Here is a 57,671-nt window from a genome sequence, read left to right on the forward strand (position 1 = left end):
GTTCCAGAGCGAACAGGTCGCTTTCATACTGAAAATGACCGGCATCCACCGTAATGGCAGATTCGGTAACATCTGGCCGATCTGTTTCCATTTCCCGGAGTTTTTCTTTCGGTACGGGCGAAAATATAGAGTAAGGCTTTTGAGCAGTCTGTGCCATAATGAACTTCGGCATCGTAAAAATCACAATAGCGGTAAGGAGATATTTTGGGTTCATATTTCAGTTTTTCTGATACTGCCACGTTCAGAATCTCGTTGCTGATAAAGTTTTTCTGATCGCATTAATAACGACTTAATAGTAGTCAGTTATTTACCTTAACAGCATGGGATGAAAGATTGTTTTGCATGCCAGAGAAGCGGCGAAGTCAAACTTGCCAGACGAGATTTCCGGTTGCCCTCCAGCTTCGCCTCAATTTATAATTTCTCCGTTGTTGGCGGCCAATTTTTCGCGCCATTGCTGTAGCTGTTCAGGCGTTTGCCTTAACCATTCACCTACTTCGCCAACTATTTTAAGTGGTTCTTTAGTACGATAAGAACGGGTCGGGTTACCCGGAAACTTTTTGTTAGTAACATTAGGGTCATCCTCAAAACTGCCCATAGGTTCAACAATATAAACACGTTCAGGGGCGTCATCTTTGACCAAAGCAGCTGCGAGGCCTGCGCCATTTACCAGAGCCGTAAAATAAATATGGTTCATAATGAGATCCGATTGGTAATTGGATGAATATCCGGCAGTCAGCAGATCACCTACCTTCAGGTCTGCTCTGGTGCCGTGATAAAAAGGACCACCATCAGCGGGCTGACTAACTGATGCCAATGCCATGGCCTGATGATGCTTTGCCCGATCAATGTCGCCCAGTGTCTGGTAACAATCGGCGATGTTCAGGTACAGCGACGGAAAGGCGGCCCTGACTGCTTCATCATCCACACTGGAGGCCAGTTCCAATGCAATTTCATACCATTTTAACTTGTCGGCATTTTTTAACTGCCTCCTGGCAACGAACCAGGCGGCAATAAACCTTTCAAAGTCGTTTGTTGCTTCGCTCCAGGCTTTAAAAAATAGCTGGACTGCCGCTTCAAAATTACCTGTTTCTTCATTCTGCATGCCCTGCATACAAAGCTGAATAATGTGATTATGCGGATTGAATTCCATACTTGTATGTTCGAAAATATTGATCTTTCTCCAAAAATAGCTACCAAATCCATTAAAAGATCAGGATTTGAGGTATAATTTTCCAGGCGCACTACAGCTTCGATTCCGGCGTTATTATTACAAAAGATCACAGTTAATCAGATAATCAGCATTGAAATAATGATGATTCTGCAAAGACTAACCAACTGTCAAACAAGTCATCAAATGATATAATTAAAAAAGCCTGCCAATTGATACCTGGCAGGCATTTCATTAACAACGAGCCACTGATTCTACCGTAAAAAACCGCTTTAACGAAGTGTTTACTGATCATTTTTCCAGGCCGCAAAAGAAGCTTGTAATTCCTCTTCGGTTTCAGGTAGCTGAATTTTGAGTGAATCGTTAACCCTTGCCTGAACGCTTTCTACAAAAGGTTTGAAACCATTATTATATTTTGCGAAAGCAGTTTGATGATCCTGGTTGTGATGTAATTCTTTCGCCAACATGCTTGCGCCCTGCATAGCGAGACTGGTGCCCATACCCGTAAAAAAACTTGGGGCATAGGCGGCATCACCGACCAGACCTACCCGGCCTTTTGTCCATGTGGGCATTTTGATTTGACAGGCCTCATCGAAATAAAGGTCATCGGCAGCCAGCATGGCATCTAAAATTTCCGGAAGTTTCCAGTGCTCATTCCCGCCGAAATAATCTTTCAGGATCTGCTTTGGCCGGTCGCGGTCACGGTAGTCCCAATTTAATTGCGGTGCCCGGAATACCAGAATAGCATTTGCAGCCGCTTTAAACTGGAAGATGACCGCCTGTTTTCCCAGCTCGCGATATACAATACCAGTGGATTTTGGCCGTCCCGTCTGGATATGGTCAGCTGTTGCAAATGCAAAATACACACCCAAAAACTTTTTAAAGTCATCTTCCGGACCAAAAACAAGTTTTCGCACCATAGAATGCGTACCGTCAGCACCAAACACCAGATCGTAAATTTTATCGTCACCCTTTTCAAAGGATACTTTTACGTGATCATCTTGCTGGACCAATGCAGTTATGCTGTTGCTGAACATGATATTTACTTCGTTTTTAGGAATAACGTTGTAAATAATCTCAACCAGATCACCACGGTGAATCTCGATATCGCCCAGGTATTCTGGCAAGGTATTAATGGCAAAGTGTACCAATGTTTTTCCTTCGGCGTCAACGATTTCGTCCGTATGAACAAATTCATTGGCTATGATCTGCTCGTAAATACCCATTTCCCGGGCGATATCCAAAGCGGCACCACGTACATCTATTGGTGAACCGCCTGTTCTCAGATCTTTCCCTAATTCCACTACCGTAACTTCGTAATCAAATTTATTTAGCCAATAGGCCAGCGTTAAGCCCGCAAAGCTGGCACCCGATATCAACACCTGTTTTTTCATCTCTTTTTTAAAATTAATTTTTATGTAGCTTTTTATTCACCACAAAACTAATCGTATCTTTACGAGTAAAATAATCGATAAACTATCATTTTTAGTCGAAAAATATGAGCGATAAAAAAAATGAATATGTTGACAGCGATATGCAGCAGTTCGCCAACAAGCTCGGATTGGTCGTGGAAAATGTACTGCAGAATTTTGAGGTCACCTCATTCAAAGGAATAACTTTTCTGCCTGACATGGCAATGCACTTCGGATCATTTGTTGTGAAAGAAGATTTTACCCGTGTAACCGGCCAGTCTGATCTGGTTGAAGGTATCGGAATTATATTTCATAATATCCTTGAAAACCATGGGAACAACGAAACGGAGAATCGTAAAAAAAATAACACCACGGAGCCTCCTTACGTACGCATCTTTCCGTATACGATCAGCCAAACGTTACAATTTAAAAAGAACACCCAGGTATCTCATGTTTCCATTAGCATCAGTGCCCAATTTTTGAAGGATTTTTTAAAGGAAGAGGCTGATTACTTTGACTATTTGTTTGATCGTGCTAACAGTTTTTGGATAGAAGAACTGATGACAGATGATATTTTACGAACAGTTAATGCTATATCAAAAAAAGAGGAACCCGCCAACCTGAAAAGCTTTTATTATAAAATGAAGGCAATGGAGTTGCTATTTTACCTGTTTGAAAGTTTAAAGAAACGGGAAAGCGCTGAAAATCTGAAATTAAATGCAAAAGAAATAAAGGCGGTTTACCATGTAAGGGACAAAATTGTATCTTCTTTGACCAGCTTTAATACGATAGCTGAATTAAAACAGACTGCCGGCATGAACGAATTTAAACTCCGCAGAATATTTAAGCAGGTATTCGGGATGGGTATTTATGATTATTACCAACACCTCCGGATGAAAGAAGCCGCACGTCTTTTGCGCGAAGAGAAACTTTCGGTTTCTGAAGCCGGGTATGCAATGGGTTTTGAAAACCTTGGTCACTTTACCAGGGTATTTGAAAAGCACATCGGCAAGAAGCCTAAAAAATATGTTCAGAATATTCAACAAAATTAACATACAGGAGATTTCGGACCGAATTATTATTACAAGATCCTAATTTTAATCATTAAATGCTAATCTACAGCAGAAAGTGCAGGGATATTGCTTTTAAAACACGTTCAAAAATTAATTAGCAACGGAAACGCAGAAATCACGGAGTAGATTAAAATTTTTCCGTGTTTTTCGTGCTTCCGTGGCAAACATAAACGCTTAGGCATGCGCAGAAAGAGCTAGAACTAACAGAGAAAAGTTAAAAGCGATTTCCCTGCAGAAAGTGGCTGATTGACCAGAAGAAAAACATGGAAATTCAAAAAGCCGAACGACCAGTGCAACCAGATGACGGCGGGAAAATGATTTTCTAACTTTGTAACATGTACGAGAAATTATTTAAACTTCTATCTGCAGATATAACATCAGAAGATACGGCCTTATGCAGGCGATATTTTGAACCTGTACTTTTCACAAAAGGCCATATCCTTGAAAAAGAGGGAAAAGTTCCAGCTTACCTATACTTTGTGGTATCTGGCTTTCTACGACTTTTCCACTATGATGAACGCGGGGAAGAAGTTACCACCCATATCAACTGCCCACCAGGTTTTATTACGTCTTACTTCCACTTTATCGATGAGACTAAATCAAACGAAAACCTTGAATGCATTACGGACTGCGAATTGTTGAGGATTACGAAAAGGAACCTGAATACACTAACGCAACAAAGCATGTTGTTCAAGGATTTCAGCATATCGGTTTTTCAAAAATCACTTGCTTATAACAACAACCGCTCAAAAGAACTGGCAACCCTAAGTGCCGAAGAACGCTATCAGAAATTGATGCAAGACTATCCGCATATTCTACAGAATGTCCCTTTGCAGTATATTGCCTCCTTTCTTGGAATGAACCCCAAAAGCCTGAGCAGGATTCGAAAAAAATTCATTAGGTAACATTTGCGAACCGGATTTGAAAAAACCATGCCGAATTTTGTGCTATCATTTCAAATACTAAAAGATGGCAAAAAAGAATTTAGCATTGGTTACCGGCGCAAACGGTCACCTGGGCAATAACCTGGTCAGATTACTGATTGAAAAGGGCATTCCCGTACGGGCTTCAGTCCGCAATATCGAAAATAAAGAAGCATTTAAAGGATTAACATGCGAAGTAGTGCAGGCCGACATTACCAACAAACAGTCATTGATCAATGCATTGCAGGATGTGGAAACATTTTATGCGGTAGGCGCAATGTTTAAGCTATGGGCTAAAAACCCGAAAAAAGATATCTACGATGTAAACCTTTTTGGGACAAAAAATATGGTTGAAGCAGCCGCCGAAGCAGGTGTAAAGCGGATTGTGTATGTAAGTTCGATTGCGGCGTTGGATTATGCCACACTTCCGGCAAAAGAAAGCAATGGTTACAATCCAGACCGCAGGGATATGTACTACAACTCAAAAAATGACGGCGAAAAGCTGGCTTTTGAGCTGGCTAAAAAACATCATATCGAATTAGTTGCTGTGTTACCTTCTGCAATGATAGGCAACGAAGCACTTGAGCCACTAAATGTTTCCTACAACATCATCAGCCTCATCCTGAAAAAAGAAATTCCAGTTGAAACCAATATTACCCTGAATTGGGTTGATGTAAAAGATGTAGCCGAAGGCTGCTACCTTGCCGCTACAAAAGGCAGGAATGGCGAACGGTATATTCTGGCAAACGAAAAATGCATGTCGATAAAGGAAACTACCAAAATTGCCCAGGAACTTTTCCCGGAACTGAAAATCAAATTACCGGCAGCTGTTCCAAAACCCATACTTTTTATCATTTCATGGCTGATGGAAATTGGAAGTAAGCTAACCGGAAAAACACCTTTGCTTACCACTAAAGACATTGCCATGTTTTCCGGACTTCAGCAAGATTTTGATATTTCCAAAGCCCGGACAGAATTAGGTTTCAACCCTAAAAAGCCGGTACACGCTGTGAAAGAGGCCATGTACTATTTGTACGACCGACAAAAAATTCCAGCTAATTATGCTTAATGCATGTTCGGGGTCGGTTGAAATGGCCAACACGATAAGCAATTGACAATAAACAATTTATGCTTTTAACCGATGTCGATTCATATTTCTCAGAAATATATTCATGAGTTCTTAATTTTGTATCAAGCCCTTTTTAAGTTATCTTCCTATCTGGCAAACATAACATGCAGTTAAATGTTCTTCACATTAAAATTACGGTTTGAAAATACTACTCACCGGGGCAACCGGATATATTGCTCAGCGATTGCTTCCAGTTCTTTTAGAACAGGGTCATACTGTTTTTTGCCTGGTTAGAAATGCAGCACGCTTCGACCAGAACAAATTTAGCCGTCATGCTAAGATCACCGTTATCGAAGCTGACCTCATGAAACCTGAAAGTTTGCGATCACTTCCAACAGATATCGATGCAGCTTACTACCTCGTCCATTCAATGAGCGGAAACAAAGACTTTAGCGATAGTGAGGCAAAGTCTGCCCGAAACTTTTCAAAAGCGATTAGCGAAACTTCGGCAAAGCAAATTATTTTCCTGAGCGGGATTGTAAACAGCACTGAACTTTCAAAACACCTGGCCTCACGCAAAAAAGTGGAACAATTGCTGGGCGAAAGCAAAGTTCCCCTCACTACATTGAGGGCCGGAATAATTGTGGGTTCTGGTAGTGCATCATTTGAAATTATACGAGATTTAGTAGAAAAGTTGCCAGTTATGGTTGCACCTAAGTGGTTACATACCAAATGCCAGCCAATTGCCATCCGCAATGTAATAGAATTCCTTTTCAAAGTGCTGCTAAAAGAATTCACCTTTGGTAAACATTATGATATTTATGGCCCCGATATATTAAGCTACAAAGAGATGCTGTTACAGTTTGCAGCCGTTAGGAAACTGCAAAGACGCATCTTCATCGTACCGGTTATGACACCCAGACTCTCGTCTTACTGGTTGTATTTCGTCACATCAACCTCTTATAGTCTTGCCCGGAACCTTGTAGACAGCATGCATATAGATGTAGTGGCCGATCCCAATCATTTAGCAGATGAACTCGACATCAAATTGATCCCATACAAGCAAGCTATTGAACTGGCCTTCCAGAAGATCGAGCAAAATATGGTGCTCTCAAGCTGGTACGATGCGATGGGAAAAACTTATTCGAAAGAGATGATCAAAAAGCTGCTCGCAGTGCCAAAAAATGGCGTGTTTGTAGATCGAAAATCAGCTCATACCAAAGACCGGAAATTAGCTACAGCAAGAATATTTGCTATTGGCGGACGATCGGGATGGTACTATGCAAATTGGCTCTGGAACTTCCGGGGTTTCCTGGATAAATTATTTGGTGGCGTGGGACTCAACCGTGGAAGAAAAAATCCAACAGCCATCAGTACAGGTGAACGGCTGGATTTCTGGAGGGTAATTTATTCCAATACCGAGGAAAGCCGCTTATTGTTATATGCTGAAATGAAATTACCGGGTGAAGCCTGGCTGGAATTTAAAATAGTGGATGATTATGTTTATCAAACAGCTACTTTCAGGCCACTTGGGTTAGCCGGTCGATTGTATTGGTTTGCCGTGCTACCCTTCCATTATTTTATTTTTAATGGCATGATCAAAAAAATTGTCTCTTAACCTGTATGAAAGGTGTAAAAAAACAGCATCTTCCCGAAAAAAACTGTCCGGTTTGCAACCGCCCGTTCATGTGGCGCGCCAAATGGGCAAAAAACTGGGATGAGGTAATCTATTGCAGTCAAAAATGCAGGCGCTCAAAAAATGCAGTAAAACCGGAGTAAATCCATTTCCGCTTTGCGCATGTCAAAACATTTGCGCTTCGTATTTGTTGGGCTTATTTAAAATGACCATCATGAAAAAAACATATAGAAATACACTTTTGTTCGCCACATTGGCCATCCTGGCAGCAGCCTATACCAGTTGTAAGGTTTCAATTCCAAATGGAGCAACAGCGGTTAAACCATTTGATCAGGATAAATACCTGGGTACCTGGTACGAAATTGCCAGAATGGATTTTAAATTTGAAAAAAACCTGAAGAGTGTAACCGCAACCTATTCAAAAAATGACGATGGCTCTATCAAGGTAGACAATAAAGGGTATGATATGGTTAAAAAGAAATGGAAGCAGAGCATCGGAAAAGCCAAATTTGTGAAAGGTAACGACGAAGCCCGGTTAAAAGTTTCATTTTTTGGCCCTTTCTATGCTGGTTATAATGTAATTGAAATTGATAAGGACTACCAGTATGCCCTTATCGCCGGAAATAACCTGGACTATCTTTGGATACTATCCCGAACAAAACAAATTCCTGACGGGGTAAAAGCAAATTATTTAAAAAAAGCAAAGGATCTTGGCTACCAGACGAATGACCTGGTGTGGACTATACAAGATTAGGACGAGGTAAAGGTAAACTGTAATCTCAAAAACTGCGGTAAATATATATCAGCTGTATTTCGCCTAAACCTCGCGAATAATTTTGGCCAGATCTTCAATTGCAAGATCTTTTAGTACATAGGCAGAGGCTCCGGCACTAATAGCCTGCATCCTATATTCATCTTTGCTATGCATGGTTAAAATAATAACTTTAATGTGAGGCATCAGCAGTTTTACACGGCTGGTTAATTCAACACCTGATAGGCCGGGCATATTCCAGTCTATGAGCATTACATCAACCCCTATACCGCTAGCCAACTTCTCCAGCGCAATCGCCCCGCTTTGGGCATCAGCAACAATGGCAATGCCAGCCTCTGCAGCAAGCAGGTGTGAAAGCCCTTGGCGAACAACCTCATTGTCTTCTACAATCATTAGTTTAATCATCACCTGCCTGGTTTTTGGGTTAACCCCTGATGAGGAATAATTACTTCTATGTGTGTTCCATTACCAGGTTCGGAGGCAATGGTGAGGCGGCCATCCAGTAATTCAATCTTACTACGAATGGATGCCAGGCCTATCCCGTCAGCTTTTTCTGATTCTTGTGGCATTCCCCTGCCGTTATCGCTCACAACTATTTTTACCTGATCAGTACCGATGATGATCATTACCTCGCATGCAGTTGCCTTTGCATGTTTAACTACGTTAGTCATTAATTCCTGCGTGGTGCGGTAAACAGCCAGTTCCATGTATTTTTCCAGCCTGTTATGCTGTACAGAAATATGGCAATTGAATTCAATTTCGCCCGATAGTTGTCTGCAAATATCATCAATAGCGCTTTTCAGTCCGAATTGTTCAAGTGTGGTCGGCATCAGTTCATGAGAAACCCGTCTTGTTTCTACGATGGCCTGGGTTAGCAGTTCATTGATATAGGCCTTGTTTTGATTAAATTCTTCTTCGGAAATGCCATGGCGAAAGCTGGACATATTGATCTTTATACCATAAAGCAGCTGGCCGATTCCGTTATGCAAACTTTCGGATATTCTATGCCGTTCTTCTTCCAAAGTACTGAGTGAAGTCCGAAATATCTGCAATTGCTGCTCTTGCTCCATTTTTTTTATTTTTTCTTCCGCTCCGCGCATCTCCGAAATATCCTGATCAACACCCAATACACGCTCAATATCGCCCTGGCCGTTCCTCACTACAGTTCCTTTAATGCGCAGCACTTTGATCTTACCGGAAATGTTGACTTCCAACGTTTCTTCAAAATCCGCGTCACTGTTTTGAATATATTGAATTACTTTTTCGGCTTTGGCCAGGCTTTTTTCCACGGTGTATTTCAAATAAATAATCGGTGTAACGGGCGTGGTATTGTTAAGATCAAACAGCCGGTACATCCCGTCAGACCAGGTTAACTGACCTGTAAAGCGATTAAATTCCCAACTACCCAATGAGGCGGTTTCTTCCGATTTCTGTAGCAACAAATAGGTTTTATTGCGTTCTTCTTCAGCTTTGAGCCTTTCATCGAAAATCGTCTGCAGGCTGTCCCTACTTTCCTGTAACTCTCTGGTACGCTTTTTTACGTCGTTTTCAAGCTGAATCCGATATTTTAGTTCCGCATCGCGCAGGGCCTGTTCTGCCCTTGTCCGCTCCAACGCATCCCATGTGCGTTTGGCAACATCATTCAGGGTTTGAAGATCGACCTCGCTCCACACTCTGGGTTTATTTGAATTTACGCCAATCCAGGCCACCAGCTTTCCATGCTTCAAAAGCGGAACAGCCGCCCAGGCAGCCACTCCTATCCTGGCATAGATTTCAGATGATTTGACCCATTCGCCTGTTATACCCGTATCGTTAACGGCAACGGTACGTCCGGATTGATAAGCTGCTACCAGCGAATCGGAGAAATCTGATAAACGCATACGCTCAGGTAAGTCTTTGGCCTGATCTTTAAAATGTCCGGCCACATGGAAGGAATCCCCATCCCCCTCCATCTCAAAATAACTGGCATTCATTACCCCTAACCATTTAGCCAGCAATTCCATAGCGGTGTTTTGCACGCTGAACGGGTCAGCTAACGGCCGCAAAGCATCACTAAGACGCAAGAGAAAAACCTGCCGCTTTTCTGCATGTTTACGCTCGGTGATGTCTTTAAATAAGACGGCAAGCTTCAGCTCTTGTGGTTTACCCATAGGAAACGCATAAACATCGTACCACCTGTTCAAGGCATCGGCTTCGTGCTGGAAACGTGCCGGCTCACCTGTTAGGGCAATTTCACCGTATTTATCGTACCAAAACTGTTCGTGCGCAGGTGCCAGTTCGCGCATCCGTTTTCCGATTACATCTGTAAGTCCTGTCAACTCATACAATGCGCGATTGGCTTCCAGAACGAGATAGTCGACAGGCTTCCTGTTTTCGTCGAATATCATTTGAATGATACAAAAACATTCATCAATAGAATTAAAGAGCGTACGGTACTTTTTTTCACTTTCAGCTAAAGCCGTTAAAGCCCGGGCATTTTCAATGGCACCATACAGTCGTTCGGCCGCTTCTTCAAGCAACATGATGTCAACTGCCGTCCAGTTTCTGGGTACCGACTGGGTGGCAACCAGCGACCATACAGGATCTTTTTTACCACGGCGTATTGTACAGGCTGCTACCGCGCGAAATGAAATTGCCGCGAAACATTCCCGATCAACAGCAGTTAACCGCTCGTCTGCAACCGTATCGTTAACGAGGAACGGACCATCAATCGATTGCATTAGCGGTTCCGGAAAGTTCGCCGGCGAAAGTGTACAAGGAATAGGCGGAATTAAAGAATTGCCGCTTTGATATAAAATATTTGCCTGGTCTTTGCTAAGCGAAATCATTGAGCAATAACATCGGTCAAGCACTAGTTCTTTAGCCAGCATTTCAACCGCGGCCTTGCCAATATCGTGCTGATTATTATAGGTCCTTAAGGTATCACTAAACCGCAGCAAAAATGCCTGGCGCTCTTTCCAAGCGCTTTGCCCGGCTTCTTTGTATTCTTTTTTATCGGCCATAAATTCAACAATATTTTATTCAAAATATTGATATAGATCTGCACAAATTATATTAACGTTATTCAATTAAAACAAAATTGAGTTGAGATTGTTTTGTCGCAAACAGGGATGACATAACGTACAGCTGTTCAGGCAAATGTGTTATAAGCTATATTATTCAATCAGTTATTATACCCTTACCGTTCCAATAAACTCCTTCTATTTTCTGATAATGGTTACAGATCCATCGGTTATCCAGGTACATTTTACACAGTTTAACAGCCTGATGAGACACAGTCCCAATGTGTAAACGTTGGTGATTGACATGGCGTTACAACTAGTCCGCAGGCATTGTATCTTAAACATTGCTTAAAATATTGCCCTCAATACGATAATGCTTTTTTCTTCTACGCATAGCGCTTCACCAGCTAAGAATTTTTCTTTTCCAACTCCTTTTACTGCAGTAGAAACCTCAACTTTCCATTTCTGAGAAAACCTGATGCCCGGAAGTTTAAAGCAGATCTCGCATTCACCCCCATTAAAAATTAATAGAAAATGGCTGTCAATGATATCCGTACCATTTTTATCCATTCCGCTAATGCCTTCACCATGTAGAAAAACCCTTAAGGTATTTTCGTCATCTAACTCCCATTTCTGATCGTCCATTAACTCGCCGGTAGCTGAAAGCCATGCGATATGTGGAAGGCCATCTGCCCCAAACTGCTTATCCATAATCCACTCCCTTCTCGAAAGGCTGGGATGGTTCTGGCGGAGCAAGATCAGCTTTTTTGTAAATTCCAGCATTTCGGTATCAGCCTCGGTCCAGTTGAGCCAGGAAATTTCGTTATCCTGGCAATAAGCATTGTTGTTACCCTTTTGGGTTTTCGAAATTTCATCGCCCGCGGCAATCATTGGTACACCCTGAGACAATAGCAGTGTAGCCATAAAATTCATTTTCTGTTTTTTGCGCAGCAAGTTAATGGTTACACTATTGGTTTCCCCCTCTTCCCCACAGTTCCAGGAATCGTTATTAGATTCGCCATCATTGTTATCCTCCCCATTGGCTTCGTTATGCTTCTCGTTATAACTTACCAGATCGTGAAGCGTAAAACCATCGTGGGCCGTAATAAAATTGATGCTGGCCGAAGGGCGCCGGAAACTCTGCATATAAAGGTCAGGACTACCTAGAAAACGCTGCGCAAAACAGCCCAACATTCGCTTATCTCCTTTCCAGAATCTGCGCACGCTATCCCTGTATTTGCCATTCCACTCTGCCCAGCCCGCCGGAAATTGACCAACCTGGTAACCATCTTCGTTAATATCCCAGGGCTCGGCGATGAGTTTTACCTGCGATATTACCGGGTCCTGATGAATAATATTTAAGAAAGTACCTAATGTTTCTACCTCATCCGATCCCCTTGCCAGTGCCGAAGCCAGATCAAAACGGAAGCCGTCTACATGCATTTCTTCCACCCAGAAACGTAAACTGTCCATAATCAGCCTGAGCACGGCAGGCAGGCGTGTATCTAATGTATTTCCGGTTCCGGTATAATCAGTATAGTAACGTTTTTGAGTTTCTTCCAAGCGGTAATAGGTTTCATTATCTATTCCCCTGAAGCAGACTGTTGGACCTTGTTCGTTACCCTCTGCCGTGTGATTGTACACCACATCCAGAATGACTTCTATTCCATTGCGGTGCATGTTTTTAACCATATCCCTGAATTCGACAATCTGTTCACCATTTGTGCCAGAGGATGAATATTTTCCTTCAGGTGCGAAAAAACCAAGGGTATTATACCCCCAATAATTACTCAGGCCTTTTTCCTGCAGGTAGCCATCGGAAATAAAATGATGTACGGGCATTAGCTCTATAGCGGTAATTCCGAGAGACTTAAGGTACTCAATACTTGCAGGATGTGACAGACCTGCATAGGTTCCCCTCAGGTTTTCGGGTATGTGAGGATTGAGTTTGCTAAATCCCTTGACGTGCAATTCGTAAATAACCGATTGACCATAGGGAATTTTCGGTGAGGTGTCGCCTTCCCAATCGTAATTTAAATCTGCTACAAGCGATTTTGGCACAAAGGGGCCACTGTCTGCCATGGAAAAACTTAGATCACCATCGGCTCCACCTATCTGGTATCCAAATACCGCATCATCCCATACCATTTCTCCGGATATAGCTTTTGCATAAGGGTCTAGCAGTAATTTGTTCGGATTAAAACGCTTACCGTTCTCGGGTTCATAAGGGCCATATACCCGGTAGCCGTACAGCTGTCCTGGGTGTATTCCCTTGATATAACAATGAAAAATATGGTGGTCACGTTCAACAATTTCGATACGGGCCTCTTCCTCCACAGCATTAGCATATAAACAAAGTTCTACTCTTTCGGCATTTTCTGCGAAAAGCGCAAAATTAGTCCCCTTTCCATCCCATTCCGCACCAAGCGGGAAAGAACGTCCGGGAACGGGAGCATATTTTTCTTGCATAACAATCCTATTTTGGGTGGCAACAAGCAAAAAGGATCAACGGTTTTGCCATTACCGGTATTTAGGTATCAACAGATGTTAATCGGGTATTTTTATCAGTGGAAATAACATAAGCGACATGAAAAAAATAACCAAGGTTCATATTTAAAGTGAGTTTATCATACGGTTTTTCTCCTGCTGATCAGTAAACTCTTCGTTCATCAGGGTTTTAAAATCCTGCTTCCGGTTATCTGCAGCCATCTGCAGTCTTTTTAAAAGCGTTGTACCATTAATTTTCAAAAGATTTAAACGCCTCTTCAAACCATTAGCGGTTGATAAAGATTTCAAAGAGTCCAAGCTGATCTGCTGCTCATCAAGCAGTACTGATGGAAGTATTACCCGCTTCGCTGCTGCGTAAGCTTCGATTCGCTTAAAACTGATGCGATTAATTTTCAAGAGCTGTTGCAGCGCAGGTGACGTTTCGGCTCTGCTTTTATCTTTGTGCGGTGCCAGAAGATGGTATGCCATAAGCAGCAATTGTGTGATATGCTTTAGGTGATCAGCCGCCGCTTCATCAAGCTTGGTTTCATACGTTTCAGCACCGCCAATCCGGTTAGGTACAGCCATATCGCCTGCCACGCTATCTTTTTCGAGGCTGGATTTTTTATCAGCCCTGTTACAGGCCAGCAGACATACCAGTAACAGCCATATAGCCGGATTTATACATAAGTTTTTTTTAAAATTTTTCATACCGATTAATGTTTAGTAAATAAGCCAGGTTAACCGGGCTAAAGTTTCTAAATCTCAAAGAGGGCGTACTCACGATCAGGGTTGATGCAATATACCTTTGATAAACTACTGTTTACCCAAACATCAAATTATCCGTTCAGGTATTTACCACAGGGAAAACACGTAATTAACACCTAAACTTTTATAAAAGCGCTTAGGTTTTATAAACAGTAGAAGGCAAAACAAGTATGATGGGAACGGGAAATCATCTCAACATTTCGCATTGTCATTACATAACGCCGCTAAGATTTTAGCGTAAATCCCGTCTTAAAACAGTCAACATAAGTACATGAAAACAAAACATAACGATAGCGGCCCGGAAATCATAAATGCCGGTAAAACGCCTGTAAAAAAACCTGCAGAAGATATAGTTGCCGGTGCAGGCAACCAGGATCAGCTCAACAGGCTTAAAGAAAATGCAGCCCGAATACCTGCAAAAAACAAGAAAATCGGCACATCACCTGATATTGGCCGTGAGCCAAAAAATGGCGGGACTAAAAAATAAATTCCGGCTTATACCTACGCCTGGAAGCTTAGATAAACTTACCATTTCATTAAACAAAACCTGAAAATATGCTAGCAATGAACTATCGGGGCCCATACAGGGTCAGAACTGAACAGCGCCCAATGCCAGAAATCTTGCATCCGGAAGATGCGATTGTAAGGGTAACCCGTACCTGTATCTGCGGATCCGACCTACACCTGTATCACGGGATGGTACCTGATACCAGGGTTGGCTCAACCTTTGGACATGAATTTATTGGAGTAATAGAAGAGATTGGACCATTGGTAACTAATGTAAAAATTGGCGATCAGGTATTAGTGCCATTTAATATCGCCTGCGGCAGGTGTAACTTCTGCAAACAAGGTCTTTATGGAAACTGTCATGAATCTAACGCTATGGCTACTGCAGTTGGAGGTATTTTCGGATACTCACACACGGCCGGTGGCTTTAACGGCGGACAGGCAGAGTATGTGCGTGTTCCATATGCCAATGTAGGTCCTACCGTAATTCCACCCGATATGGACCCTGACGATGCCGTTTTGCTAACCGATGTTGTACCTACCGGATACCAGGCTGCAGAGATGGGTGGAATTAAAGAAGGAGATACAGTAGTTGTTTTTGGCGCCGGACCAATCGGCATTATGGCGGCGAGATGTGCTTGGTTTTTTGGTGCAGCCCGGGTAATTGTAATCGATCACATCGACTATCGATTGGAATTTGCCAGAAATTATGCAAAATGTGAAGCCTACAACTTTAAATCAATGGAAGATCCGGTGGTATTTCTGAAAAAAATCACCGACTGGTATGGTGCTGATGTTTGCATAGACTGCGTAGGCTGTGAAGCGGAAGGAAATGCCCTCCAAACTTTTACCGGTAAAATAACACTGATGCAGGCCGGTGCGGCAACTGCTCTTCAGTGGGCCATCAACTCAGTAAAAAAAGGCGGAATTGTTTCGGTAGTGGGTGTTTATGGGCCGCCGTTCAATTACGTACCCATTGGCAATGTACTGAATAAAGGGATTACCTTGCGGGCCAACCAGGCATCGGTAAAACGATTACTACCAAAACTAATTGAACATGTACAGGCCGGAAGGCTTGATCCTAAAGGACTTATTACACATAAAGTCCCATTGGAAGAAATATCAGATGCCTACCACATATTCTCAGCTAAGCTTGATGAATGTATCAAGGTGGTACTTATCCCATCCACTAAATCTTAAAACATGGAAACCAAAAACTTTGATTATAAAAATATTCCCGGCTGGGGCCTGGATATCGACGAGCGGAATGAGCCCACCTATCCGATGAAAAATTACACCGGTGATGACCACAAACGTTCGGACTATGAAAAACCTCCTAAGCAGCCAGTTGATGTAGAGATCCTGAAATCTACAGAACGACCTGAAGTAAGTGCCGTATTTGGCAATGCATCGCCTCCGTCAGGCCTAAGTGGTATGATACGCCGTTATGCCTTCAAACATAGCGAAGATCGTTACAGGCACTGGATACCATTAATTCTTGCCGACCGTATAAACGCCTGGGAAGGAATTATAGAAGACTTCAGAAGCGGCATTATCCCTAATATACCTGCCGAACGCGGATGGAAATCGGAAATGAAATACAACCGTGCAGAATTGACTAAAAAGATTCTGGTGACAGGTGTAATCAGTCTCGTGTTATTAAGTTATCTGACACGGAAAAAAAGATAAAATTTCTGTAGGCCAGGTGTGCGATACAGCATCCACATCTGGCTTAACAAAGCCGATCAGCTTCTGTAACAATCCCTGGTTCCGAGTGAGGAATGAGGCAGTTAATAAGGAATAGGTTGGATTATACAACTGGTTAAAATCAATAATTATTTGGTATGCCACAAAGTTTGGCTGGCGTCAAGTCGCTTTGTAAGCATAGGTATCTTTTCTGCTGTCCACTGGCGTAACTCAGTATCCTTTAATCCGGCTGATCCCGAAGCCTTAACATGCAGGCCAATCAAATCTTCATCAGCCTCCATAACCAACCGCAAAAGCAATTTATTAAAACCAGCACCTTGGCTGTTCTGCAGATTTAACAGTTTTGTTTGAGCCTCTGCCGTAAGTCCGGCTTTGGGAAGTGAACATATAGATTCCATTTCCGTAATATAACTGGCCATATCTTCTCTTCTCTGTGCAAGAAAGGATGCAAATGCCGGCTGATCCTGAATCTTTGATATTTCCGTATCCAGAACCTGTTGATATTCGATTATACCGGCCAATGGATATAAAAAATCATTCCTTTCCAACTTATAATCTCTGCCTTGCTTTTCACAGCTGGTAAACATCACCATAAAAAAAATGATGGAAGGGCAATAGTAATAAAATTTCATAACGTTGATATGCCAATAAGTCGCCAAATAGATTTTATAATAAAAGACGCACGCAGATGAAATCTATATCCATCCCGGTGCGCCTTTGTAGAAATGTACAATTCACTATTGGGGCATTGCAGCTCCAGATGATGTACTATCTCTTGTTGTCGAATCTCTCATTGTACTATCCTCCTGTCCAATAGTTTCCTGTTGGGAACCACCATTAGTCATTGAGGTATCATTACCGGTCGAATCTGCACCTTCTGATTTGGCGCCTGAATTACATGACATTAAAACTGCTGTAGCCATTACAGCGATAAATAAGTACTTTTTCATTTTATATTAAATTAAGGGTTACCCAGTATTAAGCTTTTTTAAGCGTCAAAAGTTCCGCTTTTATTGGAAATGGGTAGTTTGCTCCATGCCGAACGTATTTATACCCTAAACAAACAAAGAAAAAATTTATGCTTTAACAGGTTACTGTCGGCTACAATAGCATGATCGTCATTCTCGCGCCTGAAGCAATCTTGATGTATGTTATAAGATTCCCATCCGATAAAAATCGGATCAAGTTCGGAATGAGGATCTCTCCCAAGGATTATAATTCAGGAGACAATAGTTTTGTTCCAACCTACCTTAAAAAAACCGGCTGCCCTATCCGTGATGATGAGGGGAGCAATAACGGATCTCTCCATTGATAGGTTTAGGTATTGCCACCTGCGTTACCGGCCAGATCGCCGCTTACATCTTCCTCGTCATCAATTTCGCCAGTCAGGCCACGTTGTACATCATTATCATCTGCTTTTTCCTCTTCATTCGGACTAACATCTGACTGGTGTTCATTTTTTTGGTTCTCATCCTCGTTTGGATCTACGTTTGTGTTCATCATAACTTTTTAATTAGAGAACATCATTAAAATGGGTTTAGTTTTGCAAGGATTGAATTGATGCGCTGCCTTTACATAGCCTGTGGAACATGCAATATGGCTCACGTAATGGGTAATATCGATTAAGGCGTATTTTTCAACGGGTACCTTCGAACATTACAGGAAACTTAAATAAACAGAGGTTCAAGCGCCGGAATTTCCCAAACTGCACCATCATTTAATATGCTCACCTTCAGATCTGAAATGCTGATGCATTTTCCACTATCATATTCCGTCACATTTGAATCTTTAGTACCAAAACCGTCGATGATGATGACCACACCACTGCCGATTACCCTTATAGTTTTTCCGTGCTCAACAATCAAAGCGGTATCCTCTTCGATACCAATGCCAATACAGCCCGGATTTGTAGCAATCACCTGGCTCATCCGTACAAAACGCGATCTGTCAACAAAATGGGTATCAACGCAGATGTTTTTCAACAAACTAAATCCGGTTGTGATTCTCACCGCCCCGACCAATTGCTGGTTGTCTTTATTTCCGGATATAATCATAGGAGTAGAAAAAGCCATTGCGCCGGCACTGGTACCAGCAATAACAATAGGCTCGCTGATGTAGCGATCTTTGACCTGAGAGAGTAAGGCTGTACCACCATAAATTGACGTGAGTTTAAGTTGATCGCCGCCTGTAAAAAAAAGCACATCTGCGCGTTCAATGCGTGCCCTTAAATCGTCAAGTAAAACCTCACCCCGGTTATGGTGGAAGATGTGGCCCACTTCTACTGCCCCCAAGCGTTTAAAAATCCGCAAGTAATCCGCAAAGCTTTCTTCATGTTCTCCACTAGCGGTAGTAATTACTTCAACCACGGGCGAAGATTTCTCTGTCAGTGATATAACGGCTTCCAACACTTCCAGGGGATCATCTCCCTCCTTTTGCATTTCTGTTTCGGGTCTGCCCATTTTATTCTCATGTCCTCCAATAACAACCAGTTTGCCGGCCGGAGCCAGCTTGTCAGATAATTCGAATTTTCCCATTATTATGTTATTAAACTAATCTGCTACAATACAACGCCCGCTTTTAATTTGTTTAACCTCAATAAAATACAGGTATTTAAATGCGATAACCCGTATTTATACCTGCAAGCTAAGACCAGCCTGGATTAGCAACCTCATTAGGAGAATATGCCGCTCTATAACAGATTGAAAGGTTCACATCTCGTAATTTCGATGTGGAAAACAAAACTCGTTCGGATGATCGCATTAGAATTGCGGTAAATACCTGAAACGGTTTTGTACTGGCAATACTACATAAATAATGGTAACTTAGACAAAAAGTTAAACCTAAAACGTATGCCTAAAATTCTTGTAGTAGATGATGATCCAGGCAATGCGGAAGTGATGCAGATGGTACTGGAAAGTGAAGGTTTTCAGGTGAAGCGCATTTGCCAGTCGAGACAATTTGAGCCATCAATGACCAGCTTCTGCCCCGATCTGGTTTTAATGGATATCCTTTTGGATGCAAATGATGGACGGGATATCTGTAATGATCTTAAAGCAGATCGCAGTACCAGTCACATTCCTGTAATGTTGATTACGGCTATGCTGGAATCACAGGTAAGTAATATCGCCTGCGACGCAGACGACATTATGTTCAAGCCTTTTGACTATGCCGCCCTGGTTAATAAAGTTAAAAACGTATTGCGCAGAGCAGCAACAAATTAGGCGAAAGAAGATTTAGACGGCCAGCTGTTGTTTTAATAGCATTGATGATGGGTTTATCTTCGGCCATACTAAATTGAGGTGCATTTAACCACTGCCATAATCTTTATCATTCGCTGATTCGGAATTTATAAGGTAGAAAGAGCGCAGAAAATCGGCTGTTTCATTCGCATCAGATAAATAATGTGTTACGGATGTATCATCAAGATGGAAAAAATTAGCAACATCACTGTGCTGGTTGGCATTTAACGGACTAAAGCCCATCGACCAGGCTGGAAAACTCCGTTTGTGCCAGAAACCTGAACCGAGCAGGAGAATACTTCTGTGGCGTTCATCGGAACATATACTGCTGTACATAGTTAAAACTTGCGCTTTTTCACCTTCCAGAAACTGGATAAACCGCCCTTCGGTTTTGGTAATAAATCTCCCTTCCATATAGAGTAGCAGTCCTGTCATTCCAAGCGCAGTGTTATTACGGCGTGACTGCTGCAATAGCAATAAAAGGTCCTCATCGCTCATGAGTCGTGAGGCTATGCTGGTATAGACCAAATAATAGATTCCTTTAGACATAAGGATAGGGTTAGCTTACAAATTAACAAAAATAATGATGGAATTTCCTGCCTTACAAGCTACAGTTGTAGGAAATTCAAATTCAATCAGTATTGCTGCCACAGGTAAGCTAACCAGGATTTATCAGAAATTTAGTTATCGCTAAAGTTTCGCTTTAAAAGCCTGAATCCTGCAATATAATTCATTTATAATCAAACCAATATCTTCGATTTAGATTACGCGGGTTCTTTAGGATTATTATTTGAAGTAGAATTTGGCATATTTCCAGCCTCACCAGGATTACCTTTATCCGGATCCGCTCTCGCCTCTTCAGCACCGTAATCACCTTCTCCCATTTCGCGGCCAAGCATACCTGCACCATCTTTCACTTTCTCTAATTCACTGCTATCATTGCTACGGTGGCGGGGAACCTGGTTATCGGGCATATTTGAATTTTCTGCGGTCTGATCTGCTTTTGGATCCGCAAGATTTTTATTTTTGTGTTCTTCTTCCATAATGAGTATAATTATTTATCACATAACAGGTAAATAGTCTGTGATGTTTTCAGTTAACGGTAAAAATCATTTGCAGAAACCTGATACGACATCCAAAACCAGCAAGTTTATTCGCTCCGGCCATAAGCCAAAACTTTTGAGCTGATAGAGCAGTTCTATATATATCAAATTATGGTGAAGGAAATGAAGTTGATCATAAGAAAACCTGATCAATGATTGCCTGAAACATAACGGAGTAAAAATAATTAAGCATATCAATTAAATATTTTCACATACGATCATAAGCACTTTAAGTTATATCAACTGTAATTAATATGAACAAATTAAAAATAATCCTTGCAGAGGATCATAACCTGGTAAGGAATGGGATTAAAATGTTACTTGAATCGCAGGCTGATATTGAAGTGATTGCCGAAGCCGACGATGGTAAGCAGGTGTTAAAACACATCGAATCGGGCGTGATTCCAGACATTGTTCTTGCAGACATCAATATGCCTGAAATGGATGGCATCAGCTTGATAAAAGCCATGAAATTAACCCATCCAGATATTAAAGTAGTGATCCTTTCTATGCTGGACCATGAAAAATATGTGATGCAGGCATTTATGGAAGGAAGCTATGGCTATATTTTGAAAAATGTGAATGAAAGCGAAATGCTTTTTGCCCTCAAAACCGTAGCTGGCGGAGCGAAATACCTCTGTGTAGAATTAACGGAAACACTGCTTAACCGCTTTATCAACGAAACTTCTTCCCAACCAGAACAGGAACAAATGCAGGTAGATCTTTCCATGAGGGAGATTGAAGTGTTGCATCTGGTTGCAGAAGGATATACCAACCAGGAGATGGCAGACAAGTTATTCTTAAGTAAACGCACAATTGAAGGACACCGCCAGACGCTGATTGATAAAACGGGTTCAAAAAATACCGCGTCACTGATCCGTTTCGCAGTCGTAAATGGCTACTTGAATTAGTGGTTAAATCACAGTTTATTAGAAATCTGGACTCTATATAAAATAAGACATTTTAAAGCCAATCACACGGGCGTCGAGTTATCATATACTGAATTGACATCCTAAGAAATAATGTATCGCGCAAAAACCGATAGGATCGACAGATAAATTTTATCAGCTGATACCCCTTGAGAGATCGTAATAACGACCGCACCAGTGGATTCTGCCAATGGCAGGTTAATTTCTTTTGTAAAATCCAATCTTGGCTAAGGTATCGTCACCCGCAGATTCTTACATCGACGCTCGGGACTGACCTCTATATATTTCTATATCATTTATACGGCCTAACCATGCGGCTTATACTCCCTGAAGTTGTTGTTTATACCCGTTATTTCAACATCTATGCAATGTCTAAAACCAAAAAAAAATAAAGGAGTTCTGTTAGGTAATAAACGTTTACTGACAGAATATTTTTCAAACAGGTTAAAAAAACAGATCATGGAACAAGAGAATTTCTGTTTGGCGGCAGAACATCATAAACAGTCGTTACTGGCTCAGGCACTTAAACTCACCGCTGATGAGGACGATGCAAAAGATCTCGTGCAGGATACACTGATCAAAGCAGTCGGATCTTGCAGTAGCTTCGCAGAGGGAACCAACATCAGGGGCTGGTTGTATGTAATCATGAAAAATACCTTTTACAACAACTGTTCTAAACAAAAAAGACGTACCGCCATTTGGGAAAGTGATGATTGCCTTTACGATCAGAAAATGACGAACAGTCCGGTTAAAAATCTTTCAGAAACCAAAATGGTTCTGGAAGACATACAAAAGGCAATGAGTACGTTAAGGGCAGATTATCGGGCTGCATTTCAGCGATATTTTGAAGGCTACAGCTATGACGAGATTGCGCTCGAACTTAATATCCCCCTGGGAACAGTAAAAACCTATATTTATCAGGCGCGCCAAAGTTTAAAAAAATACCTGCGCATTTACCGCTGAGGTATTATACTGTAGACCAGAAAAATACAGCTAAAAAAATCTTGGTTGACAGCTTGCTGTGAAGGCGCATAATCTTTGAACTGGCAGTATTCAGTCCCAAACTCAGGAATTAATATATCATGGAAGAAAAGAAGGTACATCCGATGTAACAAGTTCAAAAGTCAATCAGACTGACGACAATGAACGCTGGCAGATTGACCCTTTAGAAGATTATAAAAAATCCAGCAAAAAAATGAAGAATAGTAAACAGGAAGAAAATGATAAAAAAGGCTCAATGGGCTTCGACGAATGGTCCGTTTCCTGGCCATAGCGACATAGAATCCGTATCAACAATCATCTGAACATTAAACACCCGTTTTAGCAAGATCAATTGAACCTGTCTTTAATTCATCTAAACTTTACCGAAACCGGCTATGTTCGTTAATTAAAATCTATCATCATAAAAAACAGCGTATTATTATTGTTGCCATCAGGTTTCAGTTCTGGCACTTTTGCATAGCATTTACAAGACACCGCGGGAATGAAAACCAAAAAAACCAAACAAATACAGGATCAAAAAAAGAACCTGATACGATGAAAAGGGACACCGTCAAGCGTGACGTGCTTATGTAAATTAAAAGGAGGCTGTGTTATAAATAAAAAATTTGTCATCCTGAACTTGTCGAAAGAGCTCTTTAAATATTTTAAAGGCGTTTCGACAGGCTCAACGTGACAAATTAATAGTGAAACCGTAGCTTACAGCCTCTTTTTACAATAACAAAGTTTTTAGCTTAAAATAATCTGGTAATTCACATTTACTCTTTTCGGATAATTGCTTTCTTCGCTATTTAGCGAAACAAACGCGGCATTGCCATGAACTTCATTTTTCAATGCGTGTTCATAATGTGCCTGGATTTCTTGCTTGTAATCATTCTGCAAACCCTTTGTAGTTTCTGCTAAAAGATTTCTATCATTCAGGTTCTCAGGCAATAAGGTAATATCGCAATTTCCTTCAGTGATTTCTTTGACTAAGTATTTCATTTTGGTTTTAAATCTTCGTTTCCTGTTTATAAATAAGATTTCAAGAAAGACCAAAAATAGAGTAACTCTTTAGTTTGTATGTAATCTAAAAGTTAATTTTTAGAGCTGCGCATGTACCGGTTAAATCCGGGAGGTACGATCAGAATTTACAATAAACTTTCATATAGAATATTGTTGTAAATATTCCTGATTGATAAAATAAAAAACGGCTTAACCGCCGGCCGATGGATGGCTCAGGGCTTCTGATTAAAATAATTACTTAAAAAAACACTTTGAAATTTGATTGCATTTGCCCAGTAATCCCAATTGTGTACACCAGGCCTGGTGGTAAAATCGTGCTGAATGTTGTTATATAAAAGCTCATCGTGCAGGCGAACGTTCATTTTATAGAAAAAATCGTCAACACCACATTCAAAGGCAATGGCCAGTGCTCCAGGCTTAATTTGGTAAATCATGTCGATTACACTATTTTGTTTCCAACGTTCGGGAAATTCATCCTGCTTGCCTAGTCTTTTTGAGATCTCCCAACCGTTCGGAAAAGGTTTAATATCCACACCGCCGCTCATGCTGCCAACAGCACCATATACATCCTGGTGTTTAATGGCCAGGTAAAGTGCGCCATGTCCGCCCATACTTAACCCGGTAATCGCGCGTCCCTTTTTCGTGGCAATAGTTTTATAATGTCCATCAATATAGCTTACCAGTTCGGTAGCTACATAAGTTTCGTATTTCCATGCAGGGTCTACCGGACTATCGAAATACCAACTGGTTACATTACCATCAGGGCATACTATAATAAATTGATATTGGTCAGCCAGATCTTTTATGCCCGGCACTTTTCTAGCCCACTCTGCATAACTCCCTCCTGCTCCATGAAGCAAATAAACCACCGGAAAAGCCTTTCCTGTTTTATAATTATCAGGTTTAATCACCACCGCCTTGATATTTTTTTTCATCGATTTGCTATAGGTTAAGGCGGTATCTACCTCTGCAGCAATGATGACCTGATTAAACAAAAACAGACAGGCAAACATTAAAAAACTATTTTTCATGGCTAATTTTTAATCATTAATATAGGATGCTAAATTTATAAAATAAACGCTTAAGCCTGCTATTTCAAAGTTGAATTAAAAGTGATATCAAAACAGCTGACCTCAATTTACCATTTAGAACTACCAAATTAATGGTAATCTATTGAATAAAATTATTACTATGCCACAATTAATCGTTTTAGTTAAATCAATTTTCGCAAACAATATTAAATCTTATTTGCTTATACCAACAAACAACCCATGAAAAATATCAGAATAATTATCCCGGCACTCCTGCTCTTGTTTTCTGCCTGTGGCGAAGCCACCAGAAACACCGCAACTAACAAAAATGAAAATGCCGGTCAAATTGTTGACCGAAAAACCGATTCACTCGAAGTTAAATTAAAAATAAATGGCAACGTAGTTAACGGCGAACCTTTGTTGTTGCGATTTGTGGTACTTAACAACACCGATAGCGCTAAAAAATTTTGCATCTGGCATACCCCGTTTGAACCGTTAATGAGTAGTTATTTAAGTATTACCAACGAAAAAGGAGAAGAAGCAACATACAAAGGTGCAATGGCCAAAAGGGTTATGCCCCCACCCGCCTCTAGTTATACACAAGTAAATCCCGGAGACAGCCTGGTGGCAAATGCCGATTTACTTAAAGCGTACGACCTAAAAAAGGGAGCGAGCTATAAAGCTGTTTATACAGGTGGAAACATGAGCGGTTTAGTTTCTAAAGATACAGTTACCTTCACTTACAATGAGATACGTTAATTGAATTTTCCCGGATTCCAAATGCTCAATTTAACAAATTATTTGTGCTTGTATGGAAGATTTAAAAACAGCATTCCCAAAGATATGTGAGGCATATCAATTTAAATGTACTTACAGATCGTAAACACAAACACCTGGCAATCCCAATTTACAGTAAGAGACATCCATTTCCTAATCTACGCTTTTTGATAAGCAAAACTTATTTTAACTTTATTTAATAGATTTAAACCGTTAAAAAATGGAAAACAGCTTATCAATTACTGTAGAAACTACAGTTCATGCACCAGTTGAAAAAGTTTGGGAATTTTGGAACAATCCCGATCACATTACCAAATGGAGTTTTGCTTCTCCCGATTGGCATACCCCTTATGCCGAAAACGATTTAAAAGTTGGTGGAAAGTTTAAGAGTACCATGGCTGCAAAAGATGGCAGCGCGAGCTTCGATTTTGTTGGTACCTATACCACTGTTGATGTGCATAAAAAAATCGAATACACCATTGAAGATGGCAGAACTGTGATTATTGTTTTTAATGCATCAGGCAAAAAAACCAGGATAACCGAAACATTCGAGGCCGAATCTATTCATCCTGTAGAAATGCAACGCGATGGCTGGCAGGCCATTCTGGATAATTTTAAAAATTATACGGAAAAATTGTGAATACATGGTTATTATAACTCCCGGGCTGACAATCCACAAACTGGCTATCATTCAAAAATTTAGATAAAATCCTCATCTTGACCTAAGGAAAGCGAAGAGATCTTCGGACTATATTAAAAGACTCTCTCCGCTACTGCCTAAGGAATGAAATTAGGCAGATAAATTCAGAAGGTATGCTGCTTCAATACACCTTTATTTTATCTTATTATTCAACAATAAAAATATTATCACTTCTATCGGTATCTAATAGGTATCGATACGGATCAATTGCTATTGTTTTTGGTTTTTGATTAACGATAATTGTGAGCGTTGTTTTATGCTTCCTGATACGAACTTTTTGAAAATAAATCGGTTTCGTATTTGATTTCCAATCCATTTCCAATGAACTAAAGCAGGCCAGGTCTATTTCCAGATCCGGCAATTGCCTGCTGCTTTCACTTAGCCTTTCTGCGTCTACCAGCACATCAACCTGATATTTCCCACTTTTCAAAAGATTACAATTAAGTACTTTTACACCAGTTTTGTAAGTCACTACATCATTAAAACAATCGTTGATAAAATTTCTATCTTTAGGTTGAGCGTGCTTTAACAATATGCTTACCAGATCAGCAGCTATTGCCTTTGGCTTAGGGTATCGGTGTTCCTCAATTAGCTGATGCAGCGCGCCGTTAAATTGCTGTTCCCCCATCCTCTCTTTTATGGCATACATCATCAATCCACCCTTTTGGTAATATACGTAGGGTTGATCTAAAGTTTTGGCCAGCGGCAATTCTTCCTTATTGTAATTCCGGTTCAAAAAATAGAGTTCATTATCGTATGACATATACTTTCTCAAGTACATTTTACCAAAATTCTTTTCAATCAATACATCTTCAGTGTATTTAGCAAGTGATTCAGTGAGCATGGCATAACCTGCACCATCAGCAGGAGTCAGTATATTTGCCCACCATTGATGAGCAGTTTCATGTGCAGTAATGGCATAACTTTGGTTAATCGTGCCCATCTCACTGTAGTTACCCAGAAAATTAATGTTCTCTGCGCTGAAAATCAGTCCCGGATAAGCTGTAGCTGCACCTTTATATTGCGGAATTTCGGCAATGGTTAGTTGTTTAGCCGGATATTTTGCAAAATGAGCATTGCCATAATCTAATGCATCTTTGAGCGCCTGAAACATACTTTTTAAGTTATATTCCTGCCCCGGCTGATAATAAATACTTAAATCAACCCCTTTGTGTTTTTCTTTTCTTAAAGCATATTTTGCACTGCTCAGTGCGAACATGAAATTAATGGGAGCGGCAGTTTTGTATTTAAAGTATTTACGATTATTGATATTCCAGCTGTGTTGCAACTCGCCAACAGTTACTACCTGCTGATCGATATCGGTAGAAATAGTCGTTTCAAAGTCGATTAGCTGATATACCCGCTTAAATGGCGGCTTACTGGCAATTTCGGGCAGACCTGCCTTTTTACGTTCCTGCCTATCTTTAATTTCAATGTGATAACAGTATCCCAGTTGTGGTACAAATTTCTCTAACTCGATATAAGTACCATTATTAACAACTGAATTTTCCGTATCGAAAGGTGTAAATCCATTTCTGATGACTTCAATAGAAAACTTCATCAACATTTCTCCACCGGGCTGTAGAGGCTTTTTTAACTCCAAAAATTGTTGATTAAAAACCTCATCCCTGACAGTTTTCTTGATTCCATCTATATTTACCGAGAATGAGCGGACAGCCGGATCAACAGAGACCCAGATCTTATAAACGGGTTCATTTGACTCATTTTTAAGCATATACGTTCCATTAACTGTATATTTCCCCTCGGCTGGATATAAATCTACATTGGTTTTAATTGCTTTGATCACGGGTTGGGGAAGATTAGCCAATAATTTATATTTCTGTTCATAAGCCAGGCGCCAGTTCAATAGGGCCTGTTTATTCTTGTATTTGCCAATAAAATTGGTTTGGTGATAAATAAATGCAGCACAGAAAATCCAGATCAATAATGCCGGGCTGATAACCCAGATATGTTGCTTCAAAGCCAGACCCATCGATCTGAATCTTGCTTTAATCTTTATCTCAACCAAACGTTGCCATAAGCCAATGGTTAACACCGCTACAACCGTTGCAAAGGCCAACCAGTAGAACATGTACCAGTTAAACGCATGGGTATAGTAGCCGAAACCATTAAAATAAGAATGTTGGAGATCCGGAACGGTAGCGAAACGAAACAGATAATGTTCAAGCCCAAAGCGTTCTGCATAAGTGATCATGAAAACAATGATCAGATTCATTAACATGCCGAGATATTTGTTTGCACTTAAATTCTGAATAAAAACCATGAGCACTACAAAAAGCAACAAAGGAAACGCGCTGTAATAGTATAGAGATAAATAGGATGGCAATTCGATCCGGAAATAACCGTGGGTGAGTTGCAAAATAATGCCGATTCCAATGTTTAAGGTTACGAGGACAAAAACAAGTCCGAAAAGGCTCAGGATTTTTGCCATCCAGAATACTGAATCTGGAGCAGGGCTGCTATAAACGATGGAATGGATATTAACTGATTTTTCCCTGCAAATGCTTTCAGCAGCATAAAAAATAATTAAAATCAGTCCGAATTTCATGGAGCGTATTTCTTCTATAATAATGCCGGTTGCCGGATAACTATGAATGCCATAAGCGCCGCTAAACAGCCGATCTTTTAACGCTGTTCCGAACAAAAATACCCACAGCAAAAGCATCACCATAACGGGAATATTTTTAAACAGAAAGATCAGCTCCAATTTAAGCCGGGCAATAAAGGCTCTGAAATGATAAGCAATACCATCCGGTACAACTTTTAAAGTACGATAGGAAATTAAAGTTGGATATGCTATCTTATCCGCTTTAACCTTTAACTGTTGCTGTTGTGCTAACCTAAAATCAAACAAACGATAGCTTATCACTATGATCAGGCTTGTAAAACTGGTCCACAAGATCCTGTTGAGTAAAAATTTACCTTCAAAAGGAAATAACTGGCAATTGCGTTGTGGAATAGTCCATGTCCTGGTTTCGCCAAAAAACGAAGCCAAAGCAAAAGGGTCTAAAAGTACAGGCAAAATATCCGCACTGCCTGTCTTGTTTGCCGATGTAGCCAAAAATGGTGAATCGCCCAAGATAGAAGCGAGCATGTAAAAAATGTAAAGCAACACGCCAACCACATAAATGGCCCTTACACTCTTGGTTTGTATGGCCGTACAAAATAAAATTCCTGCTGAAAACATCACATTTGGCAAAGCAAAAATCAGAATAGGCTGCAGATAATAATACAGGTGAAATGTACCCAGCCGATTTTTATCAATAAAAAAAGAACCTATATAAATGCCCAGGGCTGCCAGTAACAATAAGCTAAAAACGGCAATGATTAAGCCTGATAACCTGATGCCAAAATAAGGTAGCTTTTTAATTGATGTGGTAAAAACAACGGCTTCCATTTTATGCATGCTATCTCGTAGCACAACGTTGGCACTAAATAGTGTGGCCGAAAAAATGGAGCATAAGGAGAGCAGGGCCATTATATTAGTGATGACATAAGGTGAATTTTTATGTACTTCGTCTGAGCCAAATCCACCCTTTACTGCGCAAAAATAGCCCAGCATCAAAAACAGCATTGCTGCAACCTTAAAAGATATCTGCCCGAAATGATATTTCAGCTCAAATTTCAATAAATCTGCAATCATCTCTTTACCTCCTTGTTTAAATTGACTGCACCAGATAAGGAAGAAAAATATACCTCTTCCAAACCCGGATAAACAGATTCGAAACCTGATGCCGGCAATTGATCTGCCAGTACAAACACATGAAACTTACCCAAAATGACCTTGGTAGAAATTACGTTAAAAATGGATGAATAGTGGGGCAGATTGATCTTATCAATTGCCTTTCGCCATATTTTTCCACTTAATTTTTCGGTCAGCTGCGAAGGTTTACCTTGTAAAATCAACCTGCCACTTGCCATAACGGCCATCTCAGCACAAAGGTCATTCACATCCTCTACAATATGGGTGGACAAGATTACTACACGGTTGGTGCCGATTTCACTTAAGAGGTCATGAAACCTGTTTCTCTCCTGTGGATCAAGCCCGGCAGTAGGCTCATCGACAATAATTAATTGCGGGTTACCCAACAAAGCCTGTGCAATCCCGAAACGCTGCCGCATACCACCAGAAAACGTACTGACGGATCTCTTCCTGGATTCAAATAAATTGGTCTGCTGCAGCAGTGAAGTCACCTGCTCCACTCGTTCACTCTTAGTTGGTACCCCTTTTAAGATCGCAAGATGATTCAGTAAATCTATAGCTGAAATATTTGGATAGACACCAAAATCCTGCGGCAGATACCCCAATTTGTCTCGCATCTCCTGGGGATTCCGCAATACATCGTTACCATCAAAATAGATCTGCCCGGCGTCTGGCAGCTGCAAGGTGGCAAGCGTACGCATCAGTGAAGATTTTCCGGCTCCATTAGGGCCCAATAAACCAAACATGCCGTTTGCGATATTTAGTGTAACGTCATCAAGGGCTTTTACCCCGTTTTGATAAGATTTTGTAAGTTGCTGTATTTTAAGCCGTACCATATTGAATAATTAAACGGCGGCAAATTAAGCTAGCAAACCACCAGAAAATAATTTAAGTGATTAACGCACTCAAAATGATGATGAAAGTGCAGAGCTGGGTTAAAATTCCTTTCATCATGAAAAACAGGCCTTTCATCATCTAAATTTCAGCATGGCTTAAAACTTTAATAACTTTAGAAATTAGTTTGTTAAGGTATCAAAACACATTTTAACGCTTTTAACAAAGATTCTTCGACAAGCTACAATTGACAGAATCCACTAGGTCGGTCGTCATTTTCGCGCATGCGGGAACCACGAAGTGCTCATCGAAGCTAATCTTGATGCACGTTTTAAGATTATTCATCAGTGTTTGCTTTTATGTCGCGGCATTCATGAGCACTTCGTGGTTCCCAATCAAGTTGGGAATGACGATTTCTTGATGGATATTACCTAAGTAAATTTTATCTGTCAATCATATTGATTTTTATATCATAGTTATTCCTCAGGATGACAATTTTACTCCTATTATAGGTTACCAAAATGTTTAAAACCAAGAATTTAAATTATAAATACCAGGATTTTTTCCTCAATATTGGCCTTTTGTTGTGGATAGCCATATTTAATACGTACAACCTAACCAGCAAAATTTGGATAAACTATGCCAGCTGCATTTTGGCTCTAGGATTTTGTTTGCTTCCTGTACTTGTTTTTTATTTTCTTAAAGCAACGCTAAGAAACGGCCTGAATCGAAACAGATACATTGCTTACTGGAGCACCTGCTTTCTTATCCTCCTTCCACTTTTTACAGATATTTCAATTTACCTGCAAATTGCGAAGCTTGACCATACTGTTTTCATTTCAACAGCATTGTTAGCAACTTCCCTCGAAATGATATTGATCGTCAATCAGTATTACCAGAAAAAAGTGCTGCACATTAAATGGGTCAAAAAAATTGGCCTGGAGAATGCATTATTTGTCACCATTGTTTTACTTGCTTTAACCATCTCCATAATGGCGGTATCAAGTTTAAACAACCCGATTTACCAACGAAATGGATTCCGTTTAGTAGGTTTCGAATTCAACATTAAAGCACTCTGGTTTAATTTTGGAACATTTTTAGGCTTCTTTTCGCAATTTCTGATCATGTACTTATGCGGATACCTGCTTTTTCTGATCAATAGCCGGTTACTGGTATCTAAAATCCTCAAAGAAAAAGGACTGTTGATTTATCTGTTAACACTCTCTGCCACCATAGCGGTATTATATCCCCTATTGGCCCAAATATTAATTTTACTCCCCATCAATACGGTTTTCGGTCGGAGCATATTCGTCACCAATCCATTCGAACCTGAAAATGCATTTGGTGCATTTGCCATTATGCTCATCAGTTTGCCTATAGTTTTGGCTTTGCAATGGGGCAAGCAAAACAATAAAATCCTTTATTTAGAGAAGGAAAAATCACAACATGAGCTTGATTTACTAAAACAACAACTAAATCCTCATTTTTTCTTCAATACGTTGAACAACCTTTATGCTTTGAGTTTGCAAAAATCGGATAAAACACCTGAAAGTATTTTACAATTATCAGAACTGATGCGCTACACCATTTATAAAGGCCAGGAAAAATCGGTCAGGCTTTCCCAGGAAGTTGATTATATAAATGATTACATTCAATTACAACAAATCCGTCTGCAAAGGAACCTACATTTTGAATTTGATAAACAGGTTACAGATGATGGGATCGAGATAGCTCCTCTCCTGCTAATTGTATTTGTAGAGAATGCATTTAAACATGGTATTGAACCTGCTGAAGGCGAAGCTTCTTTAAAACTATCACTTACTGCTAACCATAGGGTTCTCATTTTCTCCTGCGAAAATTCCTTTGATCCAGAAGAAAACAACAATTACAAGGGGATCGGGATTGATAATTTAAGAAAGAGACTCGAATTACTTTATCCTGATCGCTACAAATTGCATATCACCTCCATTCATAATATCTTTAAGGCAGAACTTAAACTCCGGTTAACATGAGCTTGCGTTGTTTAATAATAGATGATGAACCGCTTGCACATGGTGTAATTAAGGAGTATGCAAAAGACATTCCTTTTATTAATATTATTGGCGATTGTTACCGTGCTACAGCAGCACTGGATTTTTTAAGGGAACAACAGGTAGATCTCATTTTCTTAGATATCCGGATGCCAAAACTAAATGGCTTGGAATTTTTAAGAACCTTAACAAATAAGCCGCTGGTAATTATAACCTCTGCACACGAGGAATATGCGCTGGCGGGTTTTGATCTGGCTGTTTGCGATTATCTTTTAAAGCCTTTCCGTCTCGACCGTTTTTTAAAAGCCGTTAACCGAGCGCTTGAATTGCATGATCTTAAAAAGCAAATAGCTACACCTAATGAAATTGAAAACAAAGCGCCAAAAAACAATGGACAAATTTCTATTAAGGTTGACAAAAAGCACATCCTCATCAAAACAGACGAAATACAATATCTGGAAAGCCTGGGTAATTACGTTAAGGTGTGGAACGATCGCGTTTTTTTTCTTACCCCAAGAACGCTGGCCAGTTTTGAGGATCAATTGTCAACAGATTTTATTCGCATCCATAAGTCTTTTATCCTCAATAAAAAATATGTCGACTATCTGGAAGGCAATACCATTGTGCTCAGAAATGGGCAAAATATTCCTGTAGGTAAAAATTATAGGGGTATAATTAAACGATTACTTGATATAGAGAATTAAACCAGATTTAAAAATTTATATTTAAGGCCAAACCATATTTACATGCCATATTTCTTTCCCGCGCAATACTCTACTTTATCAGCCGCTGCTTTAAGAGGTTATTTAATTGAAAATTATCAGTTAGACCAGTCTACAACCTGCCGGTTACTGATCAGAAATGTAAGTGACACCTATGTTCTGGAAAATCTGAGCCATAAATACATCTTCAAAATTTACCGCGATGCACACCGTAAACGCCATGAAATTGAAGCTGAAGTTGAATTGCTTAACATTTTGCACGCAAATGGAAATTCAGTTTCTTATCCAATCAAGGACCTGGAAGGCAAACAAATCCAACAGTTTAATGCGATTGAGGGATTTAGAAATGGCATATTGTTTTCTTTTGCTGAAGGTAAAGTAATTTTGGACCTTGAGGATCAGCATCTGATCCAGTTAGGGCATGATATGGCTAAACTACACCAAAGCACCTCATCAATAAAACTGAACCATCCACGACCGATATTCAACTTCGAAACTACCTTATTCGAACCCTTAAAAAGTCTCGAACCACATTTTTCGGAAATGAAAGACGAATATGCATACTTACGGAACATTGCAGAAAAGGTAATTCTAAAGTTTGAAGAATTTGACACCGCTGCATTCAGTTATGGCTACTGCCATTATGATTTCTTTCCTAAAAATTTCCATTTCAACGCGCAGGGAAAAATTACCTTTTTCGACTTTGATTTTGCGGGAGAAGGTTACCTGGTTAACGATTTGATGTCGTTCCTTAACCATTATTTCTTTCACCAACAGAGCAACTCAATCTCAAGAGAACAGGCTGACAAGGATTTTGCTACATTTTTAGCGGCTTATCAAGAATTGAGGCCCTTAACTGATGACGAACTAAAAGCTATCCCGTTTTTGGGTATTACCTTTCATATTTTCTTTTTAAAATTCTTTTATGATCATTACGATGATTGGTCTAATATTTTTTTAACCCCCAGATATACGAAACACCGCGTAGCGCTGATCAAAAAATGGGAAGAAATGTATTGTAACTTTTAGGCAATGCGACCTAAAATGTCGGCATGCTTCTTTATCTTGTACAGTCATAAAAAAAACAGTAAGATGGACCAGAAAATAATTAACCTTTACGATGAGTATACACACAGTCAGCTAAGCAGAAAGGATTTTATAAGAAAGCTGTCCATCTTGGCAGGTAGTACAGCTTTAGCCATGACTATCCTGCCTATGCTGGAGAATAATTATGCCGCTGCAGCAGAATTTAACAGTGATGACATTGAAGTAGAGAATATTACTTACACGGGGATAGAAAGTGAAATGAAAGCAGTTTTGGCTAAACCGAAGGGTAAAAAGAATTTGGGCTGTGTATTGGTTATTCATGAAAACAGAGGCTTAAATCCACATATTATTGATGTAACCAAACGTATTGCCGCTGAAGGTTTTCTGGCTTTGGGCGTTGATGCAATTTCACCATTTGGCGGAACACCGGCAGATGAAGATAAAGGACGCGAGCTGATTGGTAAATTGGATCCTGAAAAAAACCTGCAGAACTATCTAAGTGGGCTTGACTATTTACGCAATAGAAAAGACGGCAATGGTAAAGTAGGCTGTGTGGGCTTTTGCTGGGGCGGCGGAATGGCCAATAAATTAGCAATTAATGATCCTAAACTGCAAGCCGCCGTCGCTTATTATGGCGCGCAGGCCAATGCGGCTGATGTTCCTAAAATTAAAGCAAGTTTAATGCTGCATTACGCTGGTTTGGATGAAAGAATAAATGCCGGAATACCAGCTTATGAACAGGCTTTAAAAGACAATAAAATCAATTATAAAATTTATATCTATGATGGCGTAAATCATGCTTTCAATAACAACACTTCACCTACCCGATATAACGAAGCCGCAGCAAAGCTGGCCTGGAGCAGAACCATTGACTTGTTTAAACATAAATTGGCGGTATTGACACGATAATAAGTTAATCAACATTAGTTCAATCGTTTCGAGCGGAGCGCAGCGAAATCGAGGAATCTTTTAAAGTTACTTGTAAATCAGGAAGATTTCTCCATTTCGCTACCAACGAAACCTGTGGAACAAGCAAGCATACCATTAGCGAATAAAAAACCAATGCTTAAATTGGTAAGCTTCAGTCGAAATCACGATTTTCCTAATAATTTCACCCATCAAATAATCCGTCATTTCGAGCGAAGTGCAACGAAGTCGAGAAATCTTTTAAGTTGCAATAAATAAAACTCAAAGATTGCTCCATTACTATTGAAATAACGAACTTTCCTTTTAAATTCATGGGTATGGAACGTGGCGGATGCATCTATATCATGACCAATTATCAAAGAACAACTTTATACATTGGTGTAACGTCCGATCTCAGAAGTCGTATTTATGAGCACAGGGAAAAAGTATATCCTAAATCATTTACGGCAAAGTATAATCTAACTATCTGTGTTTACTATGAAGTTTATTCTACGATAGAAGAAGCCATTGATCGGGAAAAGCAACTAAAAAAGTGGAATAGAGCAAAAAAAGACACTTTAATTGACAAATTTAATAAAAGCTGGGATGACTTAACAGCTATCATAAATGAGTGGGAGGATTGAGAATTTCCTAAGATTTGCAAGTATTTAATGCAAAATCCATATCCAGAGTAGAGGTTAAAAGATTTCTCCGTTCCGCTACCGATGAAAAATCGGTAAGCTTCAGTCGAAATGACGCTTCATATATCCGTCATTTCGAGCGAAGTGCAACGAAGTCGAGAAATCTTTTAACGTTGCAATAAATAAAACTCAAAGATTGCTCCATTATTATTGAAATAAAGAATTTTCCTCTTAAATTCATGGGTATGGAACGTGGCGGATGCATCTATATCACGACCAACTATCTAAGAACAACATTGTACGTTGGTGTTAGATCAGACCTAAGAAGCCGTATTTACGAGCATCAGTATAAAATTTACCCTAAATCATTTACCGCAAATATAACCTGAGTATTTGTGTCTATTATGAGGTTTATACCTCTATTGAAGAGGCTATTGATCGCGAAAAGCAATTAAAAAAGTGGAATAGAGCGAAAAAAGATGCGCTGATTAGCAACTTTAATAAAGATTGGAATGATTTAACGAAAGTTATAAGTGAGTGGGATGAATAATGATTAGTGATTTTATTTGTCTTGATGGATCTCTCCGTTTCGCTATGCTTCAGTCGAGATGACGCCACATATCCATTATTTTATCACAGCAAAACTTAGTGTTGCAGACAACCCAAAGGACTAGCGAAATTTTCTAAAAAATGGCAAAACTAAGTTCAAAGATTTCTCTATTCCGTTACCAATGAAACCTGTGGAACAAGCAAGCATACCATTAACAAATAAAAAAATAATGCTTAAATTGGTAAGCTTCAGTCGAAAGGACGATCGCTCTAGACCTTATAACAAATCTGTTTTTAACATCGTCTTCAAAATATTCGATTGAACATCAAAATTATTAAGATGGTTGAGAAAATTGATATCCGATATTTTGCCATAACTATCTTCCAATAATTGAACGACTTCATTCGGAATGGCAGTTTTTAAAACCGCAGCATTGCTTTTCAACTTATCATTTTTATACTGTAGTTCCTGTACAATCCGCTCACGCTCTGAAAGATTGTTGGTCATGTCCAGGTCTTTCAAAATCGTTAAATCGCAAAACAGGAACAGGTTTCTACTGGGAAAAAACAGATAATAATAATCTTCATCTAAAAATTTATAAACTTCGATCACCAGCTCACCGGATTTTAAACCAATATAAAATTCAGTCCTGAAATCATTCTTGCACAGCTTGCCCATCAATTTTTTCTCGATGGTTGCATACACATTGGTGTATACCTGCTTGTTCTGAAAATCAATCAGTTTTGAAAATTGATCTGTAGTGAGATCAAAATAAAAATCGTTGGCGTATTTGGAACTAAAAACGTTGATGTTTTTTGAAAAGGGGAAATCTGAACTCAACTCAGATAGTACGCTGAATAGCTTACGAAGCGATAAATTAATTTTAAGCGACTGCTTCTGCTTATCCTGCTGGAAACTTTTCTGATCAACAAGCGTTCCCGACATTCGATCAATCAGTTCTTCATTCAGGTGAATTTCATCATAGATGAGCGATACATTTTTCTCATTGCTCTTTTTAATCTTCCTGAGCAGTTCGATTACACTATCGGTAAATTGAAGATGGAAAAGATCTAATTTTTCGATCTCCAGTTCTTCGTTATTGGCAAAAAGCTGATGAATAACCTGGCTCCGCAGGTAAATTTTATAAATCACCTCATCATCAAAAAACACAGAGAGCAACTGTAAACGGTTGATCTCTGCGCTTGATTTTTTGAGAATATTTAAACGGTATTCATCCATATTTTAATTAATTCACCCTCGTTACGTTCTTTTTCAACTCTGCTTCCAAAGTTTTAAGTTCGCCATCCAGTACTCTTCTGCTCTGTGCACCTGCTTCATGAATCTGTTTCACTTCATTAAGCGTTTCAATCAGCGATGAAGTGGTTCGTTTTAAAGTTTCCAAAGATACTACTGTTTTTTCATTCTCCTTGGCTACATCAATGCTGTTCTGTTTCAGCATCTCTGCATTTTTCTGTAAAATGGTATTGGTAGTATCCGAAATTTTCTTCTGCATCTCTACATTGGCTTTTTGCCTTTGCAAAGCAACCGCAATGGTCAATTGATTTTTCCATACGGGAATGGTGGTAGAAACAATTGACTGTGCCTTTTCTGCAATTGAGGTATTATTGTTCTGCACCACGCGGATCTGCGCTAAAGATTGCAACATAATGAAACGCACAATCTTCATATCGGCCAGTCTTTTATCCAAACGACTGATGAAATCCCTTAAATCTGCAATTTCATAATCCTGGTAATCAGCCGGGCGGCCTTCCATTTCGGCCAATTTAATACTCAGCTCGTTGTACTTTAACTGTCCGGCAATAATCAGTTCTTCCATCTGGTGGATGTAACCAACATTGCTATCGAACATGGTTTGCAGCGAACTGTTATCTTTAATTGAATTTAACCTTCCAGCCTTGATTTTGTTGGTAATTTTATCGATATTATTCACCACCACATCATATTTCTGGAAAAGCTTTTTCACATCAACCACCAGATTTTTCAGGAATGGAATTTTAGAGATAAATCCCTTAAAGCCGCTCTGTTCCAATTCAGATACATCGATGTAATTCAGTTCGGTTAGCAGCTCGTTAATTAAACCTCCAACTTCACCACTGTTATAGGTACGTACAGACGATAAAAAATCGTTACTGTATTTCTCCATGGAGTTTTGAGCATCGCTTCCATAATTCAGAATCGAATTTACATCCGATGGTTCTAACGATTTGCCAATCTCCTTATATTTAGCTGTTTCTTCAGCTGTTATTTTTTCGAGGTTAACATTTCCGTCCTTATCCAGTTTAACCGGCGTAAGGTCTTGATTAACGTTTGGGTTGGTTTCCATAGTTTGATTTATAACCAGCTTTACAGCTTATAAATAGTTTTGAGTTACGGTTCTAACAGTATCTTCCAGTTTTCTATCTTTGGTTGGTTCACCAATGGCATTAAATTTCCATTCGCCGTTCTTCTTGTAAAAAACACCCATTACCATTGATACGTGACCTGCAAAATTGGCGCCGTTAGCAATGTCGAACTTGGCAAAAACCTCGTTAACACGTTTGGTAGTGCCTTCATAAATGCGGATGGAAGCAAAAGGGATCGTGCCAAAATCATGACCTCTAAAGCTGTTCAATACAAAAGCAACATAATTTACATTGGCATCCAATTGTGAAAAATCAATGGTGATAATTTCGTTATCCAAACCGTCATCGCCACCCATATCGCCAGTTAAATCATCGCCGCTATGCTTTACCGAGCCGTTTTTAGATTTGAGGTTGCCAAAGTAAACCACCTCTAAAAGCTGTTTGTTTTCGTTATATAAAGCACAGCTTGCGTCTAAATCTACCGCCTCTTTTGACGATCCAAAGCCAAATAAGCCTTTCTTTTCAATTGCACCCCAGTTTATTCCAACACAAGCTTGTTGAAGTGTGCTGCCATTGCTTTTTTCCAGACTGATGCGTTGTCCTTTTTGAAGATTGATTGCCATAATATTATTGATATTTGTTTAGATAATCCTGTAAACCACCTTTCATGCCTACGCCGACAGCTTCGAACTTCCATTTGCCCTCACGTTTGTAAATCCTTCCGAATTCTACCGCAGTTTCAATGGAGAAATCTTCCTCCAATTCATATTTCAAAATCACTTCATTGGTTACGGCATCAAAAATGCGGATGAAAGAATTTCTAACCTGACCAAAATTCTGTCTTCTGCTATCTGCCTCATGGATGGTTACCACAATGCAGATTTCATTTACTTTTGAATCAATTTTGGTTAGGTCAATTTTGATCTGCTCGTCATCACCATCACCATCACCGGTTAAATTATCACCGGTATGTTCTACTGCTCCGTCTGGTGAAACCAAATTGTTGTAAAACACAAAATTTTCATCAGAAATTAATTTTTTCTGATCGTTTAATATAAAAATTGAAGCATCCAAATCGAATGCAGAACCTGTTGAAGAGCTGTTGGTATCCCAACCTAAACCTATTGTAAATTTAGGTGCATCGATATTTTCACGCTGCCCCTTTTGCAAATTAATAGCCATATTTTAAATTAATTTATAGTTGTTGTTTTTGATATAGTCTTTTATAAGATGTAAATTCTTTGAATAAGCTTCTATTGTATGGTAGTTATTTCCCAACGAGAGATCGTAAAGCTGGTTGATAAAATCAATACTCCTGCGTTCTAAAAAGATGGTAAAGCTGCTTGAAGTCGTGTTTAAAATGTATTTTACAATGCGGGTATTGAACATGAAATTGCCACCATCAATAATATCTTCCAGATCGAAAATAGATTTGACCTGATGGTAATTGAGGAAGTTTTCTACATTGGGATGGATGTTTTTATTCACCAGTTCGGCAAAATAAAGCATGTGCATTTCATTTTTTAAGCCATACTCTCTTGCCATTTTTAAAATCATCCGTTCGTGGCTCCCGGTAATCCTGATATCATCCAGAAATAAAAGTGTTTTACCGGTAAGAAAATCTTTATCAATATGAAATGAATCGTTACCAATTAGCGACAGCCTTTCTTCAGCACTCAATTCGCCATAATCTTCTTTATAGGTAATGGTTCTATGCACTTTAGTTTCCTGTACCGCTAAACCGCCATTTTCGACCAGCCAACGGTTAAGCTGACAAACGAAATGGTTTTTCATGGCAAAAGTTGCCGTTGGGATAAAGCTGTAAGGACTGGAAATAACCACAATCTGGTCGGTAATCAAATTATCAGCCAGGTAATATCTGATAAAACCATCGGCCAGGTCTTTTCCAAAAGATCTGGCGACCAGATCATCGCCAAATTTAAAGCGGCTGTAATCATCGGCACTAAAACCGAAATCGACTGTATTGTCTATTTTATGAAGAGAGAAATTATACGGTATCATAGAGTAGGTTTAAGATAGATAATTTGTTGGAATTGATGAGCATACTGTTAATCCCTATGGCTTCTGCACCACGGATATCGGCATGGGGATTATCCCCCACGTGGATAACATCTGTTAACAGTAATTCAGGGTGTTTTGTTCTGTCGATACGATCTAACATCAGCTGAAAAAAGCCTGCATTGGGTTTAGACATGCGCACTTCATCAGAATAAAGCTGAAAATCGATATACTGACCGATGCCCAGATGATTAATGACCTTTTTTAAGGTTTTACCTTTAATAAAACCGGTATTACTTAATATATTGGTGGAGCTGTTACCTGAATCTTTAATGTTTGCCAATACCCTCAAACAGTCATCACAGTAAAGTTGAGGCATGTGGTTAAATACGATCTGCTCCATATCCTCATCAAGCAACTTAAGGTCTACATCGTTAAAGTTGAAATCGTAATCATTAATCATACTGATGATCATTAAATACATTTCATCAGCATCCACATTTTTACCGGCTTTCTCATTAATGGCATTTACCATCAAATCTACCTGACGGAAAGTGATGGCAATTTCATCAATGCTTTTATGCTTGCTGTTAAAATTCCTGAAAAAATACTGTACCCGTTCCTGTTTATAAGTTGGATTAGACTTAATCAACGTTAACCAAAGATCGAATGAGTAGTGTTTGTAAAAAGCCATTGCACCCTATTTCCTAATCTGTTTAATAAATTCTAATATTACAAATTTGATTGTATAATCAGAAGCGGCTGATTGTAAGATTTATGACAGATAAGCCATATAAATTACGACTTATCCAATACTTTTTCAGCATCTTCCGAAATAACGATATCGCTTTTATGTTTCTTTGGATAATTGAACAAAAGAGAAGTTAATACCGGTATGATGAAAATGGCAACAGTGAAAACAGACACAAAGAGATCAGTTTTTTCTCCTTCAATAGCGTGAGAAATAGGCGATTGAGGATAAAAATGGGTAAATAATGATGAGGTAAGCTTAATGCCCAGAACACCAATTACAATAAAGGCAACGGTTTCTAAAAAGGTAAATTTCTCCATCAGTTTCACAAAAGCCTGTGCCACAAAACGCATGGCCAAAATCCCGATGAAAACGCCTATATAAATTAACCAGATATGATCGGTAAAAGCCACTGCGGCAAAAACATTATCGATGGAGAAAGCCAAATCCATTACCTCTACCAAAGCAACGGTAGCCCAAAAAGTACCCACTAAGCCAACAGTAGATTTATAAATCCAGCTTTTGCTTTTATCTACTTCCTCTTCTTCCTCATTCTTTTTACTATTCTTTTTTCTAAAATAATCGAAAGCCAGATATAAGAGGTATAAACCGCCAAGTGGTTTTAACCACCAGATTTTAACTAACCAAGCTGCCAGGAATAAACAGATACCCCTGAAAACATAAGCACCGATAATGCCATATTTGAGCGCTTTTTCTCTTTGCGATTTAGGCAGATCCATTACCATGGTTGCCAAAACAGCGGCATTATCAACTGATAATAAACTTTCGATTACAATTAAATTCAAAATAATTAATAATCCAGCTTGAATGTCATCACCTAAAATTGTGTGCAGAAAATCCATTGAGCGATTGTGTGTATGTTTTAAATTAAAGTTTTAGTTAACAGCAAAGAAACAAAATTTTATCATTTCCGCTACTTACCTCATTGTTTTTATTGTTAGAATGACAGTTGTTATAATTGTTACATATCTGGACGCCAAATATCAATTGACAGTATCTAACTGATAAATAACGCCATTATTACCAGCTAACAAAACTGCTTTACCTATTTTTGCCTTTTGAACAGCATTAAAACTTTTATCAGAGATGTGTTTCCAGTGCTGACCACCATCGGTAGAAATATCGGTTCCAGAAGTACCTGTGGCAATTAAAGTCTTCGCGTTGATATAGGTAACACCTGATCGGAAACCTAAAACCGGTGCGGCGGGCTTTTGCCAGGTTTTGCCTCCATCTTTAGTTAAAAGCACATTATTCGAATTTTCTTTGTCCTTTAAATAGTCACCGCCAACGGCTATACCTGTTTTAGTGTTAAAAAAATCAATTGAAAAAGGGCCTGTACTTTCCGCTCCCTGTAAAATCGGACATTTAAATACTTGCCAGCTTTCTCCATAATCAGCAGAAAAGTAAATGTTAGACACTTTGCCACCTGTTGCAATCCATGTTTTACCACCCGGCAACGTTTTAATAGTGGTACCACTGGCGGCAAAACTGGCTTCTCCTTTAGCCAGGCTAGCTTGTACGTTTGTTGAAATATTCTGCCAGCTTTTACCAGCATCAACGGTTTTAAGCAATTGAAGTTTATCATTTATAGGGTCGCCGAAAATGATTCCTTTACTTTTATCCCAAAAACTTAAGCCATCCAGAAATATAGCAGAATCTACATTTTTATAGTTTTCCGTCCAGGTTTCGCCTCCGTCAACAGTTTTCAGGATATAAGCCGGAGAGGCAATACCCACAATAACGGCCTGTTGATCATCGAAAGCTTCAATATCCCTGAAATCGATTTTCTCGTAACCTTTCGGTTTTACCCATTTCCAGGTGATCCCGCCATCAGTAGTTTTACCAACCGCGCCGTTACTTCCGCTTACCCATGCAACCCGGTCTGATACGACACTTAATCCGCGTAAACTGGTTTTGGCATGTTCATTTAAAGGCTTTAAAGAATACGATTGCGCAGCGCAAAAAAAAGGTGCCAATAAAAGGCACCATAAAATCTTCTTCATTGATAACTTATTTTACCCGTCTAAAAGTTTCCGATCGTCCTAAAAGTGAAATACCTACATATCCGCGGATGTTTAGCACATCAGCACTTTTCAGACTCATATTACAACTATAGGTTTTACCGCTCTTAGGATCATAAATGGTTCCACCAGTCCACTTGCCATCATCATACACAAAATCCTTTAATATTTCCAGGTTGAGCAAAGCGCGTTTCTGAAGGTTCTCACTAGGATTTTTGGCATCCAGTTTAGGCTTACCATTTAGGTTTGGCTCTTTCATCCAGGCCAGTTTCCCGTAGTATTTATCGCCTTTTTTATAGATTTCTATTTGTCCTTCGCCTGATGGATTAAGCCACTTGCCAACAATTGCATCTTTGTTCTGCGCAATAGCAGAAAATGATATGGCTACAAAGAGTAGCATCAAAAATGGGAACTTTCTCATATTTTTTATTTCTAGTTAGTTTTTAAATATAATCATTACACCTTATATCGAAACACTAAATAAAGAGAAAAAGTATAAGAATTTCTAAAAACCTTAAAAATTACTTTGAAACGATGGGCAGATACCTGGCGCGATAAGCATAAAAGAGGAATAAATTTAATAAAAGCATTGCGCTGACCATAGGTAAATCTTTCGGACCTAAAAAAGCATGGTACAGGAAAATGTTCAGTGTAACCGGAAAAATGAGCACTGCTGCCAATGGCGCGGTGCGGTTAACCAGCAATAATATTCCGCCTATTAACTCTGTAGCTTTAATTAAGGGCATTAAATAAACAGATGCCATTACTCCTGACATAAATGTGGTTTGAGCCGCCGACATTGCCGGCATCTCTTTAGGCATTAAATTAAAGAAAAATATCACCGAAGCATAAATATACATAGCGGCCAAAAGCACGCGCACAACAATTACTGCAATTTTCATATGGTTTAATTTTTGGTTTTATATTTAAAAATAATAAAATTTATTTGTTCAATTGGTCATTAGTTCACTGGTTATTAGTTCATTGGTCATTAGTTCATTAGTCATTAGTTTATTGGTGATTAAACATTGAACTAACTGGTAATAGATGCAGAATTTTAAACTGCCTATTTATATTGCAAATCCTGGACTAAGGACTCACGACTACGGACTCCAGACTTCCCCTCCTACTTATAATCATAATTCACCATCCACTGAATGCCGAATTTATCGGTAGTCATACCGAAAAGTGCATTCCAAAAAGTTTTTTCTAAGGCCATGGTTACTGTCCCCCCTGCTGAGAGGCTGTCAAATAAGCGTTTGGCTTCGTCTTCGCTGGTGGCGTCAACTGAAAGTGAGATACCCGTACCAAACGTTGCAGGCGGCATCGGACTGGTTATATCAGTACCCATTAAAATGTTGCTGCCAACCGGCAAAGCAATGTGCATCAATTTTTCCTGATCGCTCACAGACATGCCTTCGCAGCCTGGCGAATCTTTATAACGTTGCACTGCCAAAAATTCTCCGCCAAATACTGATTTGTAAAAATTGAATGCTTCTTCGGTGTTCCCGTTAAAATTTAAGTACATGTTGAGTGTTGCCATTTTTTTTGTTGTTTTAATCCTTTTAGGGTTTGTTATAATTTGTTTGCTATTATGTTCTTGTGACGAACGGTGGTTATCCTGAACTTGTTTCAGGATCTATTTAGTCAATATACTGAAATAAGTTCAGCAAGACGTTACAAGTAAATCCTCGTCAATTTTATATCCATCCACTGTACCCAGTTTTTACCATCAAATTGCTCCCACGTGCCTTCGATGGTGTTGGTTTTAAAATTTCCTTTAAATCTTTCGTTATCAGCAAATATTAAAATGATATCATCGTAAATTTTAAGGGTAGATATTGAAATACATCCCTCATTATCGAAAGATTGTGAGCGGAACACCTCTTCCATATCATCGTAATGTGTAATTTCAAGCGATCGGATCGTTTTATCACCGCGCATAAGATCAACCTGATGTTTTAAGAAAAACCCACCATCAACCCACTCGTAAGTATCTGTTCCGGTAATTATATCACCCAACATCGTTAAACCTTCTGTTTTCCATTTACCGATGTATGGATTGAGTAAATCAAGACTTTTGTTCCTCATAAATTTAGTTAAAGTCAATTGCTGTCTAAGCTGTTATAGATATTCTTTAATTGGTAAATATGCCGCTGCGTATGATAAATAACAAAATAAACAGCCTCCAAACGGGTAAGAAAACCATAACCAGGCAGTTTATAAGCGCTACAGGTTTTAGTTAAATCCAGGTTGCCTGCCGCCTCTGAGATCCCCATCCTGATCAGCTTTAAATTCCCCGATAATTCAGATGGATTGTAGGCTTTGTGTTCAGGGTAAATTTCTTCAGGTGAATTGTATTTTACGTTAAAATTTAAAAAATCTTTTTTAATGGTTTCTACCAATAAATCAGCTGGTTTATCTGTCTCCATAAAAGGACCATTAATCACCTCTAGAAAGCCCGCATTCGACAACACCAGGTGCTCAGCCAGTTGCCCTGCGGTCCAGCTGCCGTCAAAAGGCACTTTATTCAATAACGAGGCATCAAATTTTGAGAGCTCATTTTCCAACGCCAATAAGGTTTCATTGGCTTCGTTAATTACTTTTTCCATAATTTAGCTATAATTCATTCCCGGATAGCCCAATAATCTACGCCACAGGGCAATTTGACCAATACAGTTTGCATCCCTATAGGTGTTGAAACTGATCATTTCGAAAAGGGTAATTTTCATCCCTGGCATGCTGAGTTTCTCTTCAAGCTTTTCATCCGTAGCCCGTATTAAGGCTTCCTGCAACTTTGGAGAAATTTCTTCCCAGTCTTTTATAAAAGCGGCAAGTGGCGGATAAACCGCATCATCAATAATCCCCTTATTATGAGCAAAAAGTTCATCTGTGACAGATGGCAGATCAATACCAAACAACTTAGCCAGGAAATACCTTCCCTGCACCATACTACCGGTAATCCAGGCAACGTGGTTAGCCTTGGTATCCAATCTTTTTTGCGCATCTTTTTGGTCTATCCCATCTAAAGCCTTCAATAAAAAATCTGTCTGCATTTCGTACAGTACAACTAAGCCGTACATCCTGCCACTGGTTGGTTTAAGTTTCATATCATTTTATCAGGTGGTTAGTATAAGAATAAAGTTATGGCTAAATATTGATGCCTACCCGTGCCGTAAAAGTCAATCTTGAGGGGCATTTCAGACAATTTTCATATATTTATGATACCCAAAATTTTTAACCAAATGATAAATGTAGGTGTTTTGATGCCGCAAAATTTCAGATTATTAAGCCTCGCGGCAATTCTGGATGTATTTGATACGGTAAATGGTTTTTACACAAAAGATGGACTTGAAGTTCCATTTAGCATGAGTTTAATTACCATTGATGATAAAAATTATAATTTTAGCGCACATCCCTGCATATCCTTACAAAATGCTGGGCAATTTGAACTGATTTTGGTTCCATCATTTGCAAGCCTTGATATAAAAGACTGCATTGGCGCAAATAGCGGCTATATCCCATGGCTAAATAAACAGCATGCGGCAGGAGCTGAAATTGCTACCTTTTGTACTGGTGCATTTTTAGTCGCTGCATCAGGACTGTTGGATGGTAGAGCCGCAACCACACATGTTGATGCATGTTCTGCTTTTTCTACGGCATTCCCGCTGGTGCATTTGAAGGCTGATAAAACGGTAACCCAAGATGGCAGGTTATTTACAAGCGGCGGCGCTACCTCAACCTTCCATTTGTTGTTACATCTTTTACAGCTCCATTGCGGAAAAGATATGGCTATTAAGGTGGCTAAAATTTTCGCCATTGACATGGATCGCGTAAACCAGTCTTATTTTAGTACCTTTCAGCCTATCCGCCACCATAATGATGATATAGTTGCTTCTGCTCAGGAGAAAATCGAAAATAATTATCAGGATTTAGCTACGATTGAAGAGATGATTAAAGATATTCCTTCGAGCAGAAGAAATATTGTACGCCGGTTTAAGCAGGTAACCGGGATGACTCCTATTGAGTATCTTCAGCAAACGCGGATCGAAGCCGCAAAAAAATTATTGGAGCAAACTGCACAGCAGATGACAGAAGTTATTTACAACTCAGGATACAATGATCCTAAAGCATTCAGAAAAGTATTCAGAAAATCGGTAGGAATGACACCAACACAATATCGCGATAAATTTCAACCTAAATAAGCGCGATAACTGACAATAATCAAATATAAATAAACTAATAAAATAGTTTTCAACATAAAAAATCTATTATGTTGATAAATAACACAGAATAAATTCAGCATCCTATCATATTAAGGATAACTTAACGTTTGAATTACACTAACCAAATAATACATGTTATGACCACATTCCTTTTAATTACGGCAGCATTTTATATTCTTTCTTTTGGATTGATGTTGTACTGCTATTTCTCCGCTGAGCAAATCCCTAGCGATGATGAAAAATTTTAACTAGCCTTTTCCCGTCATCAAAATTAACGTCTCCATATTTTAAGCTATAAAATGCCACTCCGTTTAAGCAATGAACTGTAATATGCAGTTGCCTGGATGTCAATCAAAGGCAAAAGTGTTATTTCAGTATTGAGTGATATGATTCTCTTTTCATATTTAATAGTTCCGGATAGGGTTTAAAATTAAAAACAGAACTTTATGAAAAGGTGTTATTGCTTAGAAAAAGCTTGCTGGTATTTTAATGGGGTTTTGCCCGTTATTTCCCTGAAATATTTGTGAAAACTGGTGAAATTGTAAAACCCGCAATCGTAACAGATTTCTTTCACGGTTAAGTTGTTTTCAATCAATAATTTACAGGCCTGCCCCACCCTGATTTCATTCAGAAACTGCGTGTAGGTTTTTCTGCTTTTGGTTTTAAAGAATTTACAGAACGAATTGGGGCTAATTTTAGCTACTGCAGCAATTTCCTTTAGTTCGATCTTATTCTTGTAATTGCTGATGGTATAATTGTAAATAGATTGGATCCGGTCTTTTTCGTTCTCCAGAAAGTTGGGCTTAAAGCCCAGCGAGACCAACGTGTTTCTTTCTCCGCAATGGGCTATTTCTGTTAATACTTCGAGTATTCTGATAATCCGCATGGTGCCTTTTGCTTCGATAATCTGTGGCATTAAATAAGCGATTTTTTCTTTCGAAACTCCTTCCAGCTGAATGCCCTGCGTTGATTGCATCAAAATCTTTTTAATTTCCTGGTTTTCGGGAAGATCCAAAAAATCTCTTCCTAAAAAATCTTCTTTAAAATGGATTACATAAACGTCAACCGGTTCACAAACATTTTCATCAAAAAACTCCGGATCAAAACGCCAGTAATGCGGCAGGTTGCTCCCGAGTAAAACCACATCCCCCTCCTTAAAATTTTTGATGCTATCGCCAATAAACTGCGTACCTCTTCCTTTTTTAATGTAAATCAATTCCAGCGCTGAATGGTAATGCCAGCGGTTGTTTACATCAGGCATAACATCTCTTCGGGCGCTAAAAGAATCCACAGAATTGGTAGATACATTAAGTAAATGCGGTTTCATAAAATCTTAAAAAATCAATCTAATATGCAAAATAAATTCGCAATGTAAAAAATCAAGCTAATATCATTTAATAATTAGATGATAAAGTTAAATTTTTATTAACGCTGAAGGGCTTAATTTGTATAACTGCAACTCACCCGAAACATCTTATGAAAATTGGATTATTTATTTCCTGTTATATAGACCAATTGCTTCCCAAAGTTGCCATTGCCGCATCAAAGTGGTTGGAAAAGCAGGTCTTGGTTTCACCGTATCTGCCTAAGATTGAGACTTGATAATCAAAATTTTCAGCGGTTCAAACTATTATTATTTTAATTTTAGCGTTAACCTGTTTAAATCCTTTATAACCAAATAAACATGAGCCAAAATCCATCCACAAACTTTAAAGTATCCAACCAACCAAAAAACGGAAAGGGATACCTATTTCCGTTAATTTTAGTTACCAGCTTGTTTTTCTTCTGGGGCTTTGTCCACAATCTCGATCCGATATTGATTCCACATCTGCGCAAAGCGTTTCATCTGAATGTTTTTGAATCCACCCTGGTCGATTCATCTGTTTTTATTGCTTACTTTTTACTGGCACTGCCAGCAGGCTATGTTATGCGCAAATACGGCTATAAAAGCGGTATTATTTTGGGACTCGTTTTATTTGCCATTGGCTGTCTACTCTTTATACCTGCCGCCAATACCGCACAATATATCTTTTTCTTAGGCGCACTTTTTATTATCGCCTGCGGCTTAACATTTCTGGAAACGGCGGCAAATCCTTATGTTACTGTGCTCGGACCGCCTGAAACCGCTACACAACGCTTAAATTTCTCTCAATCCTTTAACGGGTTTGCAGCCTTTTTAGCCCCGGTACTTGGAGGTAAATTTATTTTCACGGAAGTAAAATATACTGATGCCCAACCGGCAAAAATGCTTCCTTTGGAAAAACAGGCTTATATGCTCGAAGAAGCATCGACCGTAAAAGCCCCGTATTTAATTTTAGGCATCCTGATCATTGTCGTTGCAATCCTATTCATTTTTACCAAACTGCCCGATATCAAGGAAGAAGAAAACATCGAGGAAAAAAGCACTTTCCGCCATGTATTAGGCCATAGCCATTTACGATGGGCAATTATTGGTCAGTTTTTCTATGTAGGCGCCCAGGTTTGCATATTAAGTTTATTCATCAGCTTCGTAACTTCATCAGCAAGTATAAGTCTGGATGAAGCAAAATGGTACGCTGGTGCAGCGGGTTTAGCTTTTATGATCGGCAGATTTGTAGGCACCATTTTTATGAAGTTTGTAGCACCAAATAAATTATTAATGCTGTATGCGTTAATCAGTGCAGTACTTACCCTTGTATCTATTCTGGGAAGCGGAATGATTACCGTTTACGCCTTAATCGGTGTTGCCTTTTTTATGTCGATCATGTTCCCGACCATATTCTCATTAGGCATAGCCGGGCTGGGTAAAGACACCAAACTGGGTTCCTCTTTAATTGTAATGTCTATTGTAGGCGGTGCATTTCTGCCTCCGGTTTTGGGCCTTATATCAGATGCTACCCACAACATCCAGTATGGCTACCTGGTACCTTTTGTATGCTTCCTTGTAGTCCTTTACTTTGGCTGGAAAGGATGGAAACCTGATCATATCGAAAAAGAAATAAGTTTAGAAGTATAAATTGACAATGAAAAAATTAGTCATCAAGATTAACAATGCGGATAACGTTTTAGTTGCGTTACAGGATTTGCCGGCAGGCACTTCAATATTGCATGATGGAAATACTTATGTTACTGTTGATGAAATCCCGGCCAAACATAAATTTTTTATGCAGGATATGAAAACCGGTGATGAAGTAATGATGTATGGCGTTTTGGTTGGAAAAGTACAGTTTGATGTAAAAGCGGGCATGCGGATGAATGTTGATAACACCAAACACGCTGCAGAGCCATTTGCGTATCGCCATACTCATTACAAATGGGAAGCCCCTGATGTGCTTAAATATGCCAACCGCAGCTTTAACGGTTATCACCGTAAAAATGGTGAAGTGGGCACTGCAAACTATTGGTTGTTTATCCCTACTGTTTTTTGTGAAAACAGAAACCTGGATATCATTAAGGAATCGCTTTACAGTGAATTGGGGTATGCTGTAGATGATAAATATAAATCTTATACCCATAAACTGGTTCAGGCTTTTGAAAAGGGAGAAGACATTAATACCATTAGTTTTGAGCCTAAGGTAAATCACACAAACCGGACTTTTAAAAATGTGGATGGCATTAAATTCCTCACGCATAATGGTGGCTGTGGCGGAACACGACAGGATGCGGATACGCTAAGCAAATTATTGGCCGCCTATGCTCATCACCCGAATGTAGCCGGAATAACCGTTTTAAGTTTAGGCTGCCAGCATTTGCAGGTAGCAGATTTTAAACGCGATCTTTTTGCATTGAACCCGGATTTCGATAAACCGCTTTTAATTTTCGAGCAGCAAAAAGCACAAAGCGAAGAACAGCTGATCCAAAACGCCATTCGCAGTACGTTTGAAGGTTTAATGTTGATCAACAAACAAAAGCGCGAAGCAGCACCACTCAGCAAGTTGTGTATGGGAGTGAAATGTGGTGGCAGTGATGGGTTTAGCGGTATTTCTGCAAATCCGGCAGTTGGTTATTGCGCTGATTTATTGGTAGCATTGGGGGCCAGGGTTTTATTGGCAGAGTTCCCCGAACTTTGTGGTGTAGAACAGGAAATGATCGATAGGTGTGTTGAACAGTCAATTGCCGAAAAATTTATCCGTTTAATGACGGAGTATGACGATCTGGCGCATAAAGTTGGATCTGGTTTTTACATGAATCCTTCTCCGGGCAATATTAAAGATGGTTTGATTACCGATGCCATCAAATCAGCAGGTGCTGCCCGTAAAGCTGGTTCCGCACCGATTGTTGATGTTTTAGATTATACCGAACCCGCAACTAAACCTGGCTTAAGTTTAGTATGTACGCCGGGAAATGATGTTGAAGCCACTACGGGTAAAGCCGCTGCAGGAGCAACGTTAATCTTATTTACCACAGGCTTAGGCACACCAACAGGAAACCCCGTTTGCCCGACCATTAAAGTCGCTACCAATTCCGTTCTGGCCAAACGTATGAGTGATCTCATTGATATCGATACCGGACCTGTAATTAACGGGGAAAAAACCATTAGCGAAATGGGCGAAGATATATTGGAATACTGTATTAAAGTTGCCAGTGGAGAGGAAATACCAAAAGCCGTACAGCTCAACCAGGATGACTTTATTCCATGGAAAAGAGGAGTTAGCTTATAATGAGAGGTGAAATGTCAGATGGAAGATGTGAGATGGAATGTTTAATAATAGAAACATCCTTACCTCCCTAAGCTATCAATAGCGTAAAACGTACGGGGGAAATCTAAAACAACCAAGTCCACCACGATCCCCTCTACAAAAAACGCTATGCTCAATGATCAAATAATAAAAGAAAAGATAACCGAATATGAATTTAAATTTAAACGACAAAATAATTCTGGTAAGTGGTGGAGCCAAAGGCATTGGTTGCGCAATTGTTAAAGCTCTGGCTATTGAACATGCTTTGCCGATCATTATTGGCCGCAATGAAAGCGATAATGTAAAACTGCTTAAGGAAATTACAGATCTAGGCTTAAAAGCTGATTATTTCACGGCTGAACTCACACTACCAGAACATTGTAAAAACATTATTGACGCTGTATTAACCAGGTATGGCAGAATTGATGGCTTAGTAAACAACGCAGGTGTGAATGATGGTGTAGGCCTGGAGAGTGGTACATACGAAGGCTTTATCGAATCGCTTCATAAAAACGTGGTACATTATTATCTTTTGGCAAAATATGCCCTGCCAGCACTGAAGCAAAGTAAAGGTTCAATTTTAAATATCGGGAGTAAAACAGCAGAAACGGGGCAAGGTGGAACTTCTGGTTATGCAGCATCCAATGGTGCCAGAAATGCTTTAACACGCGAATGGGCCGTGGAATTACTACCCTTTAGTATCCGTGTAAATGCTATTATTGTTGCCGAAGCCTGGACGCCACTATACGAAAAATGGATTAATTCTTTTGAAGACCGGGATGCAAAACTTAAAAACATCACCGATAAAATCCCCTTCGAAAACCGGATGACCACTGTGGAGGAAATTGCAAATACTGCCATATTTTTATTATCAGATAAATCCAGTCATACCACAGGCCAACTGATCCATGTAGATGGTGGTTATGTGCATTTAGACAGGGCTTTGTTGTAAAATTTTGGCGGTATACCAAACAAAATTTGTATTACGACGACTAGATTGAAAAAAAAGCACCAGGAACATCGCGTTCCTGGTGCTTAAATTTATACACAAACTTATAAGGTCTTCAAGACCTTATAAGTTTAGATATTTCAATTAATTCCAACCGCCGCCTAAAGACCGGTACAAGCCTACCACTGCATTAAGCTGTTCTGTTTTAATGGTGGTTAATTCCAGTTCGCTCTGCAATAAATTGCCTTGTGCGGTAATGACCTCCAGGTAATTAGCCATACCGCTTTTAAACAAGAGATTGGCATTGCGTGACGCTTGTTGCAAAGTTTGTGTGCGTTTTTCAGCAATACTGTATTGTGTTTTTAACTTCTCTACTTTCGTTAATTCATCAGATACTTCGCCAACAGCGTTTAAGACCGACTGGCGAAACTGGATCACTGTTTTCTCCCGGTCTATTTTAGCCAGTTCCAAATTGCTTTTTAACTGTCCGCGTTGAAAAATGGGCTGGGTAATGCCTGCCCCTACCAGGCCGAATAAAGATGCCGGTACATTAAACCAGTTGCTTGCTTTAAAGGAGTTAATCCCTCCGCTCGCGGTAATTACCAATGATGGATACAAGCTTGCTTTGGCTACGCCCACCCTCGCATTGGCAACGGTCAACGCCAGCTCTGCACTTTTGATATCGGGCCGGCGGCTCAACATAGCTGATGGAAAACCAGCATTCAGATTTTGTGGGATATTCATCTGATCCAAACGACTCTCGCGGTTAATCGCTTTAGGCAACGTACCAATCAGTATACTTAAAGCATTTTCCTGTAAGGTTACATTTTGCTCTAAGCGGGGAACCAACTGTGCAGCAACCAGCTGTTGTGCCTGCGCCTGTTGTATCGCCAATGAGGTAACCTGACCGGCGTCGAACTGTAAATTAATGATTCGTAAGGTACTATCGTTCAATTTCAAATTCTTTCTGGCAATTTCCAACTGCGCATCAAGCATCAACAAATTGTAATAGCCCTGTGCAACATTAGCCACCAAACGGGTTTGAACGGCTTTACGTGCCTCCTCGGTCTGCAAAAAACTGGCTAAAGCACCAGCTTTTTGATTGCGGATTTTACCCCAGATATCGGCCTCCCAAACCACACCCAGGTTCGCGTTATAATCTTCAATGTGTGTGGAACCTGTAAACTGGTTCAGGCTTAATCCGTTTAAACTATTATCACTCGGACGGCTCGAATTCGCCGATACCTGTAGTTTCAGTTCAGGTAAATAACCCAGTTTCGATTGTTTGAACAATATTTCAGCAGCATCGATATTTTTCAATGCCATTTGCATATCATAATTTTTAACCAAAGCCGTATCAATTAAATTTTGGACGGTAAGGTCGCTGATAAAACTTTTCAGTGGCATTGTGCCAATGCTTGAAGAGTCTGTTGATGAATTATTTCTGAAAAATCCGGGTGCAATATTGGGCAGTGCTGTATTTTTCGAAACTGAACATCCACTCCAGATTAAAGCCAGGAGCAAAATGGTAATGATATTAAACCGTTTCATAAACTGTATGATTTATAGGTTCTTCATGGTGGCGAACAACCTCATTTGAAGATTTTTTTGATAATTTTTCCTGTAAAGCCTGGAAGATGACAAAAAGTACCGGAATGATGAACAAGCCTAAAATTACGCCCGATACCATCCCTCCTGCCGCACCGATACTGATAGAATGATTACCCTGCGCAGATGGTCCCGTTGCAATACTCATCGGAAATAAACCGAACACAAAGGCCAGTGAGGTCATAATAATTGGCCTGATCCTTAATCTTGCTGCTTCAATAGCAGCATCAACCAAACTCAACCCAGCCTTTCGCCGCTGCACGGCAAATTCTACAATCAGGATGGCATTTTTAGCCAGCAAACCGATCAACATAATCAGTGCTACCTGAACATAAATGTTGTTTTCGATACCGGTTAAGCCCAAAACCACAAACACGCCAAATACACCTGTAGGAATAGAAAGGATTACCGCCAGTGGTAAAATATAACTTTCGTACTGTGCCGATAACAGGAAGTACACAAATACCAAACAAAGCAGGAAGATCACAGTCGATTGTCCGCCTGAAGAAATCTCCTCACGGGTTTGCCCTGAAAATTCATAAGCATAACCGGTTGGCAATTGTTCTCTGGCAGTTTCTTCTATCGCTTTAATCGCATCACCGGAACTGAAACCTGGTTTAGGGATGGCATTTACTTCAATTGAGTTAAACAGGTTATAACGTGCAGCCGTTTCCGAACCATATACACGGGTAAGCTTTACCAGGGTATTGATAGGTACACTTTCTCCGTTTTTATTTTTCACAAACACACGGTCAATACTTGCCGGATCGGTCCGGTCAGCCACATCGGCCTGCACCACTACCCGGTAGTATTTACCAAAGCGGTTAAAATCTGAAGCCTGTGCAGTACCAAAATAAGTTTGCATGGTTTGTAAGATATCTTTTTTGCTTACACCCAGCTGATCGGCCTTTTCATCATTAACATCCAATTGCAACTGCGGATAATCAGCCTTGTAAGAAGTAAAGGCATAAGCAATTGCCGGTTTAGCCATTAACTTCGCTATAAAGTTATTTGCCACACCACTAAATTTATCCAGCTTGCCATTGGTTTTATCCTGTAACATAACATTCATGGCCTCTACATTGCTAAAGCCTGGTACCGTTGGAAAACTGAATACAAAGAAGGTTCCTGCAGATATGGCGGCCATTTTAGCCCTTACGATATTTTGGATCTCGTCGATATTTTTTACAGCACCCCTTTCTTCATTTGGCTTTAACAATAAGAAAATCTGTCCGGCTGAGGGGCTGTTAGATGCAGTTAAGAAATTGTAACCTGCCAGCGACATCACGAATCTTGCCGACGGCATTGCCCTCAACTCGGCTTCAGCCTGCTTTAATATTTTATTGGTATTGGCTAATGAAGTTCCCGACGGACTCGAAACCGCAATGGCCACGAAACCCTGGTCTTCTGTTGGGATAAAACCAGTTTTGGTTCTGCTTACCAACAGTACGGTAACTGCGACAATTAAGGCCAGCCCGGCCATGCTGATCCACTTATTACGGATCAACACTTTTAAGCCACCGACATAACGGTTGGTCATGTAATTGAACCCACCATTAAAGCCTGCGTAAAACTTTTCTACGAACCCTTTTTTAGGTGCAGTATGACTACCTTCGGCATGTTTGTTCTTTAAAAATAAAGCCGCCAACGCCGGACTCAAAGTTAAAGCGTTAACTGCTGAAATAATGATCGCGATCGCCATGGTTAAAGCGAACTGTTTGTAGAAGATACCTGTGGAGCCAGTCATAAAACCTACCGGTAAAAATACTGCCGCCATCACCAGTGTAATGGAAATAATGGCCCCCGTAATCTCATTCATGGCTTGCGTAGTTGCTGCTTTTGGGCTAAGCAAAGGATTTTCTTCCATTTTGGCATGTACGGCCTCCACCACTACAATCGCATCATCTACCACGATACCAATGGCCAGTACCAGTGCAAACAGCGTTAAAAGGTTAATGGAGAAACCGAACAGCTGCATAAAAAAGAAGGTACCGATAATAGCCACTGGCACTGCAATAGCCGGAATTAAGGTAGACCTGAAATCCTGAAGGAAGATAAATACCACGATGAATACCAATAAAAAGGCTTCGATCAGCGTATGCTCCACCTGGTTGATGGATTCATCAAGATCGGTTTTGGTACGGTAAAACTGGTTGTATTTAATACCGGCCGGGAAATCTTTGGATAGTTTCGCCAATAGTTTATCAATGGCAATCTGAATTTCGTTGGCATTAGAGCCTGATAATTGAATTACACCGATGGTAATTCCATCGTGTCCGTTTAAACGGTTAACA

General features: G+C 39.7%; 57 protein-coding genes (2 of these 57 cut by a window edge). 23 read left to right on the forward strand and 34 right to left on the reverse strand.

Going from position 1 to position 57,671, the window contains the following annotated elements:
* From BM107_RS02830 to BM107_RS02840, 3 genes are all read right to left on the reverse strand, one after another.
* Nucleotides 1–214: the start of a transporter gene (locus BM107_RS02830; protein WP_090980093.1), read on the reverse strand. The gene continues 620 nt to the left of window position 1, outside the view; 214 of the gene's 834 nt are visible here — the first part of the coding sequence; the start codon lies at nt 212–214; its stop codon lies off the left edge, out of view.
* A 192-nt stretch (nt 215–406) separates the two neighbouring features.
* Nucleotides 407–820 carry an NAD(+)--rifampin ADP-ribosyltransferase gene (gene arr, locus BM107_RS25305; protein ID WP_397238358.1) on the reverse strand — a complete coding sequence of 138 codons (414 nt, stop codon included), beginning with the start codon at nt 818–820 and terminating at the stop codon, nt 407–409.
* A 632-nt stretch (nt 821–1,452) separates the two neighbouring features.
* Entirely contained in the window at nt 1,453–2,562 is a 1,110-nt protein-coding gene (locus BM107_RS02840; protein ID WP_090980096.1) for an FAD-dependent monooxygenase, read from the reverse strand.
* Between the two features lie 104 nt (nt 2,563–2,666).
* On the opposite strand from BM107_RS02840, the gene BM107_RS02845 reads away from it, so the two are divergent.
* The 6 genes from BM107_RS02845 (at nt 2,667) to BM107_RS02870 (ending at nt 8,035) form a co-directional block, all read left to right on the forward strand.
* Nucleotides 2,667–3,632 carry a helix-turn-helix domain-containing protein gene (locus BM107_RS02845; RefSeq protein WP_244278714.1) on the forward strand — a complete coding sequence of 322 codons (966 nt, stop codon included), beginning with the start codon at nt 2,667–2,669 and terminating at the stop codon, nt 3,630–3,632.
* 356 nt (nt 3,633–3,988) lie between these two features.
* On the forward strand, nt 3,989–4,558 hold the full coding sequence (locus BM107_RS02850) for a Crp/Fnr family transcriptional regulator (RefSeq protein WP_090980097.1): 570 nt from the start codon (nt 3,989–3,991) through the stop codon (nt 4,556–4,558).
* Nucleotides 4,559–4,622: 64 nt separating this feature from the next.
* Nucleotides 4,623–5,645: an NAD-dependent epimerase/dehydratase family protein gene (locus tag BM107_RS02855; protein ID WP_090980099.1), complete on the forward strand. Its 1,023-nt coding sequence runs from the start codon at nt 4,623–4,625 to the stop codon at nt 5,643–5,645.
* Nucleotides 5,646–5,844: 199 nt separating this feature from the next.
* On the forward strand, nt 5,845–7,263 hold the full coding sequence (locus tag BM107_RS02860; RefSeq protein ID WP_090980101.1) for an SDR family oxidoreductase: 1,419 nt from the start codon (nt 5,845–5,847) through the stop codon (nt 7,261–7,263).
* 5 nt (nt 7,264–7,268) lie between these two features.
* Nucleotides 7,269–7,424 (forward strand): DUF2256 domain-containing protein, encoded by a 156-nt coding sequence (locus BM107_RS25165; protein ID WP_090980104.1) that lies wholly within the window; start codon nt 7,269–7,271, stop codon nt 7,422–7,424.
* Nucleotides 7,425–7,495: 71 nt separating this feature from the next.
* The gene (locus tag BM107_RS02870) at nt 7,496–8,035 is read left to right on the forward strand and encodes a lipocalin family protein (RefSeq protein ID WP_090980692.1); all 540 of its coding nucleotides are present in this window, start codon (nt 7,496–7,498) and stop codon (nt 8,033–8,035) included.
* 63 nt (nt 8,036–8,098) lie between these two features.
* Here BM107_RS02870 and BM107_RS02875 read toward each other — a convergent pair whose 3' ends face one another.
* The 4 genes from BM107_RS02875 to BM107_RS02890 form a co-directional block, all read right to left on the reverse strand.
* Nucleotides 8,099–8,458, reverse strand: a complete 360-nt coding sequence (locus BM107_RS02875) for a response regulator (RefSeq protein ID WP_090980106.1) — start codon at nt 8,456–8,458, stop codon at nt 8,099–8,101.
* On the reverse strand, nt 8,458–11,055 hold the full coding sequence (locus tag BM107_RS02880; protein WP_090980108.1) for a GAF domain-containing sensor histidine kinase: 2,598 nt from the start codon (nt 11,053–11,055) through the stop codon (nt 8,458–8,460). The genes BM107_RS02875 and BM107_RS02880 overlap by 1 nt, the downstream gene beginning before the upstream one ends.
* A gap of 348 nt (nt 11,056–11,403) precedes the next feature.
* Complete coding sequence (gene glgX, locus BM107_RS02885) at nt 11,404–13,524, reverse strand: glycogen debranching protein GlgX (protein WP_090980110.1); 2,121 nt, start codon at nt 13,522–13,524, stop codon at nt 11,404–11,406.
* 144 nt (nt 13,525–13,668) lie between these two features.
* Nucleotides 13,669–14,253, reverse strand: a complete 585-nt coding sequence (locus BM107_RS02890) for a hypothetical protein (protein WP_090980111.1) — start codon at nt 14,251–14,253, stop codon at nt 13,669–13,671.
* Between the two features lie 328 nt (nt 14,254–14,581).
* Here BM107_RS02890 and BM107_RS02895 point away from each other — a divergent pair, with 328 nt between their 5' ends.
* The 3 genes from BM107_RS02895 (at nt 14,582) to BM107_RS02905 (ending at nt 16,506) form a co-directional block, all read left to right on the forward strand.
* A complete protein-coding gene (locus BM107_RS02895; RefSeq protein WP_090980113.1) occupies nt 14,582–14,797 on the forward strand; it encodes a hypothetical protein in 216 nt (71 codons plus the stop codon).
* A 122-nt stretch (nt 14,798–14,919) separates the two neighbouring features.
* Entirely contained in the window at nt 14,920–16,017 is a 1,098-nt protein-coding gene (locus BM107_RS02900; protein WP_208864320.1) for a zinc-dependent alcohol dehydrogenase, read from the forward strand.
* A gap of 3 nt (nt 16,018–16,020) precedes the next feature.
* A complete protein-coding gene (locus BM107_RS02905; RefSeq protein WP_090980117.1) occupies nt 16,021–16,506 on the forward strand; it encodes a hypothetical protein in 486 nt (161 codons plus the stop codon).
* 146 nt (nt 16,507–16,652) lie between these two features.
* On the opposite strand, the gene BM107_RS02910 is transcribed toward BM107_RS02905, so the two are convergent.
* From BM107_RS02910 to BM107_RS02930, 4 genes are all read right to left on the reverse strand, one after another.
* Nucleotides 16,653–17,156: a DUF4142 domain-containing protein gene (locus BM107_RS02910; protein ID WP_090980119.1), complete on the reverse strand. Its 504-nt coding sequence runs from the start codon at nt 17,154–17,156 to the stop codon at nt 16,653–16,655.
* A 105-nt stretch (nt 17,157–17,261) separates the two neighbouring features.
* Nucleotides 17,262–17,474, reverse strand: coding sequence for a hypothetical protein (locus BM107_RS02915; RefSeq protein ID WP_090980121.1), 213 nt, complete (start codon nt 17,472–17,474; stop codon nt 17,262–17,264).
* Nucleotides 17,475–17,841: 367 nt separating this feature from the next.
* Nucleotides 17,842–18,027 (reverse strand): hypothetical protein, encoded by a 186-nt coding sequence (locus tag BM107_RS02925; protein ID WP_090980125.1) that lies wholly within the window; start codon nt 18,025–18,027, stop codon nt 17,842–17,844.
* Nucleotides 18,028–18,191: 164 nt separating this feature from the next.
* A complete protein-coding gene (locus BM107_RS02930) occupies nt 18,192–19,058 on the reverse strand; it encodes a cyanophycinase (protein WP_090980127.1) in 867 nt (288 codons plus the stop codon).
* Nucleotides 19,059–19,373: 315 nt separating this feature from the next.
* Between BM107_RS02930 and BM107_RS02935 the strand changes: the two genes are divergently transcribed.
* Nucleotides 19,374–19,745: a response regulator transcription factor gene (locus BM107_RS02935; protein ID WP_134203458.1), complete on the forward strand. Its 372-nt coding sequence runs from the start codon at nt 19,374–19,376 to the stop codon at nt 19,743–19,745.
* Nucleotides 19,746–19,829: 84 nt separating this feature from the next.
* Here BM107_RS02935 and BM107_RS02940 read toward each other — a convergent pair whose 3' ends face one another.
* Both BM107_RS02940 and BM107_RS02945 read right to left on the reverse strand, forming a co-directional pair.
* Nucleotides 19,830–20,312, reverse strand: coding sequence for a BLUF domain-containing protein (locus tag BM107_RS02940; protein WP_090980131.1), 483 nt, complete (start codon nt 20,310–20,312; stop codon nt 19,830–19,832).
* Between the two features lie 215 nt (nt 20,313–20,527).
* The gene (locus tag BM107_RS02945; protein WP_090980133.1) at nt 20,528–20,806 is read right to left on the reverse strand and encodes a hypothetical protein; all 279 of its coding nucleotides are present in this window, start codon (nt 20,804–20,806) and stop codon (nt 20,528–20,530) included.
* Between the two features lie 314 nt (nt 20,807–21,120).
* On the opposite strand from BM107_RS02945, the gene BM107_RS02950 reads away from it, so the two are divergent.
* Both BM107_RS02950 and BM107_RS02955 read left to right on the forward strand, forming a co-directional pair.
* The gene (locus BM107_RS02950) at nt 21,121–21,777 is read left to right on the forward strand and encodes a response regulator (protein WP_090980135.1); all 657 of its coding nucleotides are present in this window, start codon (nt 21,121–21,123) and stop codon (nt 21,775–21,777) included.
* A gap of 477 nt (nt 21,778–22,254) precedes the next feature.
* Nucleotides 22,255–22,758: an RNA polymerase sigma factor gene (locus BM107_RS02955; protein WP_090980693.1), complete on the forward strand. Its 504-nt coding sequence runs from the start codon at nt 22,255–22,257 to the stop codon at nt 22,756–22,758.
* 765 nt (nt 22,759–23,523) lie between these two features.
* On the opposite strand, the gene BM107_RS02960 is transcribed toward BM107_RS02955, so the two are convergent.
* Together BM107_RS02960 and BM107_RS02965 are read right to left on the reverse strand one after the other, a co-directional pair.
* Entirely contained in the window at nt 23,524–23,778 is a 255-nt protein-coding gene (locus BM107_RS02960) for a hypothetical protein (protein WP_090980137.1), read from the reverse strand.
* 233 nt (nt 23,779–24,011) lie between these two features.
* The gene (locus tag BM107_RS02965; RefSeq protein ID WP_090980139.1) at nt 24,012–24,830 is read right to left on the reverse strand and encodes an alpha/beta hydrolase; all 819 of its coding nucleotides are present in this window, start codon (nt 24,828–24,830) and stop codon (nt 24,012–24,014) included.
* 240 nt (nt 24,831–25,070) lie between these two features.
* Here BM107_RS02965 and BM107_RS02970 point away from each other — a divergent pair, with 240 nt between their 5' ends.
* Both BM107_RS02970 and BM107_RS02975 read left to right on the forward strand, forming a co-directional pair.
* The gene (locus tag BM107_RS02970; RefSeq protein ID WP_090980141.1) at nt 25,071–25,589 is read left to right on the forward strand and encodes a hypothetical protein; all 519 of its coding nucleotides are present in this window, start codon (nt 25,071–25,073) and stop codon (nt 25,587–25,589) included.
* A 238-nt stretch (nt 25,590–25,827) separates the two neighbouring features.
* A complete protein-coding gene (locus BM107_RS02975) occupies nt 25,828–26,247 on the forward strand; it encodes an SRPBCC family protein (protein ID WP_090980143.1) in 420 nt (139 codons plus the stop codon).
* Nucleotides 26,248–26,452: 205 nt separating this feature from the next.
* On the opposite strand, the gene BM107_RS02980 is transcribed toward BM107_RS02975, so the two are convergent.
* Complete coding sequence (locus BM107_RS02980; RefSeq protein ID WP_090980145.1) at nt 26,453–29,971, reverse strand: M1 family aminopeptidase; 3,519 nt, start codon at nt 29,969–29,971, stop codon at nt 26,453–26,455.
* On the reverse strand, nt 29,968–30,867 hold the full coding sequence (locus BM107_RS02985; protein ID WP_090980147.1) for an ABC transporter ATP-binding protein: 900 nt from the start codon (nt 30,865–30,867) through the stop codon (nt 29,968–29,970). The genes BM107_RS02980 and BM107_RS02985 overlap by 4 nt, the downstream gene beginning before the upstream one ends.
* Nucleotides 30,868–31,386: 519 nt before the next feature.
* Here BM107_RS02985 and BM107_RS02990 point away from each other — a divergent pair.
* The 5 genes from BM107_RS02990 to BM107_RS03010 all read left to right on the forward strand — a co-directional run bounded on the left by BM107_RS02990 (nt 31,387) and on the right by BM107_RS03010 (nt 36,214).
* A complete protein-coding gene (locus BM107_RS02990; protein ID WP_090980149.1) occupies nt 31,387–32,877 on the forward strand; it encodes a sensor histidine kinase in 1,491 nt (496 codons plus the stop codon).
* Nucleotides 32,874–33,599 (forward strand): LytR/AlgR family response regulator transcription factor, encoded by a 726-nt coding sequence (locus BM107_RS02995; RefSeq protein ID WP_090980150.1) that lies wholly within the window; start codon nt 32,874–32,876, stop codon nt 33,597–33,599. The genes BM107_RS02990 and BM107_RS02995 overlap by 4 nt, the downstream gene beginning before the upstream one ends.
* Nucleotides 33,600–33,641: 42 nt before the next feature.
* Nucleotides 33,642–34,646, forward strand: coding sequence for a phosphotransferase enzyme family protein (locus BM107_RS03000; protein WP_090980152.1), 1,005 nt, complete (start codon nt 33,642–33,644; stop codon nt 34,644–34,646).
* Between the two features lie 15 nt (nt 34,647–34,661).
* Nucleotides 34,662–35,573: a dienelactone hydrolase family protein gene (locus BM107_RS03005; protein ID WP_455430251.1), complete on the forward strand. Its 912-nt coding sequence runs from the start codon at nt 34,662–34,664 to the stop codon at nt 35,571–35,573.
* A 335-nt stretch (nt 35,574–35,908) separates the two neighbouring features.
* Nucleotides 35,909–36,214, forward strand: a complete 306-nt coding sequence (locus BM107_RS03010; protein ID WP_090980694.1) for a GIY-YIG nuclease family protein — start codon at nt 35,909–35,911, stop codon at nt 36,212–36,214.
* A gap of 823 nt (nt 36,215–37,037) precedes the next feature.
* Here the strand turns inward: BM107_RS03010 and BM107_RS03020 are convergent.
* The 14 genes from BM107_RS03020 to BM107_RS03085 all read right to left on the reverse strand — a co-directional run bounded on the left by BM107_RS03020 (nt 37,038) and on the right by BM107_RS03085 (nt 47,046).
* The gene (locus BM107_RS03020) at nt 37,038–38,000 is read right to left on the reverse strand and encodes a hypothetical protein (protein WP_090980157.1); all 963 of its coding nucleotides are present in this window, start codon (nt 37,998–38,000) and stop codon (nt 37,038–37,040) included.
* 7 nt (nt 38,001–38,007) lie between these two features.
* Nucleotides 38,008–39,105: a toxic anion resistance protein gene (locus BM107_RS03025; protein WP_090980159.1), complete on the reverse strand. Its 1,098-nt coding sequence runs from the start codon at nt 39,103–39,105 to the stop codon at nt 38,008–38,010.
* A gap of 27 nt (nt 39,106–39,132) precedes the next feature.
* Complete coding sequence (locus BM107_RS03030; RefSeq protein ID WP_090980161.1) at nt 39,133–39,747, reverse strand: TerD family protein; 615 nt, start codon at nt 39,745–39,747, stop codon at nt 39,133–39,135.
* Nucleotides 39,748–39,751: 4 nt separating this feature from the next.
* Nucleotides 39,752–40,306: a TerD family protein gene (locus BM107_RS03035; protein WP_090980163.1), complete on the reverse strand. Its 555-nt coding sequence runs from the start codon at nt 40,304–40,306 to the stop codon at nt 39,752–39,754.
* A 3-nt stretch (nt 40,307–40,309) separates the two neighbouring features.
* Nucleotides 40,310–41,146, reverse strand: coding sequence for a phosphoribosyltransferase family protein (locus BM107_RS03040; RefSeq protein WP_090980166.1), 837 nt, complete (start codon nt 41,144–41,146; stop codon nt 40,310–40,312).
* Nucleotides 41,133–41,837: an HAD family hydrolase gene (locus BM107_RS03045; RefSeq protein ID WP_090980168.1), complete on the reverse strand. Its 705-nt coding sequence runs from the start codon at nt 41,835–41,837 to the stop codon at nt 41,133–41,135. The genes BM107_RS03040 and BM107_RS03045 overlap by 14 nt, the downstream gene beginning before the upstream one ends.
* 104 nt (nt 41,838–41,941) lie before the next feature.
* Complete coding sequence (locus BM107_RS03050) at nt 41,942–42,757, reverse strand: TerC family protein (protein WP_090980171.1); 816 nt, start codon at nt 42,755–42,757, stop codon at nt 41,942–41,944.
* A 141-nt stretch (nt 42,758–42,898) separates the two neighbouring features.
* Nucleotides 42,899–43,918: a WD40/YVTN/BNR-like repeat-containing protein gene (locus BM107_RS03055; RefSeq protein ID WP_090980173.1), complete on the reverse strand. Its 1,020-nt coding sequence runs from the start codon at nt 43,916–43,918 to the stop codon at nt 42,899–42,901.
* 7 nt (nt 43,919–43,925) lie between these two features.
* Nucleotides 43,926–44,357: a DUF2147 domain-containing protein gene (locus tag BM107_RS03060; protein WP_090980175.1), complete on the reverse strand. Its 432-nt coding sequence runs from the start codon at nt 44,355–44,357 to the stop codon at nt 43,926–43,928.
* Nucleotides 44,358–44,457: 100 nt separating this feature from the next.
* Nucleotides 44,458–44,838 (reverse strand): DoxX family membrane protein, encoded by a 381-nt coding sequence (locus tag BM107_RS03065; protein ID WP_090980177.1) that lies wholly within the window; start codon nt 44,836–44,838, stop codon nt 44,458–44,460.
* Between the two features lie 224 nt (nt 44,839–45,062).
* Nucleotides 45,063–45,479 carry a VOC family protein gene (locus BM107_RS03070; protein WP_090980179.1) on the reverse strand — a complete coding sequence of 139 codons (417 nt, stop codon included), beginning with the start codon at nt 45,477–45,479 and terminating at the stop codon, nt 45,063–45,065.
* Nucleotides 45,480–45,613: 134 nt separating this feature from the next.
* On the reverse strand, nt 45,614–46,027 hold the full coding sequence (locus BM107_RS03075) for a hypothetical protein (protein WP_090980181.1): 414 nt from the start codon (nt 46,025–46,027) through the stop codon (nt 45,614–45,616).
* 14 nt (nt 46,028–46,041) lie between these two features.
* Complete coding sequence (locus tag BM107_RS03080) at nt 46,042–46,548, reverse strand: DinB family protein (protein WP_090980183.1); 507 nt, start codon at nt 46,546–46,548, stop codon at nt 46,042–46,044.
* A 3-nt stretch (nt 46,549–46,551) separates the two neighbouring features.
* Nucleotides 46,552–47,046 (reverse strand): DinB family protein, encoded by a 495-nt coding sequence (locus BM107_RS03085; protein ID WP_090980184.1) that lies wholly within the window; start codon nt 47,044–47,046, stop codon nt 46,552–46,554.
* A gap of 135 nt (nt 47,047–47,181) precedes the next feature.
* Here BM107_RS03085 and BM107_RS03090 point away from each other — a divergent pair, with 135 nt between their 5' ends.
* Nucleotides 47,182–48,141, forward strand: a complete 960-nt coding sequence (locus BM107_RS03090) for a GlxA family transcriptional regulator (RefSeq protein ID WP_090980696.1) — start codon at nt 47,182–47,184, stop codon at nt 48,139–48,141.
* 478 nt (nt 48,142–48,619) lie between these two features.
* Here the strand turns inward: BM107_RS03090 and BM107_RS03095 are convergent, their stop codons facing one another.
* The gene (locus tag BM107_RS03095; protein WP_090980185.1) at nt 48,620–49,489 is read right to left on the reverse strand and encodes an AraC family transcriptional regulator; all 870 of its coding nucleotides are present in this window, start codon (nt 49,487–49,489) and stop codon (nt 48,620–48,622) included.
* A gap of 357 nt (nt 49,490–49,846) precedes the next feature.
* On the opposite strand from BM107_RS03095, the gene fucP reads away from it, so the two are divergent.
* From fucP to BM107_RS03110, 3 genes are all read left to right on the forward strand, one after another.
* The gene (gene fucP / locus BM107_RS03100) at nt 49,847–51,157 is read left to right on the forward strand and encodes an L-fucose:H+ symporter permease (protein ID WP_090980186.1); all 1,311 of its coding nucleotides are present in this window, start codon (nt 49,847–49,849) and stop codon (nt 51,155–51,157) included.
* 7 nt (nt 51,158–51,164) lie between these two features.
* Complete coding sequence (locus tag BM107_RS03105) at nt 51,165–52,802, forward strand: UxaA family hydrolase (protein ID WP_090980188.1); 1,638 nt, start codon at nt 51,165–51,167, stop codon at nt 52,800–52,802.
* A 187-nt stretch (nt 52,803–52,989) separates the two neighbouring features.
* Complete coding sequence (locus BM107_RS03110; RefSeq protein ID WP_090980189.1) at nt 52,990–53,772, forward strand: L-fucose dehydrogenase; 783 nt, start codon at nt 52,990–52,992, stop codon at nt 53,770–53,772.
* A gap of 141 nt (nt 53,773–53,913) precedes the next feature.
* On the opposite strand, the gene BM107_RS03115 is transcribed toward BM107_RS03110, so the two are convergent.
* Both BM107_RS03115 and BM107_RS03120 read right to left on the reverse strand, forming a co-directional pair.
* Nucleotides 53,914–55,320: a TolC family protein gene (locus tag BM107_RS03115; RefSeq protein ID WP_090980191.1), complete on the reverse strand. Its 1,407-nt coding sequence runs from the start codon at nt 55,318–55,320 to the stop codon at nt 53,914–53,916.
* A protein-coding gene (locus BM107_RS03120; RefSeq protein ID WP_090980194.1) for an efflux RND transporter permease subunit crosses the window boundary here: on the reverse strand, nt 55,307–57,671 show its 3' portion. Its footprint extends 830 nt past the window's final position; 2,365 of the gene's 3,195 nt are visible here — the last part of the coding sequence; the start codon falls outside the window, past its right edge; its stop codon occupies nt 55,307–55,309. The genes BM107_RS03115 and BM107_RS03120 overlap by 14 nt, the downstream gene beginning before the upstream one ends.

Origin of the sequence: Pedobacter suwonensis, assembly GCF_900111825.1 — a bacterium.
GTDB classification, from domain to species: domain Bacteria; phylum Bacteroidota; class Bacteroidia; order Sphingobacteriales; family Sphingobacteriaceae; genus Pedobacter; species Pedobacter suwonensis.

Bases quoted from the DNA above. Each gene is read 5' to 3' on its own strand.
- arr (WP_397238358.1), bottom strand. From the start codon at position 820: ATGGCATTGGCATCAGTTAGTCAGCCCGCTGATGGTGGTCCTTTTTAT.
- BM107_RS02840 (WP_090980096.1), bottom strand. From the start codon at position 2,562: ATGAAAAAACAGGTGTTGATATCGGGTGCCAGCTTTGCGGGCTTAACG.
- BM107_RS02845 (WP_244278714.1), top strand. From the start codon at position 2,667: ATGAGCGATAAAAAAAATGAATATGTTGACAGCGATATGCAGCAGTTC.
- BM107_RS02850 (WP_090980097.1), top strand. From the start codon at position 3,989: ATGTACGAGAAATTATTTAAACTTCTATCTGCAGATATAACATCAGAA.
- BM107_RS02855 (WP_090980099.1), top strand. From the start codon at position 4,623: ATGGCAAAAAAGAATTTAGCATTGGTTACCGGCGCAAACGGTCACCTG.
- BM107_RS25165 (WP_090980104.1), top strand. From the start codon at position 7,269: ATGAAAGGTGTAAAAAAACAGCATCTTCCCGAAAAAAACTGTCCGGTT.
- BM107_RS02870 (WP_090980692.1), top strand. From the start codon at position 7,496: ATGAAAAAAACATATAGAAATACACTTTTGTTCGCCACATTGGCCATC.
- BM107_RS02875 (WP_090980106.1), bottom strand. From the start codon at position 8,458: ATGATTAAACTAATGATTGTAGAAGACAATGAGGTTGTTCGCCAAGGG.
- BM107_RS02880 (WP_090980108.1), bottom strand. From the start codon at position 11,055: ATGGCCGATAAAAAAGAATACAAAGAAGCCGGGCAAAGCGCTTGGAAA.
- glgX (WP_090980110.1), bottom strand. From the start codon at position 13,524: ATGCAAGAAAAATATGCTCCCGTTCCCGGACGTTCTTTCCCGCTTGGT.
- BM107_RS02890 (WP_090980111.1), bottom strand. From the start codon at position 14,253: ATGAAAAATTTTAAAAAAAACTTATGTATAAATCCGGCTATATGGCTG.
- BM107_RS02895 (WP_090980113.1), top strand. From the start codon at position 14,582: ATGAAAACAAAACATAACGATAGCGGCCCGGAAATCATAAATGCCGGT.
- BM107_RS02900 (WP_208864320.1), top strand. From the start codon at position 14,920: ATGCCAGAAATCTTGCATCCGGAAGATGCGATTGTAAGGGTAACCCGT.
- BM107_RS02905 (WP_090980117.1), top strand. From the start codon at position 16,021: ATGGAAACCAAAAACTTTGATTATAAAAATATTCCCGGCTGGGGCCTG.
- BM107_RS02910 (WP_090980119.1), bottom strand. From the start codon at position 17,156: ATGAAATTTTATTACTATTGCCCTTCCATCATTTTTTTTATGGTGATG.
- BM107_RS02915 (WP_090980121.1), bottom strand. From the start codon at position 17,474: ATGAAAAAGTACTTATTTATCGCTGTAATGGCTACAGCAGTTTTAATG.
- BM107_RS02925 (WP_090980125.1), bottom strand. From the start codon at position 18,027: ATGATGAACACAAACGTAGATCCAAACGAGGATGAGAACCAAAAAAAT.
- BM107_RS02930 (WP_090980127.1), bottom strand. From the start codon at position 19,058: ATGGGAAAATTCGAATTATCTGACAAGCTGGCTCCGGCCGGCAAACTG.
- BM107_RS02935 (WP_134203458.1), top strand. From the start codon at position 19,374: ATGCCTAAAATTCTTGTAGTAGATGATGATCCAGGCAATGCGGAAGTG.
- BM107_RS02940 (WP_090980131.1), bottom strand. From the start codon at position 20,312: ATGTCTAAAGGAATCTATTATTTGGTCTATACCAGCATAGCCTCACGA.
- BM107_RS02945 (WP_090980133.1), bottom strand. From the start codon at position 20,806: ATGGAAGAAGAACACAAAAATAAAAATCTTGCGGATCCAAAAGCAGAT.
- BM107_RS02950 (WP_090980135.1), top strand. From the start codon at position 21,121: ATGAACAAATTAAAAATAATCCTTGCAGAGGATCATAACCTGGTAAGG.
- BM107_RS02955 (WP_090980693.1), top strand. From the start codon at position 22,255: ATGGAACAAGAGAATTTCTGTTTGGCGGCAGAACATCATAAACAGTCG.
- BM107_RS02960 (WP_090980137.1), bottom strand. From the start codon at position 23,778: ATGAAATACTTAGTCAAAGAAATCACTGAAGGAAATTGCGATATTACC.
- BM107_RS02965 (WP_090980139.1), bottom strand. From the start codon at position 24,830: ATGAAAAATAGTTTTTTAATGTTTGCCTGTCTGTTTTTGTTTAATCAG.
- BM107_RS02970 (WP_090980141.1), top strand. From the start codon at position 25,071: ATGAAAAATATCAGAATAATTATCCCGGCACTCCTGCTCTTGTTTTCT.
- BM107_RS02975 (WP_090980143.1), top strand. From the start codon at position 25,828: ATGGAAAACAGCTTATCAATTACTGTAGAAACTACAGTTCATGCACCA.
- BM107_RS02980 (WP_090980145.1), bottom strand. From the start codon at position 29,971: ATGATTGCAGATTTATTGAAATTTGAGCTGAAATATCATTTCGGGCAG.
- BM107_RS02985 (WP_090980147.1), bottom strand. From the start codon at position 30,867: ATGGTACGGCTTAAAATACAGCAACTTACAAAATCTTATCAAAACGGG.
- BM107_RS02990 (WP_090980149.1), top strand. From the start codon at position 31,387: ATGTTTAAAACCAAGAATTTAAATTATAAATACCAGGATTTTTTCCTC.
- BM107_RS02995 (WP_090980150.1), top strand. From the start codon at position 32,874: ATGAGCTTGCGTTGTTTAATAATAGATGATGAACCGCTTGCACATGGT.
- BM107_RS03000 (WP_090980152.1), top strand. From the start codon at position 33,642: ATGCCATATTTCTTTCCCGCGCAATACTCTACTTTATCAGCCGCTGCT.
- BM107_RS03005 (WP_455430251.1), top strand. From the start codon at position 34,662: ATGTCGGCATGCTTCTTTATCTTGTACAGTCATAAAAAAAACAGTAAG.
- BM107_RS03010 (WP_090980694.1), top strand. From the start codon at position 35,909: ATGGAACGTGGCGGATGCATCTATATCATGACCAATTATCAAAGAACA.
- BM107_RS03020 (WP_090980157.1), bottom strand. From the start codon at position 38,000: ATGGATGAATACCGTTTAAATATTCTCAAAAAATCAAGCGCAGAGATC.
- BM107_RS03025 (WP_090980159.1), bottom strand. From the start codon at position 39,105: ATGGAAACCAACCCAAACGTTAATCAAGACCTTACGCCGGTTAAACTG.
- BM107_RS03030 (WP_090980161.1), bottom strand. From the start codon at position 39,747: ATGGCAATCAATCTTCAAAAAGGACAACGCATCAGTCTGGAAAAAAGC.
- BM107_RS03035 (WP_090980163.1), bottom strand. From the start codon at position 40,306: ATGGCTATTAATTTGCAAAAGGGGCAGCGTGAAAATATCGATGCACCT.
- BM107_RS03040 (WP_090980166.1), bottom strand. From the start codon at position 41,146: ATGATACCGTATAATTTCTCTCTTCATAAAATAGACAATACAGTCGAT.
- BM107_RS03045 (WP_090980168.1), bottom strand. From the start codon at position 41,837: ATGGCTTTTTACAAACACTACTCATTCGATCTTTGGTTAACGTTGATT.
- BM107_RS03050 (WP_090980171.1), bottom strand. From the start codon at position 42,757: ATGGATTTTCTGCACACAATTTTAGGTGATGACATTCAAGCTGGATTA.
- BM107_RS03055 (WP_090980173.1), bottom strand. From the start codon at position 43,918: ATGAAGAAGATTTTATGGTGCCTTTTATTGGCACCTTTTTTTTGCGCT.
- BM107_RS03060 (WP_090980175.1), bottom strand. From the start codon at position 44,357: ATGAGAAAGTTCCCATTTTTGATGCTACTCTTTGTAGCCATATCATTT.
- BM107_RS03065 (WP_090980177.1), bottom strand. From the start codon at position 44,838: ATGAAAATTGCAGTAATTGTTGTGCGCGTGCTTTTGGCCGCTATGTAT.
- BM107_RS03070 (WP_090980179.1), bottom strand. From the start codon at position 45,479: ATGGCAACACTCAACATGTACTTAAATTTTAACGGGAACACCGAAGAA.
- BM107_RS03075 (WP_090980181.1), bottom strand. From the start codon at position 46,027: ATGAGGAACAAAAGTCTTGATTTACTCAATCCATACATCGGTAAATGG.
- BM107_RS03080 (WP_090980183.1), bottom strand. From the start codon at position 46,548: ATGGAAAAAGTAATTAACGAAGCCAATGAAACCTTATTGGCGTTGGAA.
- BM107_RS03085 (WP_090980184.1), bottom strand. From the start codon at position 47,046: ATGAAACTTAAACCAACCAGTGGCAGGATGTACGGCTTAGTTGTACTG.
- BM107_RS03090 (WP_090980696.1), top strand. From the start codon at position 47,182: ATGATAAATGTAGGTGTTTTGATGCCGCAAAATTTCAGATTATTAAGC.
- BM107_RS03095 (WP_090980185.1), bottom strand. From the start codon at position 49,489: ATGAAACCGCATTTACTTAATGTATCTACCAATTCTGTGGATTCTTTT.
- fucP (WP_090980186.1), top strand. From the start codon at position 49,847: ATGAGCCAAAATCCATCCACAAACTTTAAAGTATCCAACCAACCAAAA.
- BM107_RS03105 (WP_090980188.1), top strand. From the start codon at position 51,165: ATGAAAAAATTAGTCATCAAGATTAACAATGCGGATAACGTTTTAGTT.
- BM107_RS03110 (WP_090980189.1), top strand. From the start codon at position 52,990: ATGAATTTAAATTTAAACGACAAAATAATTCTGGTAAGTGGTGGAGCC.
- BM107_RS03115 (WP_090980191.1), bottom strand. From the start codon at position 55,320: ATGAAACGGTTTAATATCATTACCATTTTGCTCCTGGCTTTAATCTGG.